The 57671-nt window shown below is 39.8% G+C and carries 50 protein-coding genes, 1 pseudogene and 1 other annotated feature (2 of these 52 only partly in view); of the genes and pseudogenes, 14 read left to right on the plus strand and 37 right to left on the minus strand.

The window, feature by feature from the left end:
* Positions 1–857: the 5' portion of a cysteine desulfurase family protein gene (locus LC040_13215; GenBank protein ID WLR50228.1), read on the minus strand. Its footprint begins 289 nt before the window's first position; the window shows 857 of its 1146 coding nt (coding positions 1–857); the start codon lies at positions 855–857; the stop codon falls past the left edge of the window.
* A 431-nt stretch (positions 858–1288) separates the two neighbouring features.
* On the opposite strand from LC040_13215, the gene brnQ reads away from it, so the two are divergent.
* Positions 1289–2647, plus strand: coding sequence for a branched-chain amino acid transport system II carrier protein (brnQ, locus tag LC040_13220; protein WLR50229.1), 1359 nt, complete (start codon positions 1289–1291; stop codon positions 2645–2647).
* A gap of 50 nt (positions 2648–2697) precedes the next feature.
* Here the strand turns inward: brnQ and LC040_13225 are convergent, their stop codons facing one another.
* A complete protein-coding gene (locus tag LC040_13225; protein WLR50230.1) occupies positions 2698–3027 on the minus strand; it encodes a hypothetical protein in 330 nt (109 codons plus the stop codon).
* Entirely contained in the window at positions 3024–4742 is a 1719-nt protein-coding gene (ezrA, locus tag LC040_13230) for a septation ring formation regulator EzrA (GenBank protein WLR50231.1), read from the minus strand. Before ezrA ends, LC040_13225 begins: the two co-directional genes overlap by 4 nt.
* A gap of 266 nt (positions 4743–5008) precedes the next feature.
* On the opposite strand from ezrA, the gene hisJ reads away from it, so the two are divergent.
* Positions 5009–5818 carry a histidinol-phosphatase HisJ gene (gene hisJ / locus LC040_13235; protein ID WLR50232.1) on the plus strand — a complete coding sequence of 270 codons (810 nt, stop codon included), beginning with the start codon at positions 5009–5011 and terminating at the stop codon, positions 5816–5818.
* A gap of 5 nt (positions 5819–5823) precedes the next feature.
* Here hisJ and refZ read toward each other — a convergent pair whose 3' ends face one another.
* Positions 5824–6450: a forespore capture DNA-binding protein RefZ gene (gene refZ / locus LC040_13240; protein ID WLR50233.1), complete on the minus strand. Its 627-nt coding sequence runs from the start codon at positions 6448–6450 to the stop codon at positions 5824–5826.
* Between the two features lie 149 nt (positions 6451–6599).
* Here refZ and LC040_13245 point away from each other — a divergent pair, with 149 nt between their 5' ends.
* Entirely contained in the window at positions 6600–7079 is a 480-nt protein-coding gene (locus tag LC040_13245; protein ID WLR50234.1) for a GAF domain-containing protein, read from the plus strand.
* A gap of 44 nt (positions 7080–7123) precedes the next feature.
* Here the strand turns inward: LC040_13245 and LC040_13250 are convergent, their stop codons facing one another.
* On the minus strand, positions 7124–9028 hold the full coding sequence (locus tag LC040_13250) for a diguanylate cyclase (GenBank protein ID WLR50235.1): 1905 nt from the start codon (positions 9026–9028) through the stop codon (positions 7124–7126).
* 193 nt (positions 9029–9221) lie between these two features.
* The gene (locus tag LC040_13255; protein WLR50236.1) at positions 9222–9830 is read right to left on the minus strand and encodes a hypothetical protein; all 609 of its coding nucleotides are present in this window, start codon (positions 9828–9830) and stop codon (positions 9222–9224) included.
* A 290-nt stretch (positions 9831–10120) separates the two neighbouring features.
* Between LC040_13255 and rpsD the strand changes: the two genes are divergently transcribed.
* A complete protein-coding gene (rpsD, locus tag LC040_13260; GenBank protein ID WLR50237.1) occupies positions 10121–10723 on the plus strand; it encodes a 30S ribosomal protein S4 in 603 nt (200 codons plus the stop codon).
* Positions 10724–11110: 387 nt separating this feature from the next.
* Here rpsD and tyrS read toward each other — a convergent pair whose 3' ends face one another.
* Positions 11111–12370, minus strand: coding sequence for a tyrosine--tRNA ligase (gene tyrS, locus LC040_13265; GenBank protein WLR53291.1), 1260 nt, complete (start codon positions 12368–12370; stop codon positions 11111–11113).
* Between the two features lie 43 nt (positions 12371–12413).
* Positions 12414–12636: a binding site (T-box leader), on the minus strand.
* 145 nt (positions 12637–12781) lie between these two features.
* Here tyrS and LC040_13270 point away from each other — a divergent pair.
* Positions 12782–15590, plus strand: a pseudogene (locus LC040_13270) (transglycosylase domain-containing protein).
* A 52-nt stretch (positions 15591–15642) separates the two neighbouring features.
* On the opposite strand, the gene acsA reads toward LC040_13270, so the two are convergent.
* Positions 15643–17361, minus strand: a complete 1719-nt coding sequence (acsA, locus tag LC040_13275) for an acetate--CoA ligase (GenBank protein ID WLR50238.1) — start codon at positions 17359–17361, stop codon at positions 15643–15645.
* A 187-nt stretch (positions 17362–17548) separates the two neighbouring features.
* On the opposite strand from acsA, the gene LC040_13280 reads away from it, so the two are divergent.
* The 3 genes from LC040_13280 (at position 17549) to LC040_13290 (ending at position 20065) form a co-directional block, all read left to right on the plus strand.
* Positions 17549–18181 carry a GNAT family N-acetyltransferase gene (locus LC040_13280; GenBank protein ID WLR50239.1) on the plus strand — a complete coding sequence of 211 codons (633 nt, stop codon included), beginning with the start codon at positions 17549–17551 and terminating at the stop codon, positions 18179–18181.
* A gap of 64 nt (positions 18182–18245) precedes the next feature.
* A complete protein-coding gene (locus tag LC040_13285; GenBank protein WLR50240.1) occupies positions 18246–18890 on the plus strand; it encodes an acetoin utilization AcuB family protein in 645 nt (214 codons plus the stop codon).
* A complete protein-coding gene (locus LC040_13290; protein ID WLR50241.1) occupies positions 18887–20065 on the plus strand; it encodes an acetoin utilization protein AcuC in 1179 nt (392 codons plus the stop codon). Before LC040_13285 ends, LC040_13290 begins: the two co-directional genes overlap by 4 nt.
* Before the next feature lie 41 nt (positions 20066–20106).
* On the opposite strand, the gene motS is transcribed toward LC040_13290, so the two are convergent.
* The 4 genes from motS to LC040_13310 all read right to left on the minus strand — a co-directional run bounded on the left by motS (position 20107) and on the right by LC040_13310 (position 24097).
* Positions 20107–20874 (minus strand): flagellar motor protein MotS, encoded by a 768-nt coding sequence (motS, locus tag LC040_13295; GenBank protein ID WLR50242.1) that lies wholly within the window; start codon positions 20872–20874, stop codon positions 20107–20109.
* Positions 20864–21682: a flagellar motor protein MotP gene (gene motP, locus LC040_13300; protein WLR50243.1), complete on the minus strand. Its 819-nt coding sequence runs from the start codon at positions 21680–21682 to the stop codon at positions 20864–20866. Before motP ends, motS begins: the two co-directional genes overlap by 11 nt.
* Before the next feature lie 60 nt (positions 21683–21742).
* Entirely contained in the window at positions 21743–22744 is a 1002-nt protein-coding gene (gene ccpA / locus LC040_13305) for a catabolite control protein A (protein ID WLR50244.1), read from the minus strand.
* A gap of 276 nt (positions 22745–23020) precedes the next feature.
* Positions 23021–24097: a bifunctional 3-deoxy-7-phosphoheptulonate synthase/chorismate mutase gene (locus tag LC040_13310; protein WLR50245.1), complete on the minus strand. Its 1077-nt coding sequence runs from the start codon at positions 24095–24097 to the stop codon at positions 23021–23023.
* A 172-nt stretch (positions 24098–24269) separates the two neighbouring features.
* Here LC040_13310 and LC040_13315 point away from each other — a divergent pair, with 172 nt between their 5' ends.
* Entirely contained in the window at positions 24270–26423 is a 2154-nt protein-coding gene (locus tag LC040_13315; protein WLR50246.1) for a cell division protein FtsA, read from the plus strand.
* A 32-nt stretch (positions 26424–26455) separates the two neighbouring features.
* On the opposite strand, the gene ytxJ is transcribed toward LC040_13315, so the two are convergent.
* From ytxJ to LC040_13335, 4 genes are all read right to left on the minus strand, one after another.
* Entirely contained in the window at positions 26456–26785 is a 330-nt protein-coding gene (ytxJ, locus tag LC040_13320; protein ID WLR50247.1) for a bacillithiol system redox-active protein YtxJ, read from the minus strand.
* Positions 26786–26905: 120 nt separating this feature from the next.
* Complete coding sequence (gene thpD, locus LC040_13325; GenBank protein WLR50248.1) at positions 26906–27841, minus strand: ectoine hydroxylase; 936 nt, start codon at positions 27839–27841, stop codon at positions 26906–26908.
* Between the two features lie 504 nt (positions 27842–28345).
* Entirely contained in the window at positions 28346–28807 is a 462-nt protein-coding gene (locus LC040_13330) for a YtxH domain-containing protein (protein ID WLR50249.1), read from the minus strand.
* Positions 28808–28831: 24 nt separating this feature from the next.
* The gene (locus LC040_13335) at positions 28832–29257 is read right to left on the minus strand and encodes a DUF948 domain-containing protein (GenBank protein WLR50250.1); all 426 of its coding nucleotides are present in this window, start codon (positions 29255–29257) and stop codon (positions 28832–28834) included.
* Between the two features lie 184 nt (positions 29258–29441).
* Here LC040_13335 and LC040_13340 point away from each other — a divergent pair, with 184 nt between their 5' ends.
* Positions 29442–30557: an aminopeptidase gene (locus LC040_13340; GenBank protein WLR50251.1), complete on the plus strand. Its 1116-nt coding sequence runs from the start codon at positions 29442–29444 to the stop codon at positions 30555–30557.
* A gap of 52 nt (positions 30558–30609) precedes the next feature.
* Here LC040_13340 and murC read toward each other — a convergent pair whose 3' ends face one another.
* From murC to LC040_13390, 10 genes are all read right to left on the minus strand, one after another.
* Complete coding sequence (gene murC / locus LC040_13345) at positions 30610–31914, minus strand: UDP-N-acetylmuramate--L-alanine ligase (protein WLR50252.1); 1305 nt, start codon at positions 31912–31914, stop codon at positions 30610–30612.
* 360 nt (positions 31915–32274) lie between these two features.
* Positions 32275–33375 carry a nicotinate phosphoribosyltransferase gene (locus tag LC040_13350; protein ID WLR50253.1) on the minus strand — a complete coding sequence of 367 codons (1101 nt, stop codon included), beginning with the start codon at positions 33373–33375 and terminating at the stop codon, positions 32275–32277.
* Between the two features lie 197 nt (positions 33376–33572).
* Positions 33573–35519, minus strand: coding sequence for a TRAP transporter permease (locus LC040_13355; GenBank protein WLR50254.1), 1947 nt, complete (start codon positions 35517–35519; stop codon positions 33573–33575).
* 160 nt (positions 35520–35679) lie between these two features.
* Positions 35680–36726 (minus strand): TAXI family TRAP transporter solute-binding subunit, encoded by a 1047-nt coding sequence (locus LC040_13360; protein WLR50255.1) that lies wholly within the window; start codon positions 36724–36726, stop codon positions 35680–35682.
* A gap of 270 nt (positions 36727–36996) precedes the next feature.
* Positions 36997–39690 (minus strand): DNA translocase FtsK, encoded by a 2694-nt coding sequence (locus tag LC040_13365; protein ID WLR50256.1) that lies wholly within the window; start codon positions 39688–39690, stop codon positions 36997–36999.
* A 133-nt stretch (positions 39691–39823) separates the two neighbouring features.
* The gene (locus tag LC040_13370) at positions 39824–40429 is read right to left on the minus strand and encodes a DUF4479 domain-containing protein (GenBank protein ID WLR50257.1); all 606 of its coding nucleotides are present in this window, start codon (positions 40427–40429) and stop codon (positions 39824–39826) included.
* 1 nt (position 40430) lies between these two features.
* Positions 40431–41255, minus strand: coding sequence for a DUF1444 domain-containing protein (locus LC040_13375; protein WLR50258.1), 825 nt, complete (start codon positions 41253–41255; stop codon positions 40431–40433).
* Between the two features lie 197 nt (positions 41256–41452).
* The gene (locus tag LC040_13380) at positions 41453–41764 is read right to left on the minus strand and encodes a thioredoxin family protein (GenBank protein ID WLR53292.1); all 312 of its coding nucleotides are present in this window, start codon (positions 41762–41764) and stop codon (positions 41453–41455) included.
* A 15-nt stretch (positions 41765–41779) separates the two neighbouring features.
* On the minus strand, positions 41780–42787 hold the full coding sequence (locus LC040_13385) for a PTS sugar transporter subunit IIC (protein ID WLR50259.1): 1008 nt from the start codon (positions 42785–42787) through the stop codon (positions 41780–41782).
* Positions 42788–42935: 148 nt separating this feature from the next.
* Positions 42936–43493: a hypothetical protein gene (locus LC040_13390; GenBank protein ID WLR50260.1), complete on the minus strand. Its 558-nt coding sequence runs from the start codon at positions 43491–43493 to the stop codon at positions 42936–42938.
* A gap of 200 nt (positions 43494–43693) precedes the next feature.
* Between LC040_13390 and LC040_13395 the strand changes: the two genes are divergently transcribed.
* Complete coding sequence (locus tag LC040_13395) at positions 43694–44140, plus strand: YtoQ family protein (protein ID WLR50261.1); 447 nt, start codon at positions 43694–43696, stop codon at positions 44138–44140.
* A 9-nt stretch (positions 44141–44149) separates the two neighbouring features.
* On the opposite strand, the gene LC040_13400 is transcribed toward LC040_13395, so the two are convergent.
* A complete protein-coding gene (locus LC040_13400) occupies positions 44150–44677 on the minus strand; it encodes a DUF84 family protein (GenBank protein WLR50262.1) in 528 nt (175 codons plus the stop codon).
* Positions 44678–44746: 69 nt separating this feature from the next.
* Positions 44747–45820, minus strand: coding sequence for a M42 family metallopeptidase (locus LC040_13405; GenBank protein WLR50263.1), 1074 nt, complete (start codon positions 45818–45820; stop codon positions 44747–44749).
* A gap of 211 nt (positions 45821–46031) precedes the next feature.
* Between LC040_13405 and LC040_13410 the strand changes: the two genes are divergently transcribed.
* Positions 46032–46346 (plus strand): PepSY domain-containing protein, encoded by a 315-nt coding sequence (locus LC040_13410; protein ID WLR50264.1) that lies wholly within the window; start codon positions 46032–46034, stop codon positions 46344–46346.
* A 113-nt stretch (positions 46347–46459) separates the two neighbouring features.
* Complete coding sequence (locus LC040_13415; GenBank protein WLR50265.1) at positions 46460–47353, plus strand: hypothetical protein; 894 nt, start codon at positions 46460–46462, stop codon at positions 47351–47353.
* Positions 47354–47381: 28 nt separating this feature from the next.
* Here LC040_13415 and LC040_13420 read toward each other — a convergent pair whose 3' ends face one another.
* The 7 genes from LC040_13420 to LC040_13450 form a co-directional block, all read right to left on the minus strand.
* Complete coding sequence (locus LC040_13420) at positions 47382–48323, minus strand: MBL fold metallo-hydrolase (GenBank protein WLR50266.1); 942 nt, start codon at positions 48321–48323, stop codon at positions 47382–47384.
* Between the two features lie 158 nt (positions 48324–48481).
* Positions 48482–49867, minus strand: a complete 1386-nt coding sequence (locus tag LC040_13425; protein WLR50267.1) for a hypothetical protein — start codon at positions 49865–49867, stop codon at positions 48482–48484.
* A 25-nt stretch (positions 49868–49892) separates the two neighbouring features.
* Positions 49893–50606, minus strand: coding sequence for an alpha/beta hydrolase (locus LC040_13430; GenBank protein WLR50268.1), 714 nt, complete (start codon positions 50604–50606; stop codon positions 49893–49895).
* A complete protein-coding gene (locus tag LC040_13435; protein ID WLR50269.1) occupies positions 50603–51751 on the minus strand; it encodes an acyl-CoA dehydrogenase family protein in 1149 nt (382 codons plus the stop codon). Before LC040_13435 ends, LC040_13430 begins: the two co-directional genes overlap by 4 nt.
* A 15-nt stretch (positions 51752–51766) precedes the next feature.
* The gene (locus LC040_13440; GenBank protein ID WLR50270.1) at positions 51767–53329 is read right to left on the minus strand and encodes a fatty acid--CoA ligase; all 1563 of its coding nucleotides are present in this window, start codon (positions 53327–53329) and stop codon (positions 51767–51769) included.
* A gap of 100 nt (positions 53330–53429) precedes the next feature.
* Positions 53430–54278 carry a 3-hydroxyacyl-CoA dehydrogenase NAD-binding domain-containing protein gene (locus LC040_13445; protein ID WLR50271.1) on the minus strand — a complete coding sequence of 283 codons (849 nt, stop codon included), beginning with the start codon at positions 54276–54278 and terminating at the stop codon, positions 53430–53432.
* 12 nt (positions 54279–54290) lie between these two features.
* The gene (locus LC040_13450; protein WLR50272.1) at positions 54291–55055 is read right to left on the minus strand and encodes an enoyl-CoA hydratase-related protein; all 765 of its coding nucleotides are present in this window, start codon (positions 55053–55055) and stop codon (positions 54291–54293) included.
* 263 nt (positions 55056–55318) lie between these two features.
* Between LC040_13450 and LC040_13455 the strand changes: the two genes are divergently transcribed.
* Positions 55319–56125, plus strand: coding sequence for a hypothetical protein (locus tag LC040_13455; GenBank protein ID WLR50273.1), 807 nt, complete (start codon positions 55319–55321; stop codon positions 56123–56125).
* 45 nt (positions 56126–56170) lie between these two features.
* Here the strand turns inward: LC040_13455 and LC040_13460 are convergent, their stop codons facing one another.
* Complete coding sequence (locus LC040_13460) at positions 56171–57604, minus strand: NAD-dependent succinate-semialdehyde dehydrogenase (GenBank protein ID WLR50274.1); 1434 nt, start codon at positions 57602–57604, stop codon at positions 56171–56173.
* Positions 57605–57631: 27 nt separating this feature from the next.
* Positions 57632–57671, minus strand: partial view of an enoyl-CoA hydratase/isomerase family protein gene (locus LC040_13465; GenBank protein WLR50275.1) — the 3' end only. Its footprint extends 755 nt past the window's final position; only the last 40 of its 795 coding nucleotides appear in the window; the start codon falls outside the window, past its right edge; it ends in the stop codon at positions 57632–57634.

Raw genomic sequence — 57671 nt, forward strand, 5'->3', positions numbered from 1 at the left:
TTATTACGTGGTGTGTTAACAACAACACCGTTTATTTCCTCTAATTCCTTTTGTAATTCTCCTTTTAGCTCTTCAAGCTTCTGAATACCTGATGGCATTCTTTCAAACCCGAGCCTGAGTGCCTTTGTAACAGCTACAATTGCTGGTAAATTTTCCGTTCCTGCCCTCACTTGCATTTCTTGAATGCCTCCTGTAAATAAAGGAGAAAGTGTGACGCCTTCACGTACATATAAGAGGCCGGAGCCTTTTACACCATGAACTTTATGTCCGCTCATCGTGCATAGATCAACATCTTTTAACAATAACGGCACTTTTGTCAGACCTTGCACATTATCAACATGAAAGAAAATTTTCGGATAGTCTTTCAAAATTGCTGCTACCTCTTCAATTGGCTGAACCGTTCCCATTTCATTATTCACATGAATCATGGAAACAAGAATCGTATCATCTCGCAAAGCCTCCTGCACATCTTGGGAAGAAACTTTTCCTTCTTCATTTACAGGTAAAAAAGTCACCTCAAAACCTAACTTTTCTAGTTGCTTAAAACTTTGATCCACTGAAGGGTGTTCAATCGTTGTCGTAATCAAATGTTTACCGCGTGATTGATGTTCCAAAGCAATTCCTTTAATAGCAATGTTGTTCCCTTCCGTCCCGCCGGATGTAAATACTAATTCTGTCGGCTTAACACCGATAAGTTCTGCACATCTTTTCCGAGACTGTGTAAGCAGACGCTCTGTTTCACCACCTAATCCATGGATCGATGATGGATTAGCAAAATATTTATGAGCAACTGTATGATATGTCTTCAACACTTCAGGATATGGCTGTGTTGTCGCACTATTATCCAAATAAATCATAAGCAAATCTCCCTGCGTGGCATTTTTTGCAACTAATAATCTTACCATAACTCACGAAAATTAGAAACAGTTATAAGTGATCATAAATGATTCTATCTAATACTATTCATCACACAAAAATATAAAGGTCTTCTTTTTTCATTTCAACCTACTTGCACTACATTTGTCATGTGTAATTTTCATACAAAAGAACCAATATTATTTCCATAAAGTATTTTCTTAAAATTCTCTCATTAATCTTATAATCAAGAAAAAGAAAGAACCAGGGAGTATAAGCTTAATAATCATATATAATTAAATATTAAGAATTTATTTATTATTTAAACTTTTTTGTAATAAAACTTTTTGTAGGAAATTTGTGATATTATCTTATCGTGTTCTATGAGAGTTTTCACAATATTTAAACTAGGAAGCACAGGAGGATTTTTAATATGAAGGAATCAATTTCTGCTAAGCAAACATTTGTGATTGGCCTTATGCTTTTCGCTCTTTTCCTCGGAGCTGGAAATATGATTTTCCCACCAGCATTAGGACAAGCAGCTGGGACTAACGTTTGGCTGGCAACGTTCGGGTTTCTAATCACAGGTGTCGGCTTACCACTGCTGGGGGTTACTGCAATCGCTTTCACAGGTGACCTTGGTTCATTATCAAAACGCGTTCATCCACTATTTGGAGCCATTTTCCCAATCGTCATGTATTTAGCAATCGGCCCTCTTTTCGGAATTCCGAGAACAGGTACAGTTGCTTTTGAAATCGGGGTTACACCATTCTTGCCTGAAAGCATGAATGCAACAGGGATGCCGCTTTTTATTTATACAATTATCTTCTTTGGCATTACGTTTTTACTTGCTTTAAATCCATCTAAGCTTGTAGACCGTATTGGTAAAGTACTGACACCGCTTCTTGTTATCGTATTAGGAGCGCTTGTTATTAAAGCAATTGTAACACCAATGGGCAGCATTGCTGAACCAACTGAGGCATATGCATCTGGAGCATTTTTCAAAGGGTTTATCGACGGATACCTTACGATGGATACCATTGCTGCTTTAGTATTCGGAATTGTTGTTGTCTCTGCTATTAAAGATCAAGGCGTAACAGATAAGAAGATCCTTGCTCGTACGACGGTTAAAGCAGGCCTAATCGCTGCTACAGGCCTTGCGTTGGTTTATTTATCACTTGCATATCTTGGGGCGACAAGCATTAATGTTATTGGTGAAGCGAACAACGGTGGAGCTATTCTTTCTGGGGCAGCTACTCATCTATTTGGCTCTGCGGGTACGGCTGTACTTGGCCTTGCGATTACATTTGCATGCTTAACAACTTCTGTAGGTCTTGTATCTGCTACTGGAGAATATTTCACAAAAATTATGCCAAAGCTTTCTTATCCAGTTATTGTCGGAATCTTAAGTGTATTTAGCATGATCATTGCAAATGTTGGCTTAACGCAATTAATCACCATTTCTCTACCTGTTTTAATTGCTATTTACCCGTTAGCAATTGCATTAATCATTCTTTCCTTCATGCATAACTTCTTCAATGGTTATCGAGAAGTATATGCTGGCGGGATTATTGGCGCGGCATTGATTAGTGCATTAGATGGCTTGAGCACTGCTGGTGTAGATCTTACGAATTTGAACAACTCACTAGGAAGCTTTCTTCCATTATACAGCCAAGGTGTTGGTTGGCTTGTTCCAGCAATCATCGGTTCTATTGTCGGCTACATTTTTGCAAAGGTAAAAGGAAGTCCAAAACGAGCAACTGAATTCACTCGCTCTTCACATCAACATTAAGGAAAGTTTCTTACAAAAAACCTGCGGGATAAAAAATCCTGCAGGTTTTTTCATTGAATATTTAATACTTTCATTAACTCATCGATCGACATTGTCTGAGTATCGGTGTGACCTGCAACAAATTTTTTTGTAATGAATGGCTGGTTGGTTTTCTCTTCTGCTTTAAGGTCAGAAGGGGTTTCTGCGGGGGGCGGTTGCATTTCAACTTGGTTATTAAATGCTTCTTCTGGGATTTCTAAGCTTTTCAAAACCGTCATTCTACCTGAAGCAAGCATTCCATCGCCTACTGTCGAACGATCAGTTGTCAGGACTATTATAAACACCGCCCACACTATCAAACATATTGTTGCCATTACACCGAGAAGAATCTTCTTCATCATTCTTCCCCTTTAAGCAAAAGTTCCTTTTCATTTTTTTCTAACAACTGACTTACTTTCGAAAGGACATCTGGGTCCAGTTCCTGAAGTGAGCTTGCAGCGATCTCTAATGATTGCTCATACTGGCATGCACGGAAAGCTTCCTCAGCTTCAATCAATCGTGCCGCCACAAATGGATATTGACTTCTATACCTATTTCCGTATTGAATGACTTTCTCAGCTAACGCAGCTTGGTCTAGCATATGTGTGATCTCTTCATATACATTGTTAACTTTACCAACCGCCTCGTCAAGGTAGCGGCGAATTGAAGCCATGTCCAGTGGCTTTTCTTCAAGTTTTTCCTCAACTGCTTGAAGGCTATCATTGGCACTTGCTGTTTGCGACCAGAAATATTTCGGAACACCAGGCAGTGTACTCTTTCTCACAAGACGATTTACTTCTAACAACTTCTTATTCATTTCTCGAAGCTTTTCCCGGGCTTCAATTTCATCTTTTCGAAGAGTTTGAAGCATTTCTTGAATATCCTTATGTGTTTCTTTCATTTCGTTTACTTTCTTCGCAATTTCCTCTAAATCATGACGAAGTTTCGTTGCAGGCAGATCATTTTCTTCAATTCGATGACGAACTTCATAATATTTCTTCATCATATAATTTAAATCTTTCTCAAGCCGATGCTGCGTTTCTAAATCCTTCTCTGTTAAATGGTAAGACATTTGGACAAACATCGATTCTTCTTTTGTTGCAGCAACTTGTTCTTTCAAACGTTCCAAAACCGGCTCAAGAGTCGGTTCATCTTGAAGTACGATTTGCTTGGAAATCGCTTCTTTTTCAAGTGCATCATAAATTTGCTCAATATTTTCCTTCATATCTGCAATGTCATCTTTTACTTTCGCAATTTCGGCTTTCTCGACAAGCTTTTCATATTCTACTAATTGCTCTTCCATCTTCTCCAGCTCTTCTTCAACAGCGAGATGCGAAAGCACGTAATCCTGTTCCACCATTTCAATAAATCCAGAACGCAATTCTTGAATTTGGGAAGGAATATGGGTTTGACAATCTGTAAGAAGATTCGGAATTAACTTTGTCTTCTCATGCACATCTGTTAACCGCTCCTTGATTTCAAGCACAATTTCCCGGGCTTGAAAGTAATTGCCTTGTTCTGTCTCTGTTTCAACGTCTGTAAATCTCTTTTCTATTTCACCAAGTTGCGCTTCAATATGTTCTTCCGCTTTCCCAAACGTATGTCGTTCTGTTAACAATCTTTTCTTTAGCTGCTTAAACGTATAGCGCAATTCTTCATTATCTACACGATTCTGTTCTTCACTGCCAAGTAATTCTTGAAGCTCAGCTAAAAGTGTGTCAATCTGTTCGTCGATCCATTTCAACAAATCACTTGTCTCAGCATTTATTTTTTTCGCTTTGTTGTAGCGATATTTGTCTACTGCTTCTTCTGCATCGAACAGCATCTCTTCAGCTTTCGGAAGTTCCTGGGTCACAATTTCATCCCATGTTTTTCGCCAGCTTTCGAATTTCTCTTCTGCTTGACCGGTCAAATTCAAGGCCTTCACACGTGAAATTTCTTCTGTCACTGGCCGGTTCATTACTTCCATTTTCCACGCTTCAAGCCGTGAAACTTCATCATATATTCTTTTACGCATTATTAAGCTGTATGTAATTAAGCCAAGAAAAATAATGACAAGCCCGATCACATATTCCATACGATAGCACCCTTCTCATTCATGTTCTCTATCTATCTTCCTACCCCTTCTCTACATCAAGGGCCGTGCACACTGTTTTATTATGTAGAAATGCCTGTTACCCTGTATAATTGAAACGCGAGTCTTGAAAACCATATTAAAATAAGATTTAAATCCATTATGTATATATCGTTTAATGTTTTTATGATACCATGTATTCAATATTTATGACCAAATTTTTTCAAAAAAATTGACGAATCATTCTTTAGGAGTGGGAGGAAATCATTATGAAAATTGACGGACATATCCATACCCCATATTGTCCTCATGGAAGCAAAGATTCTTTCGAAGAATACATTGAACAAGCAATTAAACAAGACTTTAGTACGATCACTTTTACCGAACATGCTCCCCTTCCACCATCATTCGAAGATCCGACACCTGATAAAGACAGCAGTATGCCGTTCCAACAGTTAGAGAATTATCTTAAAACACTTACAGATTTAAAGAAGAAATACGCAAACGACATTCACATTCAGACCGGATTAGAAATTGATTTTATTGAAGGATTTGAGCAGGAAACGACTGATTTCTTACAAACCTATGGTCACTTATTAGACGACAGCATATTATCTGTCCACTTTCTAAAACAAAATGACCACTACTTCTGTTTAGACTTTAGTGATGACACCTTTCAAGAGATGATTCACTCTTTTGGTATTACAGCAAAAATCTATGAGGCATATTTTCATACAGTTAAGCAGTCAATTAAAGCAGATCTTGGTCCATACAAACCAAAGCGGATCGGACACATAACACTTGTGCATAAATTCCAAAAACGTTTCCCTTGCGACCTATCCTTTGAAAGAGAAACCACTGAACTGCTTCAGCTTGTTAAAAGCAATGGACTTGAACTGGACTACAATGCTGCTGGTTTAAGCAAGCCGCTCTGTGGAGAACCTTATCCAACGGAAAAATTAGTTAAACAAGCCGCTTCAATGGGGATTCCACTCGTATATGGTTCAGATGCACACCAAGCAAATGATGTTGGGCAACATTATCACCAATTGCAAAAGGTATTATTGGGACAAAGCTGAGAGCACTATGCTCTCTTTTTTGTTTGTGTTTCTGTTTGGAAGATTTGCATTGAATCAATCCATCTATTTATTCGCTCTTGATAGCGTCGTACAAAGTATGTTTCCCTCGGCTGTATGTATAGAACTTCTGTTAAATACTGAGGGTACAAATAAGGCATCATAACCATCCCTTTAAATTGAATGACCGCGTAATCTATTGAATAATGATTGAAAGGTTGATTTTGCACACCTGCTTGAAAAACAGATTTCATAAAGAATGTTTCCCTCTTTAAATATGTGGCCATCATTTCGCGAATCAAAACAGAATCCAATGTCATTTCCCTATACACAAATCTTGTTAAAGCGACATGTTGCTGCTGAAAGGCAAGAATACGAGCACACATTTCTTTCAAACAAACAGCAGGAGTCAATTTCGGCATCTCATTTACAGCTTCCTCGAGCATTTGTAAATAAGGTTCATAAAATTGGAGAAGCAAGCTTTCTAACAAGCCTTTCTTACTACCAAAATAATACGAAATTAAGGCGGGGTTAACATCGGCTTTCTTAGCCACTTCCCTAACAGACGTCCCTTGAAACCCTTTTGTATTAAATAAAGAAATTGCCGCATCAATCACCTTTTGTTTCGTACTCATCCTCTACCTCTCCCTTCTGAATTATGCCTGTATACTTCATTTCTACCGCTCTAGATAAAGTCCTCCAAGTTTCGCTCGACATTAATAGTCTCAAAACGCAATATTTGATAGAATACAAGTAATTTCATTTAGAAAGAAGGGGAATCATCTTGTTCCAAGTCGAAGCCTATAACCAATCAAAAGACAAAAACTACGAATTACTCATAAAGCAATTACAAGCTTTACTTGATGGCGAAAAAAATGTCACCGCAAATTTAGCGAACGCGTCTGCCCTTTTAAACCAATTTCTTGATCGTGTAAACTGGGTCGGTTTTTACTTAATGGAAGAAAATGAACTTGTTCTCGGCCCATTTCAAGGGCTTCCTGCTTGCGTGCGTATTCCAACCGGAAAAGGTGTATGCGGAACATCAGTCGAAGAACAAAGAACTATGCGTGTAGCAGATGTACATGCTTTCCCAGGTCATATTGCTTGTGACGCAGCCTCTCGTTCAGAAATTGTCGTACCGATCATTCAAAACAATACTGTGTTCGGAGTTTTAGATATAGACAGTCCCGAAACTGACCGTTTTGATGAAATAGATGAAAAATATTTACAAGCATTTGTCGAAGAACTTTCCAAGCATCTATAAAGCGACAAAGAAGCTCACTACCGTTAAGCAGTGAGCTTCTTTATTTAGCGATCATCTTCATGAACAACTACTTGGTTCTTACCATTATGCTTTGCTTCATAGAGTGCTTCATCCGCACGATTAAATAAATACTTAACTGAATCCTCTCGATCCTTTGACCAATGAGAAATACCACAAGAGATTGTAATCTTCGGTTCAGTATGCTCACGTACACACTTCACTAAACGCTCTCCAACAAGTATTCCTTTATCAAGAGGTACTCGCGGTAAATATACAGCAAGCTCTTCGCCACCCCATCTAGATGCAATATCATCTGAGCGAGTATTTTTTGTAAGAATTTTAGCCACCTGGACAATGACGTTGTCCCCGACTTGGTGACCAAACGTATCATTTACAGATTTAAAGTTATCGATGTCAATCATAATAAACGTACCTTGCCCATCTTCGTTCATTGCTTTTTGGATATGGTCGTCAAGATAATTACGAGAATAAAGCCCTGTTAAATAATCTGTTACAACCATTTGCTCCAGCTTTTCACGAAGCATCGAATTGACAAACGCCAATGTCGAATGATGAACAAGTGATTCAAGTAACTTAAACTTTTCGAAAGTAAAGTGGTATGGACTACTGTGTAAAGCAATTACACCACCTTTAAGTTCACCACTTTGGATCATCGGCACGACAAGTAAAGAGCGGTATTCCAAGCAAGCAAATTGTTTATTTCCTTCAAGGTCACTTACAAACAAAGAATCCTTCGCTTTTTTTAATTTCTTAACAGCGGTTTGTAAAAGCTTCTGAGCTTCAGATGTTTGGAAGTAATCTGTACTCCCTTCAAGCAAATGTGCATCTGCCTTATTCGGAAACATAAAGAAACCAACTTCTTGTGCTCCGAAAGAGTCGATAATCTGTTCTTTCATAAATTGAACTGTATCAGACAAGCGCAAATTTGAATTTAAGCGATGTGATGTCTTATTAATCAACCTTAAATCATGGATTAGTTGCTTTGACTGCTGATAAAGCTGAGCGTTTTCAAGCGCATTCCCAGCCGTATTAGCTAAGAGCTCAACAAAATCAACCTCTTGTTTTGTAAACATAACTGCGTTAGGAGCCAAAACCTGTAAGACTCCATAAATCCCTTGCTTACCTTTGAGTGGGACATATAAAAGTGACTGATTGCTTTTTAACTTATCCTCAAATTGGACATTCCCTGTTAAATAAGCTTGAATAGCTGCTTGGCTTACAGTTTCACCGTTGTATTGGAGACCGCGCACTGGCAGCTCTTCAAATTCTTCTGTATCTTGAGACATCAACAAATAATGTTCAAATGAAGGATAGACCTTTTCAAGCGTTATGATAATTTCGCGTAAGACATCCTTCGTGTTCATCGAAGAATGGAATTTCGCTGTAACCCGATATAGTTGTTCATACCGGTCTTCATCATTCAAAAATGAATTATTTCGTTTCCAATGGTCAAATAGCTTTGCACATTCATCTGCTGCGGCTTCCAAAAAGCACCCTTTTTCCTCCAAATTTTCATGGCGGTCATAGAAAAAGAAAAGAATCCCTTTATAAATATCAGCATTTACTTTTCGAAATGGTACAGCTGCTATTTGATATTTATCACTAAGGAGAGGCTGTAGCATTGCCCCATTATACACGGCTGTATCGACGTTTTGTTGAATTAGCTTCAGCCAATCTTCCTTTTCAACACGTTGAATAATTTCTTCCGTTTCCTGAAATGTGCTGTCTTCTAAATAAAATTGTTCTTTCCATTTATTATAGGAGTACACACCAATGTGCTCAACAGAAAGAAAGTCTTTCAACTGCACAACAAACGCGTTCAAAAAGGCAGCTCGGTCTGTACCGTAATAGCCATTTGCAATTAAATCAAAAAACATGCTTTTGAGCTGTTCAATTTTCACCTGAGTTTCTTTTACTGGCCGCATCATTTTGTCAACCCCATTTAATCCACCTATTATAATACTTTTTAACGTACAAATTCTCTTTAATTTAGAGCCTACTAAATATTATAATCTACCTTCCTAGTATTTTCCTAACAAAAACGTCTACAAAATTTGTACATTTATTGACAATTTACACAAAAACTTTTTTTAATTAGTCATACATTTATCCTATATTAACTTATTTATCGGTATTTTCAGTTAAAATTGAAACATTTTCTTCAAAAATAACTAACCATGCCTTCGGTTTCTTATTTAATAACTGAACAGCCTGAGGTTTTTCCTCTAATTGAAACGTAATAACCTGCGCTTCACTTGCATTCAACTCAAGCTGATAGCCCTCAGCAACTTTATTAATTTTATAGGGTTCTTGCACAAAGGTAAGCTGCGGTTCACCGTTAAGCTGCTCTTCTTCTAGTTGTTTATCAAATGCATACCAGTCTTTTTTCATTTTCACATACACAGTCTCATTCGATATTTTCAAACTCTTTGGATCTGCCTTTAGTTCCTTTGCTTTCTTTGTTTGAAACTGAAAGTGATTGCCAGGCTGCACTTCGTATAGCAGCAAACCTGGTTTCTGCTTCACATGCTTTGTCATTACTACTAAAGGTGGCTGCTCTGCTGTTCCAACCTGCACAACCCCTGCACCATAAAAGAATTCTTCTTTCTTACTATTCGAATAATAATTAGCTTGCCACATAAATGCTCCTGCAACTGCAGCAAAACAAATAAGAATAAACACCTGCCGTAACTTTCGCTGCTTTACGGTTTCTTCATTATATTCCTTCATTTTGTATCACTACTTTCTCGTTCCACATAGGTACACTCATCATAGACATAGGAGGAATTCTTCTCAACCCTTGACTTCTTAAGAGAAAACAACTAAAATGAAATTTGTGTGTAAAATAAGGCAGCTTAGGTGGTTTCTCTGATGTTTTCATTTTGTTCCTCTCCTTAGAGGTGTATCGCGTAACTCTTTGCTGCTGGAGCGAAGGTACATGAAAACAAAATGAGCATGAGTTGGAAGTTCCACACCTGTTGTTATTTTATACGAATATATAAAATAGAGGAGGAACGAGAATGTCTCGTTTTACAGGATCAGTTTGGAAAAAGTCTCGTCGTCTTGGTATTTCACTAAGCGGTACAGGTAAAGAATTAGAAAAGCGCCCTTATGCGCCAGGTCAACACGGCCCTAACCAGCGCCGCAAAATCTCTGAGTATGGTACTCAACTTCAAGAGAAGCAAAAGCTACGCTTCATGTACGGCTTGAATGAGCGCCAATTCCGTAACACTTTTGATACAGCTGGTAAAATGAAAGGTATCCATGGTGAGAACTTCATGATTCTTCTTGAATCTCGCTTGGACAACCTAGTTTATCGTCTAGGTCTTGCTCGCACTCGTCGTCAAGCTCGTCAGCTTGTAAACCATGGTCATATCACTGTGGATGGCGGCCGCGTAGATATCCCATCTTACCGCGTAAAGCCTGGCCAAACAATCGGCGTTCGCGAAAAATCTCGCAACCTTGATATCATCAAGGAAGCAATCGAAGTAAACACATTCGTACCAGAATATGTATCATTTGATGCTGAAAAAATGGAAGGTACGTACACTCGTTTACCTGAACGCTCTGAATTACCTGCAGAAATTAACGAACCACTTATCGTTGAATTCTACTCTCGTTAAGTTTCTTGAAGAAGAGCTTGGACTTGGTCCAGGCTCTTTTCTTATGCAAAAAAAATGCGCCTGACATATAATATGTCGGCGCATTTTTTAATTATCTTCTAGTGCATAATATTTCTAAGCGGCCCGACTCCGGTTTTCTATTGGCCAGCTGCGGCGGCTAGGGGCTCGAGGTCATAAGTCAGTCTGCTATGGGGACAAAAAGCCATCCCCTCCGCATTCTGCCTTATGCTTGTCGCCCCTTAACAAGCCACCTTCGCTTTTCTTATTGTCCAGCTCGGTGGGCAGAAATTTGTGTCACTTCACCTTCCCACTCCGAGGCAAAAAGCGCCTCTATGCGTGAAGGCTCCAGTGAACAATATTTCTAAGCGGCCCGCCTCCGCTTCTTATTTATAAGTAATAAGGAAGTATTTTTTTCTTGCCGCGGCGGATGACTGTGAATTTGCCTTCGATGCGGTCGTCTGCTGTTAGGATTCGGTCTAGTTCTTGGGAGCGTTCGCCATTGATGTAGATGGCACCGTTTTTGATATCTTCACGGCCTTGGCGTTTTGATGGTGAGATCTTTGCATCAACAAGCAGCTCAAGTAAACTCATTTCTTCTTCTGTACATTCGTATGAAGGTACATCTTTAAAGCCTTCTTCTACTTCAGAAGCTGTTAATTGTTTAATGTCACCACTGAATAATGCTTGTGAAATACGTACAGCTTGTTCATATTGTGCTGAGCCATGTACAAGTGTTGTCATTTCTTTTGCTAGTGCTTTTTGTGCCTCACGCTTTTCAGGGGCTGTTTCGACTTCTTTTGTAAGACGATCGATTTCTTCGTGTGATAAGAACGTAAAATATTTCAGGAATTTCACTACATCTCGGTCATCTGTATTAATCCAGAATTGGTAAAATTCATATGATGTTGTTTTTTCTGGGTCAAGCCAAATTGCACCGCCTTCTGTTTTACCGAATTTAGAACCGTCACTTTTCGTGACAAGCGGTACTGTTAGACCGTATGCTTTCGCTTCTTCACCATTTGTCTTGCGGATCAATTCAAGACCAGCTGTAATATTTCCCCATTGGTCACTACCGCCGACTTGAAGTGTACAACCTTTTTTCTCGTACAATTTCATAAAATCAAATGATTGTAGGATCATATAACTGAACTCAGTAAATGAAATACCAGATTCAATTCGAGATTTTACAGAGTCTTTCGCCATCATGTAATTAATACCAAAGTTCTTCCCAACATCACGCAGGAATTCAATAACTGTTAAGTCGCCAATCCACTCAAAGTTATTTGCAACTTCTGCAGCATTGTCACCTTCCTCAAAGTCTAAAAAGCGTGACAATTGACCTTTTATCTTATCGCTCCAAAGTTGAACGATATCTTCGGAATTTAATGTTCGTTCAGCTTTTTTACCACTTGGATCACCAATTAAACCTGTTCCTCCACCCACAAGAGCAATTGGCTGGTGACCAGCATCTTGAAAACGACGAAGCATTAAGACTGGCAGTAAATGACCAATATGCAGGCTATCTGCTGTCGGGTCAAACCCACAGTACAAAGTCGTTTTATTTTCACTTAAGTGCTTACGCAGACCTTCCATATCAGTTGCTTGATTGATTAGTCCACGGTATTCCAAGTCTTTTAATAATTCCATCATTTTCTCTCCTTTTTCTGTAAAAAATAAAAAAAGCCCTTCAAGAAGGGACGGGAATTTTCCCGCGGTACCACCCTTTTTGAAGAACTATCTCTTCCGCTTTCAATCAGATAACGGCCTGATAACCGTCTTTTGCTAGTCGTTCAGTTTCACAAAAGAAGCTCAAGGATGTATTTCACGTCTGTCTTTGCGCTGATTCACACCACCCACCAGCTCTCTGAGAAACAGGGAGACAAACATTACTAGGTTCCTGTCTTAGCTTATCACGATTCATTCTTTTTCTTGCATATGTATTTATTTATCACAAATCGTAACCTTTCGTCAACTTCAAATAAATAGATTGGTGCAAAATATGTCAAACAAATGGGTATTATGCTATAATAATGGCGGAAATTTAGGGGGATTGATGCAATGGAGTTCAATAAGCGTAAGATGCAAAAAAGCATGCGTATCACATATAAAGTGTTGTGGAACCTTATTCTCGTTTCATTTATTGTTATTCTTGTCGGTATGAGCTTTGCCGGAGGTGTCGGGGCTGGATACTTTGCCTCACTTGTCAAAGACGAACCGGTACGCAGCCAAGACGACATGAAAAAAGAAATTTACAATTATGCAGAAACAACGGATCTATACTTTGCGGATAATGTGTACCTCGGAAAGCTTCGCTCTGATCTTGAGCGTGAGGAAATTAAGCTTGAAGACGTATCAGACTATGTAAAACAAGCTGTCATTGCTACAGAAGATGAATATTTTTACGAGCATAATGGAATTGTTCCAAAAGCAATTCTACGAGCACTCTATCAAGAATTCACAAATTCAGCAATTCAAACAGGCGGAAGTACCCTCACACAGCAACTTATCAAAAATCAAATTCTCACAAATGAAGTCTCTTTCGAACGAAAAGCGAAAGAAATGGTCCTTGCCCTAAGGCTTGAGCGTTATTTCAAAAAAAAATGAAATCCTCGAAGCTTATTTAAATGTTGTACCTTTCGGACGTAATTCATCTGGTCGCAATATTGCTGGTGTACAAGCAGCAGCGCAAGGAATATTTGACGTAGATGCGAAAGACTTAAATTTAGCTCAAGCAGCTTATATAGCTGGACTTCCACAAAGTCCTTTCGGTTATACCCCATTCACTAATAGCGGAGAAGTAAAAGAAGATATTACTCCTGGCATAAATAGAATGGAAAAAGTACTAAAGCGAATGAAAGACGTTGGTTTTATTAATACAGATGAATATAACAAAGCTGTTTCATATGATATTCGCGCAAATCTTACGTCACCAAAACCAAATCCACTTCAAGAATACCCTTGGTTAACATTTGAAATCGAGCGCCGTGCTTCAAATATTTTAACATACCAATTAGCAAATGAAGATGGCTACACAAATGATGACTTAGCAAAAAATGAAGAGCTCTTTAACGAATATGCGATTATGGCTAGTCGTAATCTGCGAAAAAATGGCTACAAAATTCATACAACCATCGATAAAGAAATGTACGATAAAATGCAAGAGATAAAAAATAATTACCCTTATTACGGCTATGATAAACCTGAAACAGGTACCGACCCAGATACAGGGGAAAAAATACGTGTGATGGAACCAGTCGAAGTTGGCGGTATTCTAATTGAAAATAAAACTGGAAGAATTCTCAGCTTTGTTGGTGGACGAGACCATGACAGAGAACAATTGAACCACGCTACGTTAGCTAAACGTTCAAATGGCTCCACTATGAAGCCGCTGCTTGTCTATGCACCCGCAATGGAACTTGGTGCAATACAGCCCGGGTCAATTATTCCTGATGTACCAGTTGAAATTCCAGCAGGAAGCAGTGTTTGGAAGCCCGAAAACTACGGCGGTGGTGTACATGGTTTTACATCTGCAAGACGAGCACTTGCCAGATCTTATAATATACCTGCAGCTCGAATCTATGCAGACATCGCTAATCAAAACCCTGCCTCTTATTTGAAACGAATGGGGATTACAACTCTTACAAAGAGCGACCCGAATCATTTGGCACTATCTATCGGTGGCTTAGAGCGGGGAGTTACAGTTGAAGAGAATACAAATGCTTATGTGACCTTTGCGAACGGTGGAAAATTTGTTGATGCTTATATGATTGACAAGATTACGGATGATAACGATGAAGTAATTTATCAGCATAAGACAAAGGAAGTAAATGTCTTCTCATCACAAACAGCATATTTAACAATTGATATGATGCGCGATGTCATTCATGGCGGCACTGCATCAGCCTTACCTTCACGTATGAAATTCAGTGCAGATTGGGCAGGAAAAACAGGAACATCTCAAAATTATAAAGACGCTTGGTTTGTAGCCACAAACCCAAATGTAACGTTCGGTCTGTGGATGGGCTATGATACACCAAAGCCACTTGACCGCTATTATAAAGGATATTCATACTCTCAGCGGAACTTAAAGCTGTGGGCGGACTTAATGAACAGCGCCTATGATATTCGTCCAGAATTAATTGCACCAAACGAGCGTTTTAAACGTCCATCAGGGATTATAAGCCGTTCTTATTGCGCAGTATCTGGCATGTTACCAAGTGATTTGTGTACACAAGCAGGTCTGACAAGAAGTGATTTATTTAACAGCAAATACGTCCCGACACAGCCAGATAATAACTTAGAAGTCGGAAAATACATTACGGTGAACGGAAAACACTACCGCGTTCCGAGCAGCGCTCCAAGTGCATTCGTTCAAGAAGGCATCATGTTGAAAGAGAGCTTTCTTAAGTCTGGCGGCTATTCAAAGCTTAATAACTTGAACCAACTGATTCCAAATGGTTCATCTTGGGAAAACTTAATTGTTCCAGAAAAATCTTCTCGTGGAGATAACGGCAAAGCACCATCAGCTGTGCGTGGATTAAAGCTTACTGGCAATACCTTAAGTTGGCCAGCACATTCAGAAGGAGATGTCGTTGGTTACCGTGTCTATCAAGCAGCTTCACCACTGGATAATTTTAATCTGATTGCAAGTACATCATCATCTTCTTACCAAGTACCAAACCCAAGCGCTGTCTATTACGTAACAGCAATTGATTTAACAAATATAGAATCAGCACCATCTAACACAGTTCAAGGTGCAAATTTGACAGAAGACGTACCAATTGAAAGCGAGCCAATAGAAGAAGATGTGAATGATGATAGCACTGAATTAAATATTCCACTCCCTCCAGAAGACGAAACAGAATAAAAAGTAAGAAGAGCACTCCTCTAAAGTTAGGAGTGCTCTTCTTGTTTAAAGCTTAGTCTTCCATTGTTGATAAATCACCAGTCGGTAAGTCAAGCTCCCAAGCTTTCAGGACGCGACGCATAATTTTCCCGCTTCGTGTCTTAGGAAGCTTATCACGGAATTCAATTTCACGTGGTGCAGCATGTGCAGCTAATCCTTTTTTCACGAATTGACGAATGTCTTCTTTCAATTCATCTGTAGCTGTTTCGCCATCACGCAGCGCCACAAACGCTTTAATAATTTCGCCACGTACAGGGTCTGGCTTACCGATAACACCTGCTTCAGCAACAGCAGGATGCTCTACAAGCTTACTTTCAACTTCAAATGGTCCGACACGCTCACCAGACGTCATAATTACGTCATCGATACGGCCTTGGAACCAGAAGTAGCCATCCTCGTCCATGTAAGCAGAGTCACCTGATACATACCAGCCACCAGGCATAAAGTAAGATTCAAACTTTTCAGGGCGATTCCAAATTGCACGCATCATTGATGGCCAACCTTTTTGAATAGCAAGGTTCCCCATGCGATTTGGTGGAAGCTCATTGCCTTGGTCATCCACAATTGCAGCTTTCACACCTGGAATTGGTTTACCCATAGAACCTGGTTTCACTTCCATGCATGGATAGTTACAAATAAGCTGTGCACCTGTTTCAGTCATCCACCATGTATCATGAATACGCAGGTTAAAGACTTTCATCCCCCAGCGAACAACTTCAGGGTTAAGCGGCTCACCAACACTTAAAATATGTCGCAGGTTAGATAAGTCAAAACGTTTTACAAGCTCGTCCCCTGCCCCCATTAACATACGGAATGCAGTAGGCGCACTATACCATACGGTTACACCGTAATCTTCTAATGTTTGATACCATGCTTCAGGCTTAAAGCGTCCGCCAACGATGACATTTGAGACACCGCTCAGCCACGGGCCAAAAATACCGTAGGATGTGCCTGTTACCCAGCCTGGGTCAGCTGTACACCAATAAATATCGTCCTCTTTAAGGTCAAGAACCCATTTAGCTGTTTGATAATGCTGAACCATTGCATTATGCACATGCAGAACACCCTTTGGCTTGCCTGTAGAACCGGATGTATAGTGAAGGATAAGTCCATCTTCACGGTCTACCCACTCAATGTCTAAATATTTACTTGCTCCTTCAAAATGTGCATTAAAATCAATATAAGGACCTTCTTCTTTCACATCGTCTCCCACTAGGACAACATGCTTCAAGTGTGGAAGTTCATCAACAGGTACGCGCTCCAGTAATTCAGGAGTTGTAACGATGACCTTTGCTTCACTGTCTTCTAGGCGGTCACGAACCGCACCTTCCATAAACGCTTCAAATAATGGACCTACAATTGCTCCAAGCTTAATTGCACCAAGAACTGTGAAATACAACTCTGGAGAACGAGGCATAAAAATAAATACACGATCTCCTTTTTCTACATCTGCCATTTGTTTTAGAACATTACCTGCTTTGTTCGACATTTCCTTCATTTCTTGGAACGTATACTTCTCGTTACGATTCGGGTCCCGATAAAAAAGGGCTACCTTATTTTTCTTTCCATTCTCTGTGTGACGATCAATTGCCTCATACGCCATGTTCACTCGGCCAGTTGTGTACCAAGAGAACTCTTTCTCTGTCTCTTCCCAATTAAAAGTTTCGTAGGTTTCTTGATAGTCCTTCATGTTGTAATCCCCTTTTACCGCAGAAAGCGCTTCCACTTTCATTAATGTGTCCCCCTTTATGTAAAGTTCTAAAGTCATTATAATATAAAATCTATTATTTCTCAATTTTTAAATAATTATATCTTTTATAATCTATTCAAAAAGTTTTGCTCACAGTCCTTTTGAATTATGTATAATATAGGCAGTACACCAATAAAATTCAGTTGAACACGTTGTTAGGAGTGAACCAATGAAACACAAAAAAACTTACAACGCCAAGGAACTAAAAACAAAAGAAGGTACAATAGTCATCGAAGGTCCTATCCCACCACATACGTTGAAAACATATGACTTTCATGAGGATCTGACTTCCTTCCGTAGACCTAAAGAGCAATTTAAAGCATTAATTGAAATTGCTAGTTTAGAAGAAGGTCGTATATTAATTGTGAGAGAAGGAAATATGATTGTCGGGTATGTGACTTATTTACACCCAGACCCTTTAGAGCGTTGGTCAGAAGGCAACATGAAGAACTTAATCGAGCTTGGGGCGATTGAGGTCATTCCGAAATATCGTGGCTCAGGCGTAGGTAAAAACCTATTACAAGTTTCAATGATGGATGATGCAATGGAAGACTATATTGTTATTACAACTGAATACTATTGGCATTGGGACTTAAAAGGTACAGGGTTAAATGTATGGGAATATCGAAAAGTGATGGAAAAAATGATGAATGCTGGTGGCCTCACATACTACGCAACAGACGACCCTGAGATTAGCTCACACCCGGCCAATTGCTTAATGGCACGAATCGGAAGCCGTGTTGACCAAGATTCTGTGCAGCAGTTTGACCAACTTCGTTTTATGAATCGCTTTATGTATTAATTTCAGTAGAATGAAAGCGTTTTTAAGATAGACGTATATTTGTAGTTACTAAGGAGGAGTCTAAATGATTGTTGAAGAGATCATGAGCAAGGATATTGTTACTTTATTACCAGATGACACAATTGAAAAAGCTTGTGAAATAATCCACTCCAACTCTGTTCGCCATATTCCGATTGTCGACACTGACTACCACGTGCTAGGCATTGTATCTGACCGTGATATTCGAGATGTCAGTCCATCTATCTTCCATTCTGAAGAACATATGGAAGATTTGAAAAAACCAATCGCAAGTATCATGACAGAAGATGTAATCACAGGTCATCCACTTGATTTCGTCGAGGACATTTGTTCTATTTTTTATGAACATCATATTGGGTGTCTTCCGATTGTATCAGAAGGAAAATTAGTTGGTATTGTCACAGAAACAGACATGCTACACACACTTGTTGAATTAACAGGTGCCGACCAACCGAGCTCATTGCTTGAAATTAAAGTGAAAAACCGTGCAGGTGTGCTGACAGATGTGGCCTCTGTCTTCCGTAAAAATAAAATCAATATTATTAGCGTACTCGTCTACCCAGACAAATCTGATAACTATAAGATTCTCGTTTTCCGGGTTCAAACGATGAACCCAACACATGTAATTGAGGATCTCAAAAATGAAGGCTACCATGTACTGTGGCCAAACCTTCCAGGTGTTTCATCATGAAAAAAAATGCAATCTATATCATGTCTGACGAGTACCAAAACTATAAATTCAGCAATGACCACCCTTTCAACCAAGTGCGGGTCAAGCTTACGACAAGCCTGCTAAAAGAAATCGATAAAATCGATGATTCAGATATTATTCCCCCAAGGCAAGCAACAGATGAGGAGCTAGCACTTGTGCATGATCCTCATTATGTTGCTGCAGTAAGGAAAGCTGGGCAAGGTGATTTAGCTGAAGATATTGCATTAAATTATGGAATCGGAACAGAGGATACACCTATTTTTGAAGGCATGCATGAGGCAAGCGCAACGATTGTTGGTGGTACATTAACAGCTGCTGATTATGTAATGGAAGGAAAAGCAGACCATGCTCTTAACCTTGGCGGCGGTCTGCATCATGGCTTTCAAGGAAAAGCCTCTGGGTTTTGCATTTATAATGACGCTTCCGTTGCAATTAAGTATATTCAAGAAAAGTACGGGGCGCGCGTGCTTTATATTGATACGGATGCTCACCATGGCGATGGGGTTCAATGGTCTTTCTACGATGATCCAACCGTCTGTACCTACTCCATCCATGAAACCGGACGCTATCTATTTCCTGGAACGGGAAATGTGAATGAACGCGGTCACGGAAAAGGATATGGCTATTCATTTAATATTCCGCTCGACGCGTTCACAGAAGACGAATCATGGGTCGAAGCCTATGAAACTTCAATCCGAGAAATTACAGAATTCTTTCGGCCGGATGTGATTTTGACCCAAAACGGAGCCGATGCTCATTATTTCGACCCGCTTACACATTTATCATCAACAATTGATATCTATCGACACATCCCAAGGATTGCTCATGAGTTGGCTCACGAGTACTGTAATGGACGCTGGATTGCTGTAGGAGGCGGTGGTTACGACATTTGGCGCGTAGTCCCGCGGGCATGGGCAATGATTTGGCTTGAAATGACAGAATGTTTAGAATCAGCAAAAGGGAAGCTTCCTGAAGCATGGCTAAATCAGTGGCAGTCCCTATCACCCGTGGACCTCCCATTAACGTGGGAAGACCCGGAAAATTTATATAAGCCAATTCCACGTAAACCTGAGATAAACGAAAAAAATATTCAAACCGTCGATAAATTGTTACAGCCAATTCGACGTAGACGAGCTTCTAAAATTAGTCATTAAATTAAAAAAGTCAAGCGCACTCTCTTGCGGCGCTTGACTTTTTATTGTTGATTTGGAAGCTGTTGATCTGTTTCATTATAAGCAGGGTCAGAGATCACAATTTCAACACGACGATTCTTTTTCCAATTGTCTGGTGAAGAATTAGGTACCACTGGTCGAGTTTCACCATATCCAACAGATGTAAACCGCTTCCCATCTAATTCATGATTGCTCACTAAATAACGGATAACACTGCTGGCACGAGCTCCAGAAAGCTCCCAGTTGGATGGAAAGCGAAAAGTCGATATTGGCCGATTATCTGTGTGTCCTTCTACCTTAACAGGGTTCGGTACCTTCTCAAGTAATGTCCCTACTTTGTCCAAAAATGGCTTTGCTGTATCTAGTAACGCAGCATCACCTGTGTTAAACAACACTCTTTCCTGCAGCACTAGAACAACCCCACGTTCAGAGCGGTTTGCTGTTACCACTTCAGTCATTCCATTTTGTTCAAGGAAGGCTTCTACTTCATTTAGAAGCTGACCTAAATCATCTTGTTCACCTTCACCTTTTTTCGGATCTTCAGTAGTGGCAGATGCGTCATCCTCTTTTGTTTTATCAGAAGGGTCAATCATCGGAACAACTGATGGGTAGAAATCGAAAATAACACGATCATTAAATGATTCCGCAACAGCTCGAAACTTTTGGGCATCAATTTGGGACATCGAGAAGAGTAAGATGAAGAATACTAAGATTAACGTCATCATGTCAGAGAAGGTAACCATCCATTTCGGAGCGCCCTTTTCTTGGTCCTCCCGCCTATTACGCCTCATTTGCAGCTTCTCCCATCATCTCATTCTCTTCTTCTTCTAGGTTTCGGTCTTTTGCAGGAAGGAAAGCACTTAATTTTTCTTCAAGGATTTTTGGGTTTTGTCCAGATTGAACACCGATAACCCCTTCAATAATAATTTGTTTCATGAACACTTCTTGCTCTGATTTATTAGAGAGCTTTCCTGCCATTGGGATAAAAACAAGGTTTGCTAATAAAGAGCCGTACAAAGTCGTTAGTAGTGCTACTGCCATATTAGGTCCAAGTGTAGCAGGATCGCTAAGGTTCTTAAGCATCAAAATAAGTCCAATAAGCGTACCAAGCATCCCCCAAGCTGGTGCATACTCCCCAGCTTTCTCAAGAATGCCTCTGCCTTTGCGGTGACGCTCCTCCATGGCTGCAATTTCAGCATTCATAATGTCACTGATTACATCAGGCTCGATCCCATCTACCGCTAGTAGAATCCCTTTCTTAATAAAGGGGTCCTGCACATCCACCATTTCTGTTTCAAGAGCAAGTAAACCTTCACGGCGTGCCTTATCAGAAAGGTGAACAAAGATTTGAATGAGGCTCTTCACATCTTGTTGTTCCTGATTGAAAGCTTCTTTAACAACCTTAAAAGTCATCTTAAGCTCATTGATGTTATAGTTGATTAATAAACCGCCAACAAGACCTCCAAAAACGATAACAATGGAGGCTACTTGAATGAAGCTTAAAATTCCACCTACACCGCCATTTGAGAAAATCCCGAAAAACATCATAAGTAAACCGACGACAATACCAACCGGGGTCATAGCGTCAAACTTTTTCATATACCTCTCCCTAACATCATTCTCTAATTTTTCATTTTCTCTCTATTATTATCGGAAACCTTATGATTTTGTTGAATCACGGAATTCAATGCGATGAGGCAGCTCAACAATATGATCGTCTACTTTTTCTTTGTTCATATATTTTGTAAGCAAACGCATTGCCACAGCACCGATATCATACATCGGCTGCACGACAGTCGAAAGCTGTGGTCGAACCATGACAGCTAGGCGTGTATTGTCGAATCCAATTACTTCAAGTTCATTTGGGATGCTTACACCACGGTCTTGAGCGCCATGAATAACACCAAGAGCCATCTCATCTGTCGCTACAAAAATAGCTGTAGGTGGTTCAGGAAGCTCTAGAAATGTTTCACTAGCCTCTAGTCCTGCATCATACGTATAATCAGCGTGATAAATATATTCTTCATCATAGCTGATTCCTGCTTCTTGAAGAGCGCGTTTATACCCTGCAAATTTTCTTTGCGCGGTCAATGCACCATCTAATGGTCCAGTTACATAGCCAATACGTTTATGTCCTTTTTCGATTAAATTCATCATCGCATTATATGCAGCTTCTTCATAATCGATATTGACGGACGGAACTTCATTATTTTCTTCCATTGTCGCTGCAAGCACAATCGGCACAGGGGATTTCTTAAATTCCTCAACATGTTCTTCCGTAATCTTTCCACCCATGAAGACAATACCATCAACTTGCTTTCCTAGCATTGTATTTAGAAGGTGAAGTTCTTTTTCTTTGTTTTGGTCAGAATTACTTAAGATAATATTGTATTTGTACATTGTCGCAATATCTTCAATGCCACGTGCAAGCTCTGCAAAGAAAATACTCGAAATATCAGGAATGATTACACCTACTGTCGTCGTCTTCTTGCTTGCAAGCCCTCTAGCTACAGCATTCGGACGATATCCTAAACGCTCAATTGCTTCAAGTACCTTTTTCCTTGTTGAAGGTTTCACATTCGGGTTTCCATTTACTACACGCGAAACCGTTGCCATTGAAACGTTCGCTTCTCTTGCCACATCGTAAATTGTAATATTCATTGCTATATTCCTCCTCAACTCGTTTTCAGATAATATTTTTTATATTAAAAACGCTCTCTTACTTCCTAAAGTTATGTACTGTAATGATACGATACATTTGTCAAGCCCGCAATTGAATCCGAGCGATTTAAAAAGGTTTTCATAATTTCTTCTATTATTACAATTATGTTCGAATGAATAAGGTTTTATCAATCATTCTTTGCTTACTAAAGCGATAACCTATTTAGAAAAAGCAAAAACCTTCTGTTTGCACAGAAGGTTTCGCAATTTGAAAGGTTATGCCTTTACTGTATTTCCTTTTGTAAGCTGCTCAATGAAATCATTAAACGTAGGAATATCCATTTGTTGAGCAGAATCTGAAAGTGCAACTGCTGGGTCTGGATGCACTTCTGCCATAACACCGTCAGCTCCGATTGCAATAGCTGCTTTCGCTGTTGGAAGCAGCAAGTCACGACGACCTGTAGAATGCGTCACATCGACTACTACCGGTAAGTGTGTTTCTTGCTTTAAGATCGGTACTGCTGAAATATCAAGTGTATTACGAGTAGCTTTTTCATATGTGCGAATACCACGTTCACACAAAATAATATTGCCGTTGCCGCGAGAAATAATATATTCAGCAGCATTAATGAATTCCTGCAATGTTGCTGACATTCCACGTTTTAATAGAACCGGCTTGTCGACAGAGCCTGCAGCTTTCAATAATTCAAAGTTCTGCATATTTCGTGCCCCGATTTGAATCACATCAATATAATCAACTGCTTTTTCAATATCTGATGGCGTTACGATTTCGCTAATTACTGCTAAATCATATTCATCTGCCACACGTTTTAGAATTTTCAGACCTTCAAGTCCAAGCCCTTGGAAGTCATATGGCGACGTTCTTGGCTTAAATGCACCACCACGAAGAAGCTTCAAGCCTTTCGCTTTCACTGCTTCTGCTACTTCTGCTACTTGCTCGTATGACTCAACAGCACATGGACCAGTGAAGAAATGTATATTTCCATCGCCGACTTTCTCTCCTTTAATGTCAACGATTGTATCTTCAGGTTTCTTCTTACGGGATACTAACAATGCTTTACGATGGTCATTTTCTTGTAACTCAAGAGCAGCTTTGAAAATTTCTTTAAATAAGTGCTGTAATGTTGATGTTTCGAAAGGACCCTCGTTTTTCTCTGCAATCAAATTAAGCATTGCTCGTTCACGAACAGGGTCAAATCGGTTTACACCTTGCTTCTCTTTCACTTTACCGATTTCTTTTACAAGCTTTCCGCGTTCATTAATTAGATCTAACAGCTTAACATTCACATCATCAAGCTGTGCTCTCAGTGCTTCTAGTTCCGCATTACTCATAAGACCCTTCCTCCCTTAAATTGTTTATAAGATGTAAAAATTATGATACATTTCTAAATGATTAGGGTTTATTATAAACGATAAATACGAGATTGTCACTAGGAAATTCTTTATTTACACAACGCTTTTAAGCGTTAAAGTAAAAAAGTAATAATGGAGAAGGTGGATGGTTGTGACGGAACAAACTTATACATTTGCCCTAGATATCGGCACACGCTCTGTCGTAGGGATTATATTAAAAGAAAGTGAGAGCGGTTTCGAAGTATTAGATATTCTTTCGAAGGAACATGAGGAGCGGGCAATGCTCGACGGTCAAATCCATGATATCATGGCAGTCGCAAAAATTATTCGCGAAATAAAAGAAGTGCTCGAAGCAAAACATGGGGCTCTTAAGAAAGTATGTGTAGCAGCAGCTGGGCGTGCTTTAAAAACAAAACGAGCGACTGTGTCAATTCCGATTGGCGGAAAACCAATGATCACAAATGAAGATATCGTTCATTTAGAGTTATCTACGGTTCAACAAGCACAATTCGAACTGGCACAGGAAGATAATTTTGAAGAAAGCGCAAACTATTATTGCGTCGGGTATTCTGTAATTCATTATCACTTAGATGAGCAAGAGATTGGAAGTTTACTAGACCAACAGGGAGATAAGGCATCAGTTGAAATTATTGCAACATTCCTTCCGAAAGTCGTGGTCGAATCCCTAATTGCAGCTTTAAAACGTGCTGATTTGGAAATGGAAGCATTAACGCTAGAACCAATTGCAGCACTAAATGTGTTAATTCCTCCATCAATGAGAAGACTTAACGTTGCCCTCGTAGACATTGGAGCAGGCACGTCTGATATTGCATTAACAGACCTTGGTACAATTGTAGCCTATGGGATGGTGCCGATTGCTGGAGATGAAATTACAGAAGCCATTAGTGACCAATATTTACTTGATTTTCATATAGCAGAGCAAGCAAAACGAGACTTACATACGAATGAAACGATTACAATCTCAGATATTCTCGGATTCGATCAAGAGGTTCCACGTGATGAAGTAATTGAAAATATCACTCCTGCTCTTGAGAAGCTTGCTACTGAAATTAGCGATGAAATCTCCGCTCTTAATAAAAAGCCACCTAAAGCAATCATGCTTGTCGGAGGCGGAAGCTTAACACCAGAGCTGCCAAAGCGCTTATCAGAAAAACTAAATCTACCTGAAAATCGCGTCGCTATCAGAGGCATTGACGCTATCCAAAAATTAAAAATTGCTGAACATATTGAAAAAGGACCTGAACTTGTTACCCCAATAGGAATCGCTATTGCAGCAAAGCAAAAGCCAATCACCTACATTGGAATTACAGTAAATGGCAAAAACGTACGATTATTTGATATGAAACAACTAACGGTTGGGGACTGCCTACTTGCTGCAGGGATTGAAATGAACAAGTTATACGGAAAACCCGGCATGGCTATCATTGTGAATATTGATGAAAGAGAAGTCACACTTCCAGGCCTACACGGACAGCCTCCTACCTTACAAAAAAATGGACAACCTTGTTCACTTGAAGAACAAATTCAGCATGGTGATGAAATTATCGTTGAACGAGGCAAAAGTGGTGAAGCACCAAAAGTTCAAGTGAAAGAGCTGTTTCAAGAAACAGAAAACAAAACCGTTTGGATCAATGGCATCTCCTATGAAACAGGAATAACATTTTACAAAAAAGGAGAAATCATACCTCCTGAAACCGTTCTAGCAGACCACGACGTCATTACAACTGCCTACCCAACAACAATTCGTGAACTGCTTTATACTGTTAATCACGAAAAAGGAATTGAAAGCATCGAACCTTTTCGTGTCGAATTAAATGGTTCTATGATTAGTGTAAAAGGCTTCGAAGCACCTATTACGAAGAATGGCTTTCCTACCAAGCCAAACCAAAAAATTGAAGACGGTGACCAGCTTTTTATTGGAGAGCGACCTACACCATTAGTAAGAGATATTCTTGATCAGCAGAATATCCAAACAACCTATAGTATTCCAATTACATTTAACGGAAAACAACTTACACTTTCGAAACAAGCTGGTCAAATTGAAGTGAACGGCCAAGCTGCTGAGGAAGACACACCTTTACAGCATGAAGACGCCTTACAAGTAGTAAAGAAAGAAGTTGATCCGTTCATTTTTCAAGATATCTTCCGTTATGTACACATTGAACTGCCTGATATGCAATCAGGGAATTTCACCATCCTCCGCAACGGAAAAGAAGCGGGCTTCCAACAGCAAATAACGGCTGGTGATGAGCTAAAGATCGAATGGCCAAATGCCCGCCCATAATAAAAAAGCAGAGAAGCCCTCTGCTTTTTTTATTATTTTATAACAGCTTCTTCAAGTGATTTTGTTGTAATTCTCCAATGCGAATCATGCCATACCACTTTACCATCTTCAATTAATAATGCTTGAGGCGACTGATGTCTTACTCCGTATTTTTCTTGAATATAATTTGATAATGGGCGGGCTTCTTGAACATGTAAGAAAAATGTTGGTACGTCCTCATGTTCACTAATGAACTTCTCATATTCGTTATATGCTTCTGAACTGACAGGACATGTTAAACTATTCTTAAAAAATAAAAAACGCGAATTTTCTTGTGCAAGCTGCTCAAATTGTTCAATTGTTGAAACTTGTTTTTTGACCATCTCTACACTCCTCCTTTAAACGATTTAAGTGAATAAAGTTATTGTACCATTGTCTGCACATTTTCAAAAACATTGTGCAATAGAAAAGAGAGGCCGTTTTCCCCGGCCTCTCTTAAATTACTAATATCGTACAAGTGATGAACCAACTTTTCCTCTTTCAGGGACAATTGGTTTGATGTTTTCACGGTTTGCTAAGAACTCAGGACGCGGTTCTTGACCAGAGAATGGCTCAACAAGTTTATTTTGAATAGAGTTGAAGACAAAAAAGACGTTACTTCGCGGAAACGGTGAAATATTTCCGGCTGAGCCATGCATTGTATTACATTCGAAGAAAAGGACTGAACCTGCTGGACCTGTTGCTCGGTCAATCTGTCCTCCTGCTTGGTCCACAAGCCATCTCATACTGTCATTGTCTGGAACACCAACTTCTTGCATTTTCAATGAAGATTTGTAGTTGGAATCCGGCGTTTCACCTGGGCAAGATACATACCATTTATGGGAGCCAGGGATTAACATAAGTGGCCCGTTATATTCATAGTTATCTGTAAGAATAATTGAGCAGCTCACTGCTCTCATATTCGGCATGCCATCTTCTACATGCCAAGTTTCAAAATCAGAATGCCAGTAAAATTCCTTCCCTTTAAAGCCTGGTTTGAAATTGATACGAGACTGTTCAATGTAGACGTCATCTCCGAGCAACTGTTGTGCTACTCTGACTAAGCGTTCATTCTTAGAAAGAAGCTTAAAGAATTCACTGTTCTTATGCACTTCAAAGATTGAACGAACTTCATTGCTCCCAGGCTCACGAATAACATCTACTGTATCTTTCTCGCGATTTTCTTCTATCATTTTATCCAATTCTTTTTTCATTAACGCTACTTCTTCATCAGTGAAGAGCTTATCAAACAGCAAGTAACCATTGTCCTCGTAGAAATCGAGCTGCTTTTGTTTTAGAGGTCCGTCTGAGAATTTAGAGTTATGATGAATAACTGGGTCTTTACGTTTCATGATTTTTGCATCTTGTCCAATTCTTGAAGGGTATAGATCCTTAGCCATTACATATTCACTCCTAATTCTAAAATTGATTTCTTTGAGAAAGTAAATTCCGTTAGACTTTAGCTATTCACTACTTTTAATAACTGTTAGATTTGATATCCAATCAACATCTCGAAATTAACTTTATTGAACGATTATTTTTAGACGAAAAGTTTTAAATTATATTTTGGAGTCTGTTATTACTCCCAGGGGGCGCGAGTTTTTTCTCCACCTTTCTCGCCATTAACTTAAACTTTCGCATTCAATTCATGATGGTGGTTTAACCGATTCTAATAGCCTTTTGCGACTTTCCTCGTTCACTTTATAACCCTCCTTTTTTTATCTACTCACTGTTTACCTAGTTTATTTCATGATTAAACATTCTTTATTGTAATTTATTTGCTTTACATAGTTTATCTTCCTGTCGAACCCTTGCCATGCCCGAATTCATACAAGCTAGATATTCAGTAAAAGTTTTTCATAAAAAAAGACTGGCTACCATTTCGGCACCAGTCTTAGATTTATTTAGTTTGATCGCGTTTGTTCTTCATCTACAGTTGCAGCAACTTCAGAAGCTTCTACAGGCTTGTTATCTTCCTCAGTTGTTTGCGGAAGTACAGCTTCACTTGCAGCTTCTGGCTCCTCAGAATCGCTCTCCTCATTAGAAGAACGGCTTTCTTTCCATTCTTTTGCTTTCTCTTTAATACTTGCTGATTGCTCAGTAACCGCTTGAGATAGGCGTTCTGTACGTTCTTTCGCTGCATCTGCGAAATTTGAACCTTTTTCAGCTGCTACGTCACGGAATTGATTTGTCTTATCACGGACAATAACAGCTTGCTCATTCAAATTTTGACGCAATTCTTTCCCTGACTTTGGCGCAAGCAATAATGCTGCAGAAGCTCCAAGTAATCCACCAATTAAACTCCCGATCATAAAGTCCTTACTATTAATGTTGTTGCCGTTGTTACTGTTGTTTTCATTGCTCATCTTTTTATACTCCCCTTTCACTTATTATAAAGTTGTTGTTTTCTTTTTTTCTTTCCACTTTTGGTAAACATCAATGGCAGCATGACTCCATTGTACTGCCTGTGCTACCTTATCACTTTGCTGTTCGGCTTGAGAAGAGATAGACGTGCTTACAGTTCTCAGTGAATTATTCAAATCTTGTACCGTGTCCCCGACACCTTTCACCGAATTCACTACTGAATTCAATGACTCGGACTTTGTTTGAATGTCCTCAGCTAAACGATTTGTTTTATGTAATAATTCGGTTGTTTCTGTCGTGATGCCCTGCATTTGCTTGTCCATACCTTCAAGGGTGTCTGCTACATTGTCTAAAGTTCGCTGAACAGAACGTAGAGTTTTCACTAAAAATACGACTAATACTGTAAATGCTACAGCGATAAGTGCAATACTTAAATAAAGAATGATGATCATAACAACTTGTGCACCTCCTACATGACTTAGAAAGCAAGTGAGCTAGCATATAGCATATTCAATTGCTTAAATTACTCTACCCCTCTACACCTGTTTACAAACATATTCTCTCTAACACCTCTACTTTCCTTCCCTTTTCGGTTAAAATAATGAGAGAACAACTAATAGATTTGGAGGAAGTTAAATGAAAGATCCTAGAATTCAAGCATTAGCAAATAATCTAATCGAATATTCTGTACAACTACAAAAAGGTGAAAAAATTCTCATTGAAAATACAGGCTTACAAAAAGAACTTGTAAACGCAATTGTTGAAGCAGCATATAAAGCCGAGGGATATCCGTACGTTTTATTAAAAGACCCTCAGATTAATCGCTCTCTCATTAAAGGAGCCACACTTGAACAATTAGAATTACAAGCTGATACTGAAGCCGAAATGATGAAAAAGATGGATGCGTATATCGGCCTTCGTTCTGGTGACAATATTTCAGAGCTTGCTGATGTTCCAAGTGAAAAAATGGAATTATACAGTAAAACTGTCGGAAAAAAAGTACATAGCGATATTCGGGTCCCTAAAACAAAGTGGTGTGTACTCCGTTATCCAAACGCCTCGATGGCCCAATTGGCAAATATGAGCACCGAAGCTTTTGAAGATTTCTATTTTGATGTTTGTACACTCGATTATAGTAAAATGAATACAGCAATGGACCCACTTGTTGAACTAATGAATAAAACAGATGTTGTAAGAATTACAGGCCCTGGAACAGACTTAACCTTCTCAATTAAAGATATCCCTGCTATTAAGTGCGCAGGAGAATGCAATATTCCTGATGGTGAAGTTTTTACAGCACCTGTTAAAGATTCAGTTAACGGAACAATTACATATAATACCCCTTCTCCGTACAACAGTTTTACCTTTGAAAACGTAAAGCTTACATTTAAGGATGGAAAGATTATTGAAGCCACAGCAAATAACACAGAACGTATTAATAAAATCTTCGATACAGATGAAGGTGCTCGTTATGTTGGGGAATTTGCGATTGGAGTCAATCCATTTATTAAAGAACCGATGAAGGATATCCTATTTGATGAAAAAATCGACGGAAGCTTCCATTTCACGCCTGGTCAATGCTATGATGAAGCACCAAATGGAAATGACTCTGCTATCCACTGGGATATGGTCAATATTCAACGCCCCGAATACGGTGGAGGAGAAATTTACTTTGATGATGTCCTTATTCGCAAAGACGGCCGCTTTGTACTGCCAGAACTAGAAGGTCTTAACCCTGAGAATTTGAAATAACATTAGGCTTATACTAATAAAACGGCTACACATCTGTGCAGCCGTTTTTATTTTACGTAGTGGTTATCGTTGCTTCATATTTTTCTTGATACTTCTGAATGTCTCCTGCTCCCATGAAGATTAATACGCTGTTTTCATGATGACGCAAAGCACTGATATTTTCTTCATTCAAGAGTTCTGAGCCTTCAATTCTTCCTTGAAGATCCTCAATTGTTAAGTTTCCTTGCTTTTCTCGTGCAGAACCAAAGATGTCACATAAATATACCTTGTCTGCTAAGCTCAATGCTTCAGCAAATTGGTCTAAAAATGTTTGTGTTCTAGAAAAAGTATGTGGTTGAAAAATTGCCACTAGTTCTCGCTCAGGATATTTTTGACGTGCTGCTTCAATTGTTGCTTTAATTTCTACTGGATGATGGGCGTAATCATCAATTGTAATTTGACTACCCAATGCTTTTTGGCTGAACCGTCTTTTCACACCGCCAAATGTCTTCATTTGCTCTTGAATAGCTTCTGTATCAACTTCTTCATAATGGCATAGTGCAATAACTGCTAATGCATTCAATACATTATGGTTTCCGTAAGCCGGAATATGGAATGTCGCATAGAAGCTATCGCGGACAAATACATCAAACGTAGTACCTTCCGTGCTTTTCTGAATGTTTTGTGCTTGGAAATCATTATGATCAGAAAAACCATAGAACATAACAGGTACATTAGCATGAATTTGTTGGAGCTCTTCATCGTCACCACATGCAATAATACCTTTTTTCACCTGCAAGGCCATTTGCTGAAATGCCTCAAAAACATCCTCAATGCTTTGGAAGTAATCAGGATGATCGAAATCAATATTTGTCATGATCGCATAGTCTGGATAATATGATAAAAAGTGACGACGATATTCACATGCCTCAAATACAAAATAGCGGCTATCTTCTGTTCCTCTACCAGTTCCATCTCCAATAAGATATGAAGTAGGACATGCTGCTTGTAAGACATGGGAAAGCAAACCAGTCGTGGAAGTCTTGCCATGTGAACCAGTTACAGCAATACTTGTATAACGATTCCCTAACTCTCCTAGAAAATGGTGATACCTGAATATAGGCAACCCTAATTCACGTGCTCGCTCTAATTCATCATGATCATCTGCAAATGCATTTCCCGCGATAATGACCTGTCCCTCTGAGATATTAGCCGCATCAAAAGGTAAAATTGGAATGTTTCGTTCTTCCAACGCTTTCTGAGTAAAAAACTTCTTATCGACGTCAGAACCTTGAACAGTTTCATTCATATCATGCAAGACCTGCGCCAAAGCGCTCATTCCGGTTCCCTTTATCCCGACAAAATGGTAAACTGTCATAACCAGAACCTCCAAAATTTCTTCTCATCACTTCTTACATTAACTTCTGTAGTATATGAGTAAAATCTAATTTTTGTTATTATTCTTCTTATCAGGATATGAACTTCATACCTATTTCCTATCTATATGTATGCTCATCCAAACCGCTGAAACACTAAACTATATTAACTATTTAACTTCACTTCAACCTATTATAGCAAAGTTCCCTTGTTCATACTATGGGGTATGAAAATCTCTTTACTTCAGGCTGCTCCAAAGTTGAATTTGCGAACACTTTAGCACTCCAATGCTTTAGCTGGGGGAGTGTCATAAGTTAAAATAAAGCTGACAGACAATGAGTGCCCATCAGCTTTGTGTGCCTTATGTATCAACTTTTTCTAATCGAGGATTTGGTCGATAACGGCGACCAGCTTTGGCTTGCTCATTACCATTAAGAATGACATTATCTCCTGTAAAACCGATATTTATTTTTAACAGGCTGCTGCCAACCCCGTACATATCAACAGGTACACCCTTTTGTTCAAATTCTTTTATGCGTTTTTCGTTAAAGCCTCCTGAAACGACGATTTTTACATGCTGGTAGCCTTCCTCATCTAAAGCTTCCCTTAATGCAAAAATCAATTCAGGATTTACCCCTCGTGGGTCAAACGTGCCAAGCTTATCCTGATTACGAATGAAATATTGATCAATTAACGTACGTGACGTGTCAACACGTACACCTTTTAAAGTATCTCCAAATTCACGAGCTACTTTTAATGCGTCTGTAATCACGTCATTGTTAAAGTCGACAAGCGCAACTAAATCATCTTCAGGAAACTTCTCATGGTAAGCTTTCGTGGCTGCGACTGTGTCCCCTTCAAACAATTGAATTAACGCGTGAGGCATTGTCCCCATTCCTTGCTTGCCCCACCATTCATTCATCGCATGTGTAGCTTGTGCAGTTGAACCACCAATATAGGCAGCATAACCATCACCTGATTGTTGTGTAAAATGATCATCACGGTCGCCCATGAAAATAATCGGCTTTTGAATACCTGATTCTCGAGCGGCTTTTACAACATTGTAGACGTTGGTTGCGACTGATGTTCGACGGCCAAGGATCCCATCAACAATCCCTTCCAAATAGCCAAACTTTTGATAAGGACCTTTAATCGTAAGAACAGTTTCATAAGGACGAATTTTATCTCCATCTTTTAAAGAATAAATCTCCAGCTCTTCAGGATTTTCAGCAAAGGTTTTGATAAGAGCGATCACTTCATCTGTACCACATAGCACCGCATTATCCTTTTGAAAAAACTGCATGGTCACAATGTTATTTGGCTTATACTCCTTCACAATCTCTTTTGTTTTTAAAAAGTAGACTGCTGAAAACCAGCCTTCACCAACACGTTCATCAAACTTAAACGTTTTATTTGTTAAACGCTTGATTTTCCCTTGTAACTTCAGATTAATTTCCTTCATGTCTGCTACCCCTTATTTAACCAGTCATTTCCACTTCTATATAAGTTCACGTTTCCTTCCTTATTCACGTCAAGAAGCTATTCTTCATACATCATATACGTTCTGCTATAAGAAGTAAAGGCGCAGAAAAGCGCAAAAATTAAAACAAAAAGCTGTGTATCACACAGCTCATTGTTATTTGGATATCGACAGTTTCTTTAAGCAACTAAAGTACCCTGTTCTTTTTTCATAAAGCGTTGATAGCCATACACAAGTACTAAAATGACTAGGCCAATCATTGAAATCATAAGCTCTGGGTAAACAAGTAAGATACCTGATGCAAATAAAACCGTACGCTCAATGACACTTGCTCTCTTATGGAAGTAACCCATCATTGATGCACTAATCGCTGCCATACCAAGTAAGGCTGTGACAAGTACTGGCGTTACATTCATAAAGCTCGCATCGTTTTGTAATAGTAAGACTGGGCTCGATACGAATACGTAAGGAATAATGAATGCGGCAATGGCAAGCTTAAATGCATTCACCCCGGACTTTAGTGGATTAGCTCCGGCAATACCTGCCCCCGCATAGGCGGCCAAGCAAACTGGCGGCGTAATGTCTGCGACAATTCCAAAGTAAAATACAAACATGTGTACAGCGATAACTGGGATATCAGGAAACGCCCCTAATATAGCAGGTGCTGCCATTGAAGCTGTTACAACATAGTTGGCAGTTGTCGGAAGACCCATTCCAAGAATAATACATGCAATCATGGTGAAGAACAAAATTAAGAAAAATTGACCATTTGCTAATTCAACAATACCGCCTGCAATCTTACCACCTAATCCTGTTAGCACGACAATCCCTACAACAATACCTGCTGTCGCACAAGCTGCGATAACCGGAAGGGCCGTACGAGCACCTTCTGCTAATGCATTAATTGTTTCTTTCAACGACATTCGCGTATCTTTGCGGAATAAGCTTACAAGATAAGCTGTACCAATTCCCCAAAGAGCAGCATATGTAGCCGTTCTACCAGAAAGTAGCAAGCCAACAATTGCAATAAGCGGTAATAACAAGTCCATACGTTTAATCAAATGAGACATCTTAGGAAGTTCAGCTTTTGGAACACCTAAAATTCCATGTTTCTTCGCTTCAAAGTGCGTTCCCATAAACACGCCGGAAAAATACAATACAGCAGGAATAATAGCAATAATAATAATCTCGCTATAAGGGACACCTGTATACTCAGCCATGATGAAAGCAGCTGCGCCCATGATAGGTGGCATAATTTGCCCACCTGTTGAAGCAGATGCTTCAGCTGCTGCAGCAAATTCAGGACGGAACTTGGCCCGTTTCATCATTGGGATCGTGAAAGAACCAGAGCCTACTGTGTTTGCAACAGAACTTCCTGTTACCATCCCTTGAAGCGCACTAGCAGATACCGCAGCCTTTGCTGTACCACCTGTAAAACGACCTGTTAAAGCAAATGCCAAGTCATTAAAGAAGCGTCCGATATCTGTTTTAATAAGCATAACCCCGAAGAATAAGAACAAATAAATATATTGCGATGAAATCTGAATCGGAATACCGAAAATAGCATTTGTTTTAAAGAACATTTCTGTACTTAAATTTTCCCAACTGAAGCCTGCATGACCAAACAGTGGAATGCCTTTTCCCCACAATCCATATGCAAGCGCTGCTCCTGCAATAATAACAATCGGGAGTCCAACTGCACGTCTTGTTGCTTCAAGTAATAGAATAATTCCAGCAGTGGCTACAAACATATCTACATCGTTATAACCGAGAATAATCGCTTTATTCACAATTCGCTCATAGTTAAAGACAATGTAATAGTTTGTTGCTAATGCAGCAATTGCAAGAATAATGTCATAGAACGGGACACCTGGCCTACGCGCCCATTCGGCTTTCGCTGGGTATAGAATGTAAATAAGAGCTAAGCCTGTTCCAAGATGAATAGGACCTTGGATTTGTGAAGGATAAACCCCTCTAAAAGCTGTAAACAAATGAAAGATTGTAAGAGCAACACCGACAATGACAACAATCCAACCCATGATGCCAAGGTCAGTTCGATAAGAATGCTCTTTGTCATACTTTGCTAATATTTCCTCATGTGTTGTTTGATTTTGTTTCTCTCCCATTTCATCACCACCATTATAAATTATGAATTTTCAACTATAATGAATTGCTGTTCTACGGAGTAGAATTTCCACGAAAAAGCAGGATTGATCCTACTTTTTCGTGGAAATTTATCCTTTTGCGGATAAAAAGCCGGACGTGGTGTCCGGCCCATAGTGGTTATTATTCTGAAATGCCTGCTTCTTCGAAATACTTTTTAGCTCCTGGGTGCATTGGAAGCCCTTTAGAACCTTTAAGAGCATTTTCTTTTGTAATATGTGCACCTTGAGCATGAGAAATACTATCAGCATTTTCGAACATTGCCTTCGTGATTTGGTAGCCAAGCTCTTCACTAATTTGTGAAGTAGAACCAACCATGATTGCATACGCTGTAATTGTATTCACTGGTGCATCTAACCATTCAAATGTATCTGCAGCGATTTCATATCCTTCATACCCTGTTGTTTCTTCAAGTGTTGCTAGCGCATCGCCTTCGATAGGAAGATATTTTACATCTTTTGTTTGTGCTTGTAATTCATCAATTGAAGATGCCGGTAATCCCAAGAAACCAAATGTTGCATCAACTTGACCATCTTGAAGTTTGTTTTTCGCGTCACCAAAGCCTTCTTCAAATGCTTTGTAGTCGCCTTCTTTCAATCCATAAGCTTCAAGGATTTTCTTAGCAGCTGCTTGAGTTCCACTTCCTGGTGGTCCAATCGCAACTTTCTTACCTTTCAGGTCAGCAATTGATTCAATTCCAGTAGAACCAAGTGTTACAACTTGCATAACCTCTGGATAAATATGACCCATAAATCCAACGTTTTCTACAGGTACACCGTCAAATTCTCCTTCACCATCTACTGCATTTTTAGCAGGGATGTGAACCGTCATACCTAGTTGAAGGTCTTCACGCATAATACGTGCTAAGTTATCATTTGAAGCCCCAGTTGATACAGCGCTTACATTGAAACCTTCAGCCTCTACATTATTATTCAAAACTGTAGCAATCTCTTGCCCAAGCGGGAAGTATGTTCCACCTGTACTTCCTGTACCTAATTGAAGGTCAGTAATGTAATTACCTTCTCCACCTTCTGCTTGTTCAGAACCTTGATTTTCTGAATCACCTTCAGAACCAGCATTTTCAGCTTCATTTCCGCCACCGCCACATGCTGCAAGAACCATTGACATGGCAAACAACAGAACAAGCGCTAATAGCCAATTCTTTTTCATGGCAATTCCCCCTTTTCTTTTTTTTTACATAAAATGAACCATTGCAAAATAACAATGGATACAAACTTTTTAGCTAATGCTTATTACTCAGTAAAAAGCCGAAAAATAACTTTTCATAAATAAATTTTTAATTAAAGAACAATATGTCCTCTTATATTAAAACAAATTTTTAAACAACCGTCAATTATCTTGTTATACGACACTAATATTTAATGGCTATAATTTTAAGCAAAAAAAAAGAGGTTGACTCTAATCAACCTCTTTCCTAGTCTATATTGTTGTTTTTTCATCAGGTAATAATTCGGTCATTTGGTCTTTTGAAATAAGAATGTCTCGCGGCTTACTTCCCTTTTGCTCTGAGACAATCCCACGCGCTTCCATTAGTTCCACTAAACGTGCTGCTCTGTTATAACCGATATGAAAGCGACGCTGTAAACTAGAAGCTGAAGCGCCATTTTGTTCTACAACAAATTCACAAGCTTCTCCGAATAATTCGTCCTCTCCATCTGCCACAGTGCTTTGTTTAATTAATTCCTCTTGCTCAAATAAATATGTCGGCTTCATTTGTTTTTTTGCATGCTGGACAACACGGTCAATTTCATCGTCTGAAACAAACGTCCCTTGAATACGAACCGACTTAGCAGAACCATTTCCGAGGAACAGCATATCACCCTTTCCTAACAGCTTCTCAGCCCCACTCGTATCAAGAATTGTCCTTGAATCAACTTGTGAAGAAACTGAAAAAGCAACACGTGTTGGAATGTTTGCCTTAATAAGTCCAGTAATAACATCAACAGATGGACGCTGCGTTGCAAGTAGAAGATGAATGCCACAAGCTCGAGCTTTCTGGGCTATACGGCAAACAGCTTCTTCGACATCCTGTGGAGACATCATCATCAAGTCTGCAAGCTCATCAATGATAATCACAAGATATGGCATCTTTTCACCTTTTTGCTGTTCATTGACGACTTTTTGGTTAAAACGATGAATATCTCTAACCCCTTCATGATGAAACAGCTTGTAGCGACGTTCCATTTCATCAACAGCCCACTTCAATGCAGCTGTCGCAGCCTTTACGTCTGTAATAACAGGGCTCACAAGGTGTGGAACATTATTGTATGGAGCTAATTCAACCATTTTCGGGTCAATGAGTAACAGCTTCACTTCATCTGGTGCTGCCTTATACAGCAAGCTTAACAGGATAGAGTTAATACAGACACTCTTACCCGATCCTGTCGCACCAGCAATAAGACCATGCGGCATTTTACGAATATCTGTCACCATCGGTTCACCAGCAATATCCAGCCCAAGAACAGCCGTAAGTGGTGAATCACTCAACTGAAATGCTGGGCTTCGTAATACTTCCCGTATAAATACAGGCGAACTTTTTTGGTTTGGTACTTCAATACCGATCGCATTCTTACCAGGGATCGGTGCTTCCATTCGAATATCACGCGCTGCTAAGCTAAGCTTAATATCATCCGCTAAGTTTGTGATTTTGCTTACTTTCACACCTGGTTCTGGCTGAACTTCAAATCGTGTAACAGCTGGACCGCATGTCACATTCACAACTTTTGCTCTAACATTAAAGTTCTTTAATGTCAGGTTTAATAGCTCTCGTTGCTCTTCCAGCCACTCATCATTATGTTCAAATGTTTGCTCTGGTATATCAAGTAGTGTCATTTGTGGCTTCGTATAACCAGATGGTGACTGCGTTTCATTTTGTTCTGCTGCTGAAGCAGTTTCACGCTGTTGCCAGCGCTGACGATCTTTTTTACTCATTAATACGTTAAATGGTACGACACTTGTTTTCTTGGATTGTTCGTTCGGTCGCTCTTTTTTTTCCTCTTTTACTTTCGGGTCTTTGTTTTGAGTCGGCTGTTGTGATGTTTTTTCAGCTTCTTCGTGTTCAGACTGCTCAGCTTTCTCATTTAATAAAGGGGCCGGCTCTGTTTGTTCAAGCGTCTTTTCTTGCTCTTCTTCAATATCTTGATTGAGTTGTTTAGCTGAAATATCTTGTTCTTCAACTTCCGTATCTTTAGATGTATCGCTTGTCTCTTCAGCTACTTGTTCGATCTCTTTATCATCTTCATCATCTTCATCTTCAACAAATTGTAAGGAAGAGGTCTGCGTTTCAATTTGCTGTTCTTGTTCAACTGCAAGGTCGCTTTCATTTTCCCGTTCAACAATTTGCTCTGGTTCAAAGAATAGTGTTGGCGCGGCTTCTTGTTCACCTTTAGCCTGCTCACCTGATTCAACCTTTAGGTCAGTATCAGTAGTTTCATCTTCTCCCTCTTGTGAAGCATCTTCTTCAACAGTAGAGGTCACTTCTGTCTCCACTTGTTCTTGTTCATTTGTTTCAGCAGTGTGCTCTTCGGCATTTTCATTCTTTTCTACAACATCTTCAACTTCGGGTTGGTGATCAGCTTCAGGTGATGAAGCATTTTCATTAAGTGATAGGTCAGTTTGTTCCTCTCGTTTCCCTTCAGAAGTCGACTGGTTAAAAACGAGCTCCACTTCCTCTTGCTTTGGCCTTGGCTTTTTATAGCCATGAATTGGAGAGGGTACTTCTGTACGTTTAAATTTCTTTTGCGCAATTTCAGGCTTCGCTGTTTTCGGTTTTGGCTCACGCTTCGGTTTTACGTACTCTTCATAAACTTCATCATCTGCTTGCTGCTCATACATCATTTCTGTGCGACGTCTGCGCCGCTCACGTTCAAGCTCAAGCTGTTTCCGTTTTTCTGAAGACGTTTGCTGCTTTTTATTTGATTCACTCAATTCACTATCTGGGATGACAGGGAAACGAAAATTCCCTTGTGGATATTGATAAGCAACTTTCGCTTCCATATTACCTTTTTCTAAAGAAGGCTTTTCAGTAGCCTGCTGTTTTGGGACAGATTGTTGTTTTTTTGCTTCCCCTTCTTCTTTTAAAGTATTAAACAAACGTTTAAACCAATTGCTCATCCTCCAACTCCTCTTTCTTTTCTTTTCTATTTTAATTCGTTTTTTAAGTTAAATGCCCTTGTGTTTATTTTAACAAGAAAAGAAAAGTTTCGTACATAAGTGAAAAAGACCACTAGAACAAATGTCTAGTGGCTTAAAAATCAAACGGTTGTCCAACTTTATAATTATTTTCTAAGACAAGTATTCCCTTTTCCTTAGGTGCATTCGGTAAATCTAGTTCTTTCGCCGAGCAAATCATTCCAAAAGAATCCATCCCGCGAAGTTGAGCTTCTTTAATAACCATTCCAGATGGCATAACTGCACCTACTTTTGCGACAACAACCTTTTGGCCGGCATCAACATTTGGCGCACCGCATACAATTTGTACCGTTTCTTCACCTAAATTGACTGTACAAACGCTAAGCTTATCGGCATTTGGATGTTTTTCTTTCTCTTCAACATAGCCGACGACAAACTTTGGTGAAAAGTCCGCATCAAGCTTTTGTTCAAAGCCGCTTTTCTCAATTAAGTTGTTTAACTGATTTACAATTTCCTCATTCAACTCTACAACACCATTAGCATCAAGCGACATTTCTTCAGAAATATTGAAGAAATTATAGCCAGCTGTTTTGCCATTTTCTGTACTAAAAATACGCGCTACATTGCCTTTTACTTCGACTTCTCTTTCAGCACGTGGTAGTTCATTTAATACAAGAATTAATGTATCACCAATACCTTTTTTATTGTAAAATGCGTTCATCTTATTCTTCCCCTTTTTTCTTTTTATCCTTTGGCTTGTTTTTCGCCAATATGAAGATTGGTTCTAACTCTTTATTTTCATAAATAAACGAAAGGGCGGTTATTGGCACACGTCCTTCAGCAAAGAACTTCATAGCCATCTGTGCAAGAATATCATAGCCTGTTTCATTACGAACATCAGCGATAATGAGCACATCTGCATGCGGAACAGCTACTGCCATCTCTCCTTGAGTTTGAGCGGCCATCTTTTCAAGCAACGTTTCGTTTAAAATACGGCTTGCATCATATCCATCATTTGAATTTAAGAAGTAAAAGGTATTCCCAGCCACTTCATCACTTTTAAATTCTGCATCTAATGAGCGGGCATTAAAACGAGCAATTTCTCGCAATCGTTCAGGGTCTAAACCTTCTTTCTTTGCAAATGGCTCATCAATCAAACGATAGCTTTTTCCAAGATCTAAGGCATAATAAATCCTTGTTTCCGCAGTATGCTCATCATAGATAAGTGCTTTTCCATCTTTCGATTCTGTTGGAAAAGATGTTGAACGAATGACTGGAAAAACATGCTTTTCACTACCATGAAGCTGCTGTTCTTCGCTCATTACTTGCAGTGCTTCTTCAATATGGTAGACAACATCGTCAATCGCTGCTTCTTTTCTTTCTTCCCATTTAGCGACAATGCCCGGAAGAGAGATTGAAATTCCTTGTTTCGTCTTCTCTACTTCAATTCGAAGTTCATCCTTTTCCCGGTCAAAGCTTAATACCCACTCGGGGCGCTCCAAGCGTTTCTCAAGTTCTTTTTTCATTTTCTTTGTATCCATTTTCATTCTAATGTCCTCCTTTCTTTTATTCGTAACGACTTTTTATATGAGTAGAAGAGTGTGATGACGTAAACACAATGTATCTTTGTGTTTAATTTTGGGCTTCTTTTTTACACTTGTATTAGTTTATCACGTTCTGTTGAAAAATCGAAATGATTCATTATATTTCAAACATAAAGCAGCCCCTAGGGAGCTGCTTTTTGTTAAAGACTTTCAATAAACTGTTCGATTTGCTCTTGTGTCTTGCGGTCTTTGCTTACAAAACGTCCAAGCTCTTTCCCATTCTCAAATGCCACAAAGCTTGGAATACCGAAGATGTCCATCTCCGCACAAAGGTCAATATGGTCATCACGGTCTACATAGTAGAACGTAAAGCTATTATATTTTTCTTCAATTTCTGGCAAGATCGGTTCAATAACACGACAATCTGGACACCAATCTGCTGAGAAAAGAAAGATCGCCTTTCCATCATTCTGGGCTTGTGTAAACATTTCTTTTGATTGAATTGTTTTCATCATCAATCCTCCACATTAATAATCAATCTTCATATCTCCAAATTTAATAAGGCCTGCTTTCCTCATTAATTCTGATAATACCAAACTTATCAATGCCGGACCAATGATGTGCAATGTGAGAACCTTGAAAAGAACATCCATTGAAAAACCCATTACTGTAAATGTCATAATCTGTCCAACAACCCCACTTGTTCCCATACCAGCTCCAGAAGCATTGTTTACCATATCAAACCAAACCGTAGCAAAAGGAGCTAATATTGCACCTGCAACTGTTGGTGGTATAAGGATAATTGGATTACGTACAATATTTGGCACTTGAAGCATTGATGTCCCAATTCCTTGCGCCACGAATCCACCAAACCCATTCTCACGATAACTGCTAACCGCAAAGCCAATCATTTGCGCAGCACACCCTACTGTAGCGGCACCTGCTGCAAGACCATTCAAATCAAGCATCAGCGCAATTGCCACACTAGAAATCGGTGCGGTCAACGCCCATCCCATCAAAACAGCTACAATAATCCCCATTAGAAATGGCCGTAGTTCTGTCGCCCACATAATCCAAGCACCAAACGCTTCCATAAACTTTGCAATACTCGGACCAATTAATGCTGCAGCTATAAAACCAACTGCAATTGTGACAAATGGCGTGACAATAATATCAATTTTCGTTTCCTTACTAACGATCTTTCCAAATTCACTAGAAAGAAGTGCAGCTGCATAGCTTCCAGCAGGACCGCCAAGCTCTGCACCTGCTCCCCCTGTAATAATAGAGGCAAAGATTACAAGTGGTGGTGCATTCAAACCGTAAGCAACAGCACCTCCGATAGCAGGACCCATCATCCCCATTGCGAATTTACCCATATCTACAAAAAATGGGAAATGCAATTGCTCACCGATTGTTTTAATAATTAAGCCGATAATTAATGATGAAAACAAACCAAGTGCCATAAAACTTAATGCCTTCACAAAATAATCTTTTGCTGATAGCGTGACACCTTTCCTTTGCAAAAAGCCCTTCATTTCCTGCTCTCCTCCTACATCTCATTCCTCTGTCATATATTCTCCTATTTCTAACACAATTAGTTTAGTGTCTTTTTTGACATATGTAAAGACAGGTGGAGTTTACACATACAACATAGAAAAAAGGAGTCTAACGTTAGACTCCTTTTTAAGCGTTCGATTCAGTTTTACTTTCAGTTGGATTGTTTTGTTCAGATGGTTGATCCTTAATGACAACAGACTCAGCAACCTGCATCATCAGCTTAGCATCAGCCACCATATCAGAAGCAGTTGTTTCAGCGGTAAGTTTCACGCCGCCTACCCCTACTACTAATTCATATTTCTCCTCTTTTAGCGAATCAACAATTAAATATGCTAATTGCTCGCCTTCCTCCCACGTTTTGTCGAGAATGACATTACGGTCTTCGGCTGCTTCTTTATAGAGGTTATCACTCTTTGCGTTTTCATTCGGGTTTACAAAAAGAATAATGTTAGTTTTCCCCTTCGAAAAAACAATATTATAGTCGTCTTGTTCAACAATCGAAAATTCGATAGGCATATAATACTCAAATGCGTCTTTCTCCTTGTTTCTTGCAAGAGTATCCGCTTTCAATACTTCTTGAACAGCCGTTTCTGTTTCTGTGAGTGCCTCTTCCTCTGAAGCAGAGCATGCAGCTAACAGTACGACAGTCATAAATAAGATGGCATATTTATAGAAACGTTTCACCTTAAAGTCCTCCTGTTTTGCCAAAACTTCTATCTTCTATATTACATTCGTCAGAATATTTGACAAGACATACAGACGAATTTGCTTAATCAATTTTTTAATAATGTTTAAAAAATTGCCAGCCAGGGTAAAACATGTGAGGAACATCTGAAAAAAGTATGGAGGTTCTTACTTCCATTAAGCAAGCAGGAGGAGAAAAAATGGAACTAATTGTCTATCTAGCAGGCCAAATTCACGATGATTGGCGAAACGAAATTAAACAAAAAGCAAAAGACATGCAACTACCAATTCACTTTGTCGGACCGATGGAAAATCATGACCGTTCCGATAATATTGGAGAAGAGATTCTTGGCAAACAGCCAAATTCTATTATTAAGGATGACGCTGCTTCTGATATTAATAACTTCCGTACAGAAGTTCTTTTGAATAAATCTGATGCAGTGATCGCTTTATTTGGAGAACAATATAAACAGTGGAATACGGCGATGGACGCTAGCGCTGCCCTAACAATGAATAAGCCACTTATTATTGTCCGTCCACAAGCTCTTCACCATCCCCTTAAGGAACTCTCTAATAAAGCAAATGTAACGGTTGAAACAACTGACCAAGCATTGAAAGTTTTATCTTATATATTTGAAACAGCTTAAGGACTTCCGCTACTTGCGGAGTCCTTTTGTTTTTAACTGATACGAATACTGCCCAGCAAGTAATTTTACAACATGGATGAACATCTCACTACGGTCAATGTAACCATCTGTAAAAATCCCGACAGCCCCTTGCTTCGAACGGACATCATGTAACTTTGTGTAAGCATCCATTACTTGTGCTAATTCCTTCCCAGCACGCACGCCCTCAGCTACTTCTTCAGGAAGCATGATTCTTGCCCCGCCTGCAGCAACAATAATTCCACTCTGGTCGACTAATGCTCCCCAATTGCAAAGATACATTCCTTCGTTTGTATCAATAACGCCTCCTTCAAGACCAATCCCAACATCAGCCTTACCTTTTTCCAAGGCATGACGAGCACGATTCTTCGCACCTTGTAAGGTCTCTCCATCAGACATTGGTTGCTCTGCCACATCAGATGGGACATTTACCGTTGTAACGACCATATCTTCATTTGAAAAAACGGTTTCAACCGCATGAACTTTTGTCCGATTCTCAGAACCAATTGCAATTTTCATCACTAATCCTCCAATTTTCACCTTAAGTAGAAGAAAGCTGCCGCTTTTGCGACAGCTTCTTCGTTGAGCTTAGCTATTTTGACGAATCGTCTCAATTGTTGTTTTATCTGTCTTCTTCACTAATTTTACAAGCAGCTCTTTCGCTGCTGCGTAATCATCTACATGAATAATGGAAGCAGCTGTATGAATGTAGCGAGAGCAAATTCCAATAACAGCGGATGGTACGCCGCTATTTGTAAGGTGGACACGTCCAGCATCGGTGCCGCCTTGAGAAACAAAGTATTGATATGGAATCTCTTCACTTTCCGCTGTATCCAAAATAAATTCACGGATGCCACGATGAGTAACCATCGACCGGTCTAGAATGCGCAACAATGCCCCTTTACCTAGCTGCCCAAACTCGGTCTTATTACCTGAAGCATCATTTGCAGGACTCGCATCAAGGGCATAAAAAATATCTGGCTTAATCATATTTGCTGCAGTTTGAGCACCACGTAAGCCAACCTCTTCTTGAACTGTTGCTCCTGAATAAAGCATATTTGGAAGGCTTTCACCTTTTAATTCTTTTAATAACTCAATGGCTAAACCACAGCCGTAGCGGTTATCCCACGCTTTCGCCATTATTTTCTTCTCATTTGCCATCGGTGTAAACGGACAAATCGGAACAATTTGTTGACCAGGCATGATGCCAATCCTTTCGGCATCTTCACGGTCATCTGCCCCAATATCAATCATCATATTTTTAATTTGCATCGGCTTTTTTCGCTGTGCTTCTGATAATAGATGAGGAGGTGTTGACGCAATTACCCCAACAATCGGACCGTTATCTGTCATAATTTGAACGCGCTGAGCCAGCATAACTTGACTCCACCAGCCTCCAAGTGTTTGAAAACGAATCATACCATTATCCGTAATCTTTGTTACCATAAAGCCAACTTCATCCATATGACCTGCAACCATAACACGCGGTCCGTTTTCATCACCTTTTTTCACACCGAAAACGCTGCCAAGACGGTCTTGAATGATTTCATCAGAAACCTTTTCAAGCTCCCCCTTCATAAATTTTCGCATATCATGTTCAAAGCCTGGTGCTCCTTGTAATTCAGTCAATGTTTGAAAAAGCTGTAATGTCTCGTTATTCATTCTTCACAACCTCTCATTCATAAGGATTTGTATGTATGAATTAAATTTATTTTCTACAATAACTATTGTACAGAACGTTACAAGTTGTTTCCACTTTCAATTCAGAATCAAAATTCATGTAATTCTGTTTATTGTGTACTATAATGAAAAGATAAGCAGCTTTTTAAAAAACAAGTTGACTCCAAAAACCTTTGGTATGGGAGGAATTTGAATGAAATTCAGAAATTTTTTAGTTGGTGCAAGTATCGGTTTTGCTTCTGCATTAATGGTTGCAAAAAAACTTGATGAACAATTTATTTCTCCAGAAAAAGCCTTGAAATATGCGAAAGATGCTTTTAAAGAAAAAGGACCAGTAGATGGTGCATGGGTACATATGGAACCAGAGCAAGTCTCGAAATTCGATATGACCTACAATGTCTATCGCGGTGGAATCTCTAGTTCTCTGCACGGCGAATTAAAGCAGTTTGAGTTCCTTGTTGACGCAAAATCAGGCACCATTATCGATGTATATGCAAACCCTTCATAATAGTACGCGGGTGAATAACAACTGTTGTTCACCCTTTTTTTATAAAAAATTGTCAAAATAGTCACATTTATTTGTTAAAATGAAACTGTTGGAATACACAGGGGGGAATATAAATGGAAAACAAACATCCTTGGTATGTACTTTCATATCCGATGGGCAGTGAAGCTTCTGTACTGCGCAACAGCCTTGAAGAATTGAACAACGTACCTGAGAACGGTATTGCTGTATTACCTGAATATGTAGCTTATACACAAGAGCAAGCAGAAATTGCACTACAGCAATTAAAAGAAACAGCGGTTGCTAAAAAGGTTAGTATCATCACTACATTAAACATTGTGCCGGTTGACTTGCCACACATGGAAGACAACCAGAACTACAACACACTCGTTATCATCACAAAAGACGGCAAGGTTCATACACCGCAGGCAAAAATTACACCACAGTCCTTCGAGCGCAAGCAATATGACGAGAAATTCCCAAAGATGAATGTAGGGGACTACAACTATTTAAATAAGGTGCAGCTTCAGATTAATGGGGAAGTGAAAACAGCCCTCTTTGTCATTTGTTCTGATGTTTACACGCTAATGGCTGGGGTTGAAAAGGTGCAAGACTTACAAGCAGACATATGTGTTGTACCAGGGAATTTTGGAAACGGAGCACAAGAAGCTGTTAGACGTGTACTTAACCGCTTCCGCAGTGCAGGAATCTTCCAAACAACAATCTTTTCAAATCCTTATCAACATTTGAAAAAGCCTGGCCAAACACCACTAGTGCAAAAGGCTTGTGATTATGAAGAGCGGGCAGAAGGTATTCCGTTCTCTCTAACAGACTGGGAACGCGTTCAACTTCTTAAGCATAATGTGCTCATTTATCCGGATGACCAAGTTCCAAGCTTTGTACATATGGCAAACTTAACAACGATGGACGAAGGCAGAATGACAGTCGGCATGAGCCGGTTTGAAGTGAATGTACAAGTTGACGAATATCCAAACGTAATCGAACTATAAAAAATAGCGGCTCCCCTTAGGGTTGCCGCTATTTTCTTCGATAATACCATTTCCCGCCGCTCATCTCTACTTCACATGCGCCTTGTTCGACGAGGTATTCAAGGTGTGCGACCGTTTCACCAATTGCAAATCGCATTTCATGAACATTTAACTGTTCACCAAATAGTTTTAAGCAAAGATTATAAACTGTTTGTGAGCCTTCCAATACATGTAGCAACTTTTCTAATCGTTCTTCATGATGCTCAACAATTTCTATAATTCGCTGATTTGCACCTTCAAACGGCTTTCCGTGAGAAGGAATAACATATGTAGCATCTAATTTCTTAACTTTTTCCAAGCTTTGAAAATACGTCTTAAGAGGGTTCGGATCGCCATGAAACCAATAGGAAATATTCGGGGTTATTTTCGGCAAAATATGATCCGTCGAAAACAACACACTGTTTTCTTCATTAAAAAATGAAACAAGTCCATCAGAATGTCCTGGTGTAAAGATTACTTCATACTCATGCGCCCCGAATACAATTTTCTCCCCTTCTTCTAAAAAGCGATTCACAGTTGCATGTGGCGTTACAAGTGGTACGAAATCCACTGTATTGCTATGCATTTGTTCAGCAAGCTCCTTTGGAATATCGCAGGTATAGTATTTATCAGGAAGAGCATCTATATGCTCCTGATCCCACGAGTAATGAGCTGAGCGTTCGTCTATTTCAGTCATTACGACGTCGGCGCCTGTTAACTCTTGCAGCTTTCCCACATATCCATAATGATCGGGATGGTAGTGGGTCACAATAATTTCCTCTACCAAGTGTTTTTCAATCCCAGGCGCCCATATCTTCATGGCTGTTTCGTTATGGAGCCCAGTATCCATAATTTTTATACCGCTTTCCCCAAATCCGATAAAACAATTGACATGATTGAGGCGAAACGGCAAATCAACACGCACCGGTTGTACAGCTAATTTTTCAAACATAACAATTCTCCCTTTGTATCTATCCTATTTACTTGTATACAGGATGTTTCGGGTTTTTCCTGCTTTTCCATAAACATTTATCAGCTTTTCTCTTAATCTAAGCAAAACAATTAAAAAAAGGCATGCCCCAAGGGGGAGAGGCACGCCTATCAAACAATTTAACTAACTTCCTTGTTCTCAACTGCTTGTTGAGCTGAGGTTGGCTTAACCCAATTGCGTTCAAGAATAAGCCAAAGGACAAGTCCAACACCTAGTCCCCATGCTGCACCTTTTGTTGCCAGCACAGCTCCAACAATAATCGCTACACCTTTTTGCAAATTTCCTTCTTCTTTTAACAAATCAATTCCGAGGTAGCCGCATAAATATCCTTGAATCAGCATCGTCAATGCCATCCCAATATTAACACCTGGCTTAAATAACGTAACGATCGGTCCAAGCATAAGCGCAATGCTCATTCCCCAGTAAAGACCTGTCGCACCGCCCCAATAGCTGTCAACTTGTTCGCGCTTATTGTTCATGTAACGATTTAAGACAAGCGCTTGCCCGCCAGTCCATTGCGGCCCTGATAGCGGAAGAAATGGCATAAAAATGGCTTCTAAGAAGTTGCGGATTGACACAATGATACTATTTCTTGTCGGGCTGAACGTAAGCTTCTCATCTTTGCGTACTTCATCGGCACTTTTTAAGAGGGAATTAGCAACGAGTACATCTCCGAAGGCAATAATATAAGCAGCAATAGCTAATGGAAACGCTTTCATAAACATGTCGAAAGAGGGGACACCTACAGCAAAGATACTATAAGAGGAAACGATTTCTGTAAATGGTATCGGCACAAAACTCCAAGATAATTCAGGCATCTGTACCTCTCCAATTGTAATACCTATTACATATGAGAGGGCAAATGGAATGGCTATCCCAAACTGGGCAATATAACGGAAGAAACCATAGCGTTCACGAAGAGGTGCAGCTGTTTTTGAAAACATCATAAAGAATCCAAACGCGGCACCTAGTAAAATCGTTACAGGCATTGACCATACACGGCCACCTTCTGCAAATTCACCAAAAATAGCCGCAAAGCCTGCACCAAGCAATATCCCTGCTTTTAAGGAGATTGGAATCTTATGGACAAGCTTTTCTGCTCCTTTAAATAACCCCATCAGTAAGAAAATCAACGCAACCATAATTTGCAAGGCAATGAGTGCTTCAATTCTTGCCTGCCCTTCAGGAAATCCTGTCAAAAACCCTACATACAGTGGAATCCCAGCTGTAATCCAACCAACAATTGATGGGTCTCCAAACGATGTATGAAGTAAATAGAGAAAATTGTTAATAATAATAAACGCAATTGCGAGCTCAAATGGAATGCCTAGCACATCCATCATAATGGCTGATACACCCATTGGCACAACACAGAGAATCGCACCTTGAATCCAATCTGGAAATTCAATTCCATAATGTACGAACGGCAACCTCAGCTTAAGTGGTCCAAGAGCGGAATGGTGTTCCGCTCCCTCTTCTCTTCGTTTTCCAAAGTAAAATGCCATACGTTACCCTCCCCTAATAATTTATTTACAAAGCAGCTTCGTGCTGTTCTTGAATTGAAGCTTTAAATTTCAATACAGCATCAGTAAATTCGCTACTCTTCTCCAAAATCGCATAATGACCTGCACCCTCGATTGTTTCAGTTTGTAAATCAGGCTTAACAGACAGCAATTGTTCTTTTGCATTAGGCGGGACAAGCTTATCTTCAGTTGAAAAGATGGCTAACACAGGAATGTTCAACTGCTCCAGTGCTGTTTTTCCTTCTCGATATTTTGCACAGCATTCAAAATCATTTACGTTAACAGACATAGCGTTTTTATGAAGCTCAGCTTTCTCTTCATGCAGTAATTGTTGATCCGCATCTTTAGCATAGGATGCATAAAAGAAGTTATCAGGAAATACCCCAGCTTCAAGCTGCTCTAAGATTTTGGGATGCACAGGCAATTCATAGTGACTATTAGCAAGGACAAGCCCCTTCACTTTCTCATTTATCGCCGCTAATTCGATCCCGATTAAACCGCCCATTGAATGCCCAATGACAATCCCATCCTCATCAATTTCTGAACTACAAACACTAGCAAACTCTTCAATTGTAGACGACATCGGTCTGTTATCCTCATCATGTCCTGGCAGCGTAAGAATTTTATAGCGTAGCTCACCAAGATATCCTTCAACTCTGCGCCACTTACTGCCCGTTCCACCTGCACCATGAATAAAATAAAGTGTTAATGACTGTTTCATCGTTTTCCCCCTAATACATTTTTGGCAATGACAATGCGTTGAATTTGGTTCGTTCCTTCATATATTTGAGTGATCTTCGCATCACGCATCATTCTTTCAACAGAGTACTCTTGTACGTATCCATATCCGCCTAACAATTGAACTGCATCTGTTGTTACTTTCATGGCGACATCCGAAGCATACATTTTGGCCATTGAGGAAGCAGTTACAAGCTCTGGATTCTTTCCTGTTGAACTTAATTCATTCACTTTCGAAGCCGCTCTATAGACAAGACATCTAGCTGCTTCAATTTGCGTTGCCATGTCAGCAAGCATAAACTGTACAGCCTGGAATGAGGAAAGTGGTTTGCCAAACTGTTCTCTTTCCTGTACATACTCTAAGCACGCATCTAATGCACCTTGAGCAATCCCTAACGCTTGAGCTCCAACTGAAGGACGTGATTTATCAAATGTCTTCATTGCAAGAAGCCACCCTTGCCCTTCTTCACCAATCATGTTCTCAGCTGGTACGCGACAATTTTCAAAATAAAGCTGTGCAGTTGGTGAACCTTTAATCCCCATTTTCTTTTCAAGCTTGCCGACTTCAAGTCCTGGAGAATCAGCATCTACAAGAAAGGTGGTAATACCTTTTTCTGTTTTCGCAAAAACCGTGTACACATTTGCAACGCCACCGTTTGAAATAAACATCTTTTGCCCATTTAAAAGGTAAGCATCCCCTTCACGAACGGCTGTTGTCTTTAAGCTTTGTACATCCGAACCTGCATTTGGTTCTGTTAAGGCGTAGGCAGCAATCTTTCGACCTGAAGCAATGTCGGGCAAGTAACGTGCCTTCAAGTCGTCACTTCCACCAATCATCAATGGTAATGTGCCCAGCTCCTGAACGACGGCTACTTGAGAGGATGAAGCACATGCGCGCGCAATTTCTTCCACAATAATACAGAAGCTTAATAAGTCAAGCCCTGAGCCGCCATACTCTTCTGGCATATTGGCACCAAGATAACCATAATCGGCAAGTAAATTCTTCACATCCATCGGATATTCCTCTGCTTCATCAATTTCAATCGCCCGCGGTTTAATTTTCTCTTGGGCTAAACGGTGGATACTGTCCTTTATTTCTTTGTATTCTTGCGGCAATTCAAAATACATGTTCCTCCCCCTCATCTACACATTTTGAAGATTCTTCTCTAGGACAAACTTTTGAATCTTTCCACTCGGCGTCTTTGGCAAGCTTTCTAAGAAGAGATATTTACGGGGTCGCTTATATTTTGCAAGACTGTCGCCATTTTTCAAAAAGTCATCCAGTTCTTCTTCTGTAAGTGTGCTACCTTCTTTTAGGACGACACAGCCGACAACGACCTGCCCCCAAGTAGCATCAGGCTGCCCGATTACCGCTGCTTCAAGTACATCTGGGTGTTCCAGTAAATTGTCTTCTACTTCGCGAGGGTAAATATTTTCGGCACCTGAGACAATCATATGCTTCATTCGATCTCGAATCCAAATATATCCTTCTTCATCATAAGAGCCCATGTCACCAGTGTGATACCAGCCGTGTGCGAGCGCATCAGCCGTAGCTTCAGGGCGATTATAGTAACCTTCCATGACGCACGGTCCTTTTACAAGAATTTCTCCAACCTCTCCAACAGCACAGATATCTTCGGGATGTGAAGGACCGCCATTTAAGTTCGGCTTTACAATACGTACTTGGTGAGTCATCATCGCTTTTCCAGCAGAACCTGCTTTCGCTAACTGTTCATCTGCATAGAGAACTGTCATCACTGGCCCCATTTCAGTCGTTCCATACATTTGGACAAGGTCTGCACCTGCTCTTTCTTGGAATTGACGTATAAGTACAGGTGCCATCGACGCGCCTCCATAGCCTAACAGCCTTAACGAAGAAAGGTCGTATTGATCAAATTGTTCATCATTGAGAAGCATATTTACCATTGTCGGTGCAGCAAATATGTGAGTGACTTGCTCTTTTTCAATCGTTTCTAAAACTTCTTTCGGTTTAAACACATGGTGCAGAATGTTCGTTGCTCCGACTTGAACTCTCGGTAGAAATGAAGTATGGAGCTCTGCTGTATGATTAAGCGGAGCAGCCGAGAGACCAACATCATCTTTTGTCAGCCCCATGCATTGAATCATTAGGAAATTGTGATGAACCATATCGCGATGACGATGAAGGACACCCTTCGGACGGCCAGTTGTCCCGCTTGTGTACATCATAATGTAGCGGTCATCCTCTGTGACTTCTACAAATTCATAGCTGTCCTCCTGTTCATTAAGCAGAGCGTAGAAGTCATGTGTATGCTCCTCATCTCCACCATCTACATCAACGAAATGTTCAGCATTCATACCGCGCTCCATTGCTTTTTCAACTGTAGAAGCTAACGCATGCTCATATAGCAACACTTTGGACTGGGCATCATTTACGATAAACTGCAGCTCCAGTGAAGTTAGACGATAATTAATCGGGTTAAAGATTGCACCGATCTTTGCTGAAGCAAATAATGCAATTACAAACTCACTTGTGTTATATAAAAATGTAGAAACGACATCCCCTTTTTTGACACCAAGCTTTTGTAGTGCGGCGGCAAACTGATTCACCTTCGCATTTAATTGCTGATAGGACCATCTTTGTTGTTTACTTTCATATACGAGCGCAAGCTTATCAGGATAATTTTCGGCCGACCATTCAATTAAACCTCCAACAGTTAGGTACATGTCGATTCCTCCTTTTTATGGATGGCTCTGTTAAACATGAGGATTCATTTCCATTGTAGACTCGCACTTTTCGCAGTAGCGCGGGCCTTGTAACACAGTCTTATGAATAAGAGTAGAAGCCTTGACCTGTTTTTCGACCAAGGTGTCCTGCTCGAACAAGCTTCCGAAGTAATGGTGCTGCACGGTACTTTGAATCTTGTGTTTCTTCATAGAGAGAGTCCTGAACAAACAACAATGTATCCAAACCAATTAAGTCAGCAAGGGCGAGCGGGCCGATTGGGTGATTTGCACCAAGCTTCATTCCTTTATCAATATCTTCAGCACTTGCAGTACCTTCCTGTAATACGAAGACCGCTTCATTAATCATCGGAACTAAGATGCGGTTTACTGCAAACAACGGGGCTTCCTTTACATCGATTGGTTCTTTGCCTAGTGACTCGATAAACTCTTTCGATACACGGTATGTTTCCTCACTTGTGTCATAACCGCGAATAAGTTCGACCAGCTTCATCACTGGAACAGGGTTGAAGAAGTGACAGCCCATAACCCTTGAAGAATCTTTCATGACGCTTCCCATTTCCGTAATACTTAAACCAGATGTATTGCTTACAACAATCGCTTCATCTTTCACAATGGAATCTAGCTTTCGAAATAGCTCCTTCTTCAATTCAAGGTTCTCACTAACCGCCTCAACGATATAATCTACTTCGCCAAGAGCATTCCAGTCAGTTGTTGTCGTAAGACGGCTTTCACATTCCTGCTTCTGAGCTTCTGACATACGCTGTTTTTCAATTGAACGGTTCCAGTTCTTCTGGATTTGCTTCAAACCCCGTTCGAAATATTCAGACTTTTGTTCAACTGCGACGACCTCGTATCCAGCCTCTAAGCTTGCTTGTGTAATACCTGAACCCATCGTGCCAAAACCGATTATCCCTACTTTTTTGACCATCCTATTTTCCCCCTATAGCTTCACAAATTTTGGTTCTCTTTTTTCTAAAAATGCTGTTACACCTTCAACTTTATCTTTCGTTTCGCAAATGTCTCCAAATAGCTGTGCCTCAAGTGCTAATCCTTCTTGTAGTGTTGTTTGAAGGCCTTCATTAATAGCACGCTTTGCAGCCGCTACTGCAATTGGTCCTCTACATTTAATTTTTTCTGCCCAGTTGATTGCTGCTTCTACAGCTGAACCATCTGTCACTTCTTCTACTAAACCGATGCCTTCCGCTTGCTCAGCTGATACGAATTCGCCTGAGTAAATAAGCTGCTTTGCTTTCCCTGGTCCAATAAGTCGTGCAAGACGCTGTGTTCCGCCATACCCTGGAATAATACCTAGCTTCACTTCCGGTAAACCGATCTTTGAGCTTGGAGTTGCAATGCGGAAATCACATGCAAGCGCTAACTCTAAACCACCACCTAATGCAAACCCATCAATAGCAGCAATAACAGGCTGAGGTAATGCTTCAAGCTTGTTGAAAACACCTTGGCCTCTTATGCACATCTCTTCACCTTTTTCTTTTGATAACTGAGGAAATTCACGAATATCTGCTCCAGCTACAAACGCTTTGTCCCCAGCACCAGAAACAACTAGCACATCAATCTCATTTGAAATACCATCTAAAATATTTGAGAGCTCCTCTAGTACCTCTGCGTCTAACGCATTTACAGGTGGGGAATCAATTTCGATAAATCCTATCTTATTTTCTGTTGAGTAGTTTACCTTTGCCACTTTTTCTCCTCCTTTGAAGCTTTTAGGTTTGTTACTTTTATATTTGCAAGTTCCGTGCCAACCTAATTTTTACTGAAGAGAAAGGGATTTCTACTGTTTCTATGTTTCTTATGTTTCGAAATAGAAACAAAGTTGTTTATTTAAAAAGGAAAACTGTATACTTAGGAAACATAGAAGATTAAATGATTAGGCTTATTGATAAACAAGGAGTTCTTAATCAAACGAAGAATGTAACTATACATAAATAAAAGGTGAGGTGGCTTATGGAGGTTTACGTTCTAACAGGATCAAGCGGAACAGGGAAAAGCACAAGTGCCCTTTCTGTTGCCTATCAACATAACATTCCTGCCATCATCGACGATGGCTTGCTGATTTATAATGGGAAACGTATTGCTGGTACATCAGCAAAATTTGAAAAAAACACAATTAAAGCTGTTAAACGCGCAATTTTCCATGATGATAACCATGCACAAGAGGTAAGAGATGCAATTAAACGAAAAAAAATTGAAAAGATTTTGCTGATCGGGACGTCAGTTAATATGGTCGAAAAAATCGCCGCTAAACTGCAGCTTGGAAAAATTGATTTTCACACAACAATTGAAGAGGTTCGCAGCTCCAGTGAAATTAAAATCGCCCTCTATACACGAAAGATGGAAGGCAAACATATTATTCCGATCCCATACGTTCAAGTGGATCAAAGCTTATTTAAGAAGTTAATTTCAAAGGGAATGAGCTTCTTCACACCGCAAAAAGAAAAGATCGGCGAAACAACAATCGTTCAGCCGAACTTTCAAAAAGGGTCGATTCATATTACAGAAGGTGTCCTTCAAAAGATTATTAAGCTAATTTGTAAGGAGATTGATGTCATCGAACAGGTGCATTCCATCCATGTTCTCCTTACTGGTAACCCTTACTTAATGGTTGAAGTGACTGCAAACCATGTATCGAATCAAAATTTAATAACAGCCTTACATGATGCACAAAAGAAAATCTTTGCTGACTTTAATACCTACATGGACGTTGAATTCAGTACAATTGATCTGAAAGTAAAGAAACTTCAAATGGATTAATTGAACTAAAAAAGAAGAGCCAAGGTAAGCTCTTCTTTTTTCTTGCTATCTGATTGAAAATCCACCAAGCTTTGTTTCTAAATACTCTTGAATCCCTTCATGGCCACCTTCGCGTCCTATTCCGCTTTCTTTCATTCCGCCAAATGGAGCAGCAGCAGATGTTGGATTAATATCATTAATACCGATGATGCCAAAGCGCAGTCCTTCAAACATCTTCATTGAACGTGATAGGTCATTTGTATACACATACGCAGCTAACCCGTAATTTGTATCATTCGCCATCTTTAACACTTCTTCTTCATCATCAAATGGAATAATAGGGGCTACAGGTCCAAATGTTTCTTCCCGGTAAATTTTCATTTCTGGAGTGACATTTTTTAATACAGTTGGTGCGTAGAAGGTGCCCTTTGCTAAGCTCCCTGATGTTAACCTTTCTCCACCAGCTGCTACTTCAGCTCCTTTCGCAACAGCATCTGTTACTTGTGAAGACACTTTTTCAACAGCAGCTTCGTCTACAAGTGGACCAATACTAATGCCGTCTTCCAACCCACTTCCTGCTTTCATCTTTTCAACCCGCTGAACAAATGTATCTGTAAAGGTTTGAATTAAACTGCGATGAACGAAAATTCGATTCGGACTTATACACGCTTGCCCAGTGTTTAAAAATTTAACGAGTGATGCACCCTTTGCTGCATGAACAGGATCAGCATCCTCGCAAACAATAAATGGAGCATGTCCACCAAGTTCCATTGACACACGCTTCATCTGCTTTGCCGCACCTTGAGCTAAATATTTTCCAACAGCAGTTGAACCTGTGAACGTTAATTTTTGCACATTAGCATTTTCGAGAAACTCTTGCCCAATTTCTTCTGGCTGGCTAGTAGGAACAAGGTTGATAACTCCTTTTGGAATGCCAGCGTCAATTAACGCTTTGTACGTTTCAATGGCACAGAGCGGTGTTTGTTCTGCAGGCTTCAACACAATTGTGCACCCTGCCGCAATAGCTGGTGCTACTTTTCTCGTAATCATTGAAATAGGGTAGTTCCATGGCGTGATCGCCCCGACAACGCCAACAGGCTGTTGAAGTACCATGAAGCGCTGATCCTTCCGTGCTGACGGAATGGTTTGACCATATAATCGTTTCGCTTCTTCTGCATACCATAATAGAAAGTCCGCTCCGTATTGCACTTCATTACGCGATGCTTTCAATGGCTTCCCTTGTTCAATCGTCATTAGCTCAGCAAGCTTCTCCTTACGTTCCACCATTATTTGATAAGCTTTATACAAATAACTTGAACGTTCGTAAGGTGTTAAAGAAGACCATTCCTGAAAGGCAGCATGTGCTGCTTCAATTGCACGCTTAACATCCTCTCTCGTCCCATCAGCCACCTGCTCAATCTCTTCACCGTTTGCAGGATTGTATGATGCAAACATCTCCCCTGATTCTGATTTCTGCCATTCTCCGTTTATATATAGCACGTGCACATCCTCCCCCTGCTCTGTTTATTATTTTGTTCTTCTTTTAAAATCAGGCTTTCTTTTTTCT

It is taken from the genome of Bacillus tianshenii, from assembly GCA_020524525.2.
Taxonomy (GTDB): domain Bacteria; phylum Bacillota; class Bacilli; order Bacillales; family Bacillaceae_N; genus Bacillus_AV.

Excerpts from the sequence above, each read along its gene's own strand:
- brnQ (WLR50229.1), top strand. The coding sequence starts at position 1,289 with ATGAAGGAATCAATTTCTGCTAAGCAAACATTTGTGATTGGCCTTATG.
- tyrS (WLR53291.1), bottom strand. The coding sequence starts at position 12,370 with ATGGAATTATTAAAAGACTTGGAATACCGTGGACTAATCAATCAAGCA.
- hisJ (WLR50232.1), top strand. The coding sequence starts at position 5,009 with ATGAAAATTGACGGACATATCCATACCCCATATTGTCCTCATGGAAGC.
- LC040_13330 (WLR50249.1), bottom strand. The coding sequence starts at position 28,807 with ATGAGCAATGAAAACAACAGTAACAACGGCAACAACATTAATAGTAAG.
- LC040_13405 (WLR50263.1), bottom strand. The coding sequence starts at position 45,820 with ATGAATAACGAGACATTACAGCTTTTTCAAACATTGACTGAATTACAA.
- LC040_13375 (WLR50258.1), bottom strand. The coding sequence starts at position 41,255 with ATGAAAATGGATACAAAGAAAATGAAAAAAGAACTTGAGAAACGCTTG.
- LC040_13225 (WLR50230.1), bottom strand. The coding sequence starts at position 3,027 with ATGATGAAGAAGATTCTTCTCGGTGTAATGGCAACAATATGTTTGATA.
- LC040_13440 (WLR50270.1), bottom strand. The coding sequence starts at position 53,329 with ATGTACCTAACTGTTGGAGGTTTAATTGAATGGTCGGCCGAAAATTAT.
- acsA (WLR50238.1), bottom strand. The coding sequence starts at position 17,361 with ATGAAAGTGGAAGCGCTTTCTGCGGTAAAAGGGGATTACAACATGAAG.
- LC040_13340 (WLR50251.1), top strand. The coding sequence starts at position 29,442 with ATGAAAGATCCTAGAATTCAAGCATTAGCAAATAATCTAATCGAATAT.
- LC040_13425 (WLR50267.1), bottom strand. The coding sequence starts at position 49,867 with ATGGCATTTTACTTTGGAAAACGAAGAGAAGAGGGAGCGGAACACCAT.
- ezrA (WLR50231.1), bottom strand. The coding sequence starts at position 4,742 with ATGGAATATGTGATCGGGCTTGTCATTATTTTTCTTGGCTTAATTACA.
- motS (WLR50242.1), bottom strand. The coding sequence starts at position 20,874 with ATGAGGCGTAATAGGCGGGAGGACCAAGAAAAGGGCGCTCCGAAATGG.
- LC040_13410 (WLR50264.1), top strand. The coding sequence starts at position 46,032 with ATGAAATTCAGAAATTTTTTAGTTGGTGCAAGTATCGGTTTTGCTTCT.
- LC040_13455 (WLR50273.1), top strand. The coding sequence starts at position 55,319 with ATGGAGGTTTACGTTCTAACAGGATCAAGCGGAACAGGGAAAAGCACA.
- LC040_13385 (WLR50259.1), bottom strand. The coding sequence starts at position 42,787 with ATGAAGGGCTTTTTGCAAAGGAAAGGTGTCACGCTATCAGCAAAAGAT.
- LC040_13395 (WLR50261.1), top strand. The coding sequence starts at position 43,694 with ATGGAACTAATTGTCTATCTAGCAGGCCAAATTCACGATGATTGGCGA.
- LC040_13355 (WLR50254.1), bottom strand. The coding sequence starts at position 35,519 with ATGGGAGAGAAACAAAATCAAACAACACATGAGGAAATATTAGCAAAG.
- LC040_13380 (WLR53292.1), bottom strand. The coding sequence starts at position 41,764 with ATGAAAACAATTCAATCAAAAGAAATGTTTACACAAGCCCAGAATGAT.
- LC040_13430 (WLR50268.1), bottom strand. The coding sequence starts at position 50,606 with ATGAAACAGTCATTAACACTTTATTTTATTCATGGTGCAGGTGGAACG.
- LC040_13280 (WLR50239.1), top strand. The coding sequence starts at position 17,549 with ATGAAACACAAAAAAACTTACAACGCCAAGGAACTAAAAACAAAAGAA.
- LC040_13400 (WLR50262.1), bottom strand. The coding sequence starts at position 44,677 with ATGAAAATTGCAATTGGTTCTGAGAATCGGACAAAAGTTCATGCGGTT.
- LC040_13420 (WLR50266.1), bottom strand. The coding sequence starts at position 48,323 with ATGTTTGAAAAATTAGCTGTACAACCGGTGCGTGTTGATTTGCCGTTT.
- LC040_13435 (WLR50269.1), bottom strand. The coding sequence starts at position 51,751 with ATGTATTTTGAATTGCCGCAAGAATACAAAGAAATAAAGGACAGTATC.
- murC (WLR50252.1), bottom strand. The coding sequence starts at position 31,914 with ATGACAGTTTACCATTTTGTCGGGATAAAGGGAACCGGAATGAGCGCT.
- LC040_13415 (WLR50265.1), top strand. The coding sequence starts at position 46,460 with ATGGAAAACAAACATCCTTGGTATGTACTTTCATATCCGATGGGCAGT.
- LC040_13445 (WLR50271.1), bottom strand. The coding sequence starts at position 54,278 with ATGGTCAAAAAAGTAGGGATAATCGGTTTTGGCACGATGGGTTCAGGT.
- LC040_13335 (WLR50250.1), bottom strand. The coding sequence starts at position 29,257 with ATGATCATCATTCTTTATTTAAGTATTGCACTTATCGCTGTAGCATTT.
- LC040_13250 (WLR50235.1), bottom strand. The coding sequence starts at position 9,028 with ATGATGCGGCCAGTAAAAGAAACTCAGGTGAAAATTGAACAGCTCAAA.
- motP (WLR50243.1), bottom strand. The coding sequence starts at position 21,682 with ATGAAAAAGTTTGACGCTATGACCCCGGTTGGTATTGTCGTCGGTTTA.
- LC040_13365 (WLR50256.1), bottom strand. The coding sequence starts at position 39,690 with ATGAGCAATTGGTTTAAACGTTTGTTTAATACTTTAAAAGAAGAAGGG.
- LC040_13370 (WLR50257.1), bottom strand. The coding sequence starts at position 40,429 with ATGAACGCATTTTACAATAAAAAAGGTATTGGTGATACATTAATTCTT.
- LC040_13285 (WLR50240.1), top strand. The coding sequence starts at position 18,246 with ATGATTGTTGAAGAGATCATGAGCAAGGATATTGTTACTTTATTACCA.
- LC040_13360 (WLR50255.1), bottom strand. The coding sequence starts at position 36,726 with ATGAAAAAGAATTGGCTATTAGCGCTTGTTCTGTTGTTTGCCATGTCA.
- LC040_13255 (WLR50236.1), bottom strand. The coding sequence starts at position 9,830 with ATGAAGGAATATAATGAAGAAACCGTAAAGCAGCGAAAGTTACGGCAG.
- thpD (WLR50248.1), bottom strand. The coding sequence starts at position 27,841 with ATGGCTAAGGATCTATACCCTTCAAGAATTGGACAAGATGCAAAAATC.
- LC040_13310 (WLR50245.1), bottom strand. The coding sequence starts at position 24,097 with ATGAGTAATGCGGAACTAGAAGCACTGAGAGCACAGCTTGATGATGTG.
- refZ (WLR50233.1), bottom strand. The coding sequence starts at position 6,450 with ATGAGTACGAAACAAAAGGTGATTGATGCGGCAATTTCTTTATTTAAT.
- rpsD (WLR50237.1), top strand. The coding sequence starts at position 10,121 with ATGTCTCGTTTTACAGGATCAGTTTGGAAAAAGTCTCGTCGTCTTGGT.
- LC040_13350 (WLR50253.1), bottom strand. The coding sequence starts at position 33,375 with ATGAAGGAAATTAATCTGAAGTTACAAGGGAAAATCAAGCGTTTAACA.
- ccpA (WLR50244.1), bottom strand. The coding sequence starts at position 22,744 with ATGAATATTACAATTTACGATGTGGCAAGAGAAGCGAACGTTTCAATG.
- LC040_13290 (WLR50241.1), top strand. The coding sequence starts at position 18,887 with ATGAAAAAAAATGCAATCTATATCATGTCTGACGAGTACCAAAACTAT.
- ytxJ (WLR50247.1), bottom strand. The coding sequence starts at position 26,785 with ATGGTCAAAAAACAAGTTTCAACAATTGAACAATTTGAGCAGCTTGCA.